Origin of the sequence: Streptomyces sp. NPDC048650 (assembly GCF_043199095.1) — a bacterium.
Taxonomy (GTDB): Bacteria; Actinomycetota; Actinomycetes; order Streptomycetales; family Streptomycetaceae; genus Streptomyces.
On sequence record NZ_JBICVM010000004.1, the window covers coordinates 452,769 to 507,526 of the forward strand.

Genomic DNA, 54,758 nt, shown 5'->3' on the forward strand with positions numbered 1-54,758 from the left:
TTCCTGCGCATGCGCCGGGCCGGACCGGATCCGGACGACCGCACCATCGAGGAGGTCACCGGCGCCGAACGCATCGGCTTCGGCACTCCCCCCGGCCGCCCCGCCCAGCTGACCGGATACCCCGACGACCGGGACACCCCCCTCGCCTGCCGGCACACCGCGGACGCCCAGGGACCGACCCAACTCCGCTTCTCCTGCCCGGGCTTCCCCAACGGCACCAGCGGCGGCCCGATGCTCACCGACGTCGACCCGACCACCGGTACCGGCTCCCTGATCGGGGTCATCGGCGGGCTGGACGAGGGCGGCGACGACGCCACCTCCTACAGCAGCCGCTTCGACGCGGGCGTGGCGGCGCTGTACCGGCGGGCCACGGCGTAGCCGGGGGCCACTCAGGCGCCGCGCGGCACCACCGTCTCGAGCACCGACGGCAGCGGATACCAGTCCGCCGTCGCGAAACTCGCGTGTGCGGCGGCGAGTTGGGAGACCCGGGCCAGCGCCTCGGCCTCGGTCGGATGCGTGCCGTCCAGCACCGGCGGGACCTTGTGCGCGTCGGTCATCACGAGGAGGTAGTGGCGGGTGTCGTACCAGGCGGTGTCGATGCTGCCGTTCAGGTAGGTCGCGGCGTCGCCGTCGAAGACCACGAACCAGGGCCGCAGCGCGGGGTCGGCGTAGCGCTCCCTGGGGTCGCCGGCGACCGCGCCGTGGACCGCGGGGAAGGCCGTCGACCGGTCCAGGGCGCCCTGCGCGGCAAGGTCCTTGAGATGGGAGGCGTACTCCACGTCGGTCCACAGCTTGTCGAGGGGGTTCTGCTCCTCGACCGTGCCGGGTATCAGCTCGATCAGGAACTTCCCGGCCAGCGCGGAGCGGGCGGGCCAGCCGTTGGCGCGGACCGCCTCGTCCGGGGTGCGGTGCCCCGCCGTGAGGTCACCGGGGCCGTAGACCGCGTCGCCCAGCTTCTGCCGTACCAGCGCGTCGAATTCGGCGGGACCGCGGCCGCCCTTGGCGTTGAAGCCGTCCTTCATCTCGATCTTGACCAGGATCGGGCGGTGGCCGGGATGGGCGTCGTGCCAGGCCCTCATGTCCGCGAGGCAGCCGCCGAAGTCCTGGTCGCGGTCCTTGGTGCGCAGCTCCGCGGCGTTCGCTGCGCCCTCGCAGTTGTTGTTGTTCCCCAGCGGGTTGCTGTGCGAGACCCGCCAGGACCTGCCGAGCCCGTTGGACCAGATGTCGAGTTCCACCAGTGCGGCGCCGGAGTCCAACGCATCCGCGAAGTAGGGGTACTTGTCTTTCTCGTAGGCGTTGTGGACACCCACCGAGGTGCTGGTGTCATATGTCGTGGCGGCCGGTTCGGCACCCGCCGGTCCGGTCACCGCGATCACCGCCGCCGCCGCGACGGCGACCGTCCCCACGCATCGCTTCCCGTTCATGTGCCCCGCTTCCCCTGATCCTCGCCCGGTCGGTCGCCCGGTCGAACCGGCAGCAGCGTACGGGACCCGGGTACGGCGGGAGCCAGGGGGCCCGGGCGTCGGGCGGGCGGCGGTGAGGCGAACGGAAGACGGCATCGAGCAACAGTGGAGAGAGAATGACCAGCAAGACGCAGACCGCGCAGACGCACAGATCGCTGCCGCTCGCGGCGACCGTGCTGACCGGGACGGTCGCGCTCTACATCGCGCTCGTCGCCTTCGGGAACATCACGGACTTCGGCACCAACCGGGAGTTCGTCCGCCATGTGCTGGCCATGGACACCACGTTCAAGGACCCGGACCTGATGTGGCGGGCCATCACCTCGCGCTCCCTTCAGGACGCCGCGTATCTGGGCATCGTCGCCTGGGAGACGGTGACCGCGGCGGTGCTGGTGGTGGCGACCGCACAGGGGGCCATCGGGCTGCGGCGCGGCGGGTTCGCCCGGGCCCGGCGGACGGCCACCGCCGGGCTCTTGATGATGCTGCTGCTGTTCGGGGCGGGATTCCTCGCCGTCGGCGGGGAGTGGTTCGCCATGTGGCAGTCGCACGACTGGAACGGCCTGGACGCGGCGGCCCGCAACTTCACCGTGGCCGGAATCGTGCTGGTACTGGTCCATCTCAAGGGCTCCGGGGACGACGTGGTCGACCGGGCCGCAGAGACCGCCGAGGCCGCCGAGGCCGCAGAAGGGCGGTAGCCGCCGCGCCCCCACCCGCGATGCGGTACCCGGTGAACCGTCGGCAGCGGGTAGCGCTCCCGCTCCCGCGGACCGGCCCGGCGGGCGAGGCGCCCCGGGGTGGTGCGACCCTCAAGGCCGCACCACTCCGCGGTGGCCCCGGTACGCCCCCGGAGCGAGGCCCCTACCCTCCGGAGCTCACCCCGCCGCGTACACATCCTCGATGTAGCGCCCGGCAGCGGTCAGTTCGCGCAGCCATGCCTCGGACTCCTGCGGCGAGGCGCCGACCGCGGCACCGTGCAGATCGCGGAAGGCGGCCCGGACCCCGGGCGCCATGCGGCTTCCGTCGCCGCAGACGTAGACCCGGGCACCCGCCCGCAGCAGTTGCCACACCTCCGCTCCCTCGGCGGCGATGCGGTGCTGCACGAAGAGGTGGCCGTTCTCCGGCCGGGCGCTGAAGACGGGGTGGAGGGAGACGGCGCCCGCCTCCTGCGCGGCGGTGAGTTCCGCGGCGTGCAGGAAGTCGCCCGCGGGGTCGTCGCAGCCGAAGTAGAGCCGGGCGGGCGTGGTGCGGCCGGCGGCGACGCGGTCGGCGACGGCCCCGCGGAAGGGCGCGAGGCCGGTTCCGGCGGCGACCATGATGACGGGCGTGGGGTCGTCCGGGTCCAGCCGGAACGCCTCGCGGCACGGCTGTACACGGGCCAGGACGGTGTCGCCGGGCCGCAGCGTGTGGAGATGGGTCGAGCCGGTGCCGCCGGGCAGCAGCGAGACCATCAGGTCGGCGTGCCGGTCGTCGGTGGCAGGCGACGACGAGAGGGAGTAGTGCCGGGTGCGCAGCGGGGGCAGCAGCTCCAGGACGGCCGCCCAGGGCAGTGCGCCGCGCAGCGCCGGGTGGGCCTCGATCAGGTCGATCACGGTACGCGGGTCGTCCTCGGCGAGGGCTTCCAGCGCCGCCCGCTCGGGCGGGCAGGGGTTGTGGGCGGCGAGCAGGGCGCTCTGCTCGGGCGTGGACCGCATACCCAACTCGAGGTGATGCGTGAGAAGTTGGCGCACCGAAAGGGGACGGTCGACGGGGAGCGCGTCCCGGGCGGGGCGGCCGGAGTGCAGGGCGAGAACGGTGTCCGGGTCGACGCCGAGCGCCCGTGCGGCGCGGTCGACCGCGGTCGGGGGGTTGGCCGGGAGCACCGCGAGATGGTCGGCGGTGCGGTAGCCGACACCCTCGGGCAGCGCGATGCGCAGGAAGCGCTTGGGGCGCGGCCAGTCCGGTGCGGTGAGGTCGTAGGACTCGGTGACGGTCATCTCGACGAGGTCGTGCCGCGCGGCAAGTGCGTCCAGCGGGCCGCCGGTGATCTCGGTGACCGTGTAGCCGGTGTCCGCGGCGGCCGGGGCGCCCGCGCCGATGCTCGCCGGATCTCCGTAGCGCGCGAGGAGCCGGGTGCGCAGTGCGCCGGCGAACTCCTTGACGGTGCCGTTCAGGTCGCCGGAGGCGTCGGCCTCGGTGCGGGGCAGGAGCCGGTCGCCGCCGAGTGCGTCGAGGCGGTCGTCGATGAGGGTCGGCACATGCTGGTAGGTGGCGGCCCAGTTGCGGTCGCCGACACCGAGGACGGCGTACGGGACGCCCGCGGCGGCGCCTTCGGGGGCGGTGCGCAGCCGGCTGACGAAGGCGGCCGCGTCGTCGGTGGGCTGGCCGTTGTAGGAGGCGGCGACGATCGCCACGGGCCGGTCGGCGGCCAGGCCGTCGGCGTAGGCGTCGAGCGGGGCGACCTCGGTGGCGAAGCCCAGTGCGGTCGCCTCGTCGGCGAGCCGCTCGGCGAACTCGCGGCAGGTGCCGTAGTTGGTGCCGTGCAGCAGGAGCAGCCCGGTGTCCTGCGGGACTCGGGTGGGCAGTGTGTCGTCGGTGGCGGGGCCGTCCTCGGCGGGGGTCGTGCCCCCGGGCAGGACGGCGAGCGCGGCGCGGGTCGCCGCGCGGTCCGCGGGGGTGCGGGCGGCGAGGCTGAGCGTGAACGCCTCGGGCTTGAGGGTCAGCGTCTCCTTGATGCGCAGCTGGTAGCCGGTGTGGTCGATCAGACGGTAGCGGTGCACCAGGAGGGCGAGCAGCATGATCGCCTCGTGCAGCGCGAACTGCCGCCCGATGCAGGCGCGTTCGCCGGTCCCGAACGGCTTGTAGGCGTGCGGTGAGCGGGCCGCCTCGGCCTCCGGGGCGAACCGGGAGGGGTCGAAGAGTTCGGGGTTGTCGCCCCAGGCCGGATCGCGGTGCAGCATCGGCGTGAGCACCGTGACCTGGTCGCCGGCCTTGAGCGGGTGGCGCCCGCCGAGCAGAGTGTCCGCACTCGCCTGACGGGTGAACGCGGCCGCGGTCGGCCACAGGCGGAGCGCCTCGTTGAGCGCCTGCCGGGTGTACGGCAGCCGGCCGATGTCCTCGAACGACGGGTCGGGGTCGGGGTTGTCCCCCCAGAGCTCGTCCGCCTCGCGCTGGGCCAGGCGCAGCGCCGCCGGGTCCTTGAGCAGGTGGTAGAGGGCGAAGGAGAGCGCGCCCGAGGTGGTCTCGTGGCCCGCGATGAGGAAGGTGATGACCTGGTTGCGGATGTTGGCGAGGTCGAGGGTGGGGCCCTGCTGCCCGTCCTTCCCCTCCCGGCCGCCGAGCATCAGACCCAGCAGGTCGTCGTCCCCGCTCTCGCCGCTCGCGGTCCGGGCGGCGATCACCTCGTCGACCACGGACGCGAGGTAGTCGGCGTCGGCGCGGAACGCCGCGTCCTGCGCGGTGTGGTCCTCGCCGGCCTTGCGGGCGAACTTGCTCATGCTCCACTGCAGGCAGCGGACCATCGCGTCGACGAACGGATGCGGGGTGTCCCTGGCGAACGACTCGAAGTCGAAGCCGAAGCCCGCGAGCCCGATGGTGTCCAGCGTCATCCGGGTCATGTCCTCGGCGACGTCGACGGCCGAACCGTCCGCCACCCGGCGGTCCCAGGCGGCCATGACCCGGCGGGCGACCTTGAGCATCGCCGGGTGGTAGGTGCGCATGGAGCCGAGCGCGAAGGCCGGCATCAGCACCTCGTGGGCCTTCGCCCAGTTCGGCTCGTCGTTGTACGCGGTGAACAGACCGTCACCGGCGAACTCTCTGACGTTCTCCAGGACCACCGACACGCCCTTGGCGAAGCGGTTCTCGTCCGCGAGCTCGGTGACCAGTTCCAGCGAGGAGACGAACACCGTCTCGCGGTCGCCCAGCCGGCGCCGGAAGACCGGGCCGTGTTCCCGGGCCAGGTCCATGGTCTGCTGGAGCGGCGTCGAGCTGAGACCGGCCGCCGTGGTGTCGACAAGCGGTATGCCGTCTTCGGAGGCGGGTCCGTCGGTGTGGAGCGCGAGAGTGTCGGTCATGTCTCCAGCGTGACCGGCCCGGTGTGCGGGGCGACGCCGGGCAACTGCATGATTGTGCAGTGGTTTTTCGCCATTCGGTCTTGCGGACGGGCCGAGATGGCGTATGCGGAGGGACGAAGCACACGAAGAGGACGGGGCCATGGGCACAGGAACGGGCGACGGGAGCGCCGGCGAGGGCACGGACGGGACGTGCGCAACGCCCGATCCGGCCGGACCCTACGCGGGCGGCCCCTGGCGCAACTACTTCCTGATCCTGCTCGACCGCATCCCCACCCCGATCGCGGTCTGCCACTCCGACGGCGAGGTGCTGATCGCCAATCCGGCGATGGCCGCGCAGTGGGGCACGGCTCCCGGACAGCTGCGCGGCCGCAATCTGCTCGACCTGTTCCAGCCGCGGGACACGGCGCAGCTCCGGCGGATCGAAGAGGCGATCCGGCTGGGCCGTCGGTCGCGCTACCCGGTGGCGGTCCAGTGGCGGGTGGGGTCCGACGGTCCCGAGCTGGAAGGGGAACTGACGGTCGATCCGGTGGGCGATTCCTCGGTACGGCCACCCGCGCTGCTGGCGCTGCTGCGGGTCCGCGACACCGACCCCGCGCCCTCACCCGCGCCGCGCGGCGCGGCCAGCCCCATCGAGGCGCGCATCCTGGCGCTGGCCGCCGGGGGCGCGACCACCGCCTCCATCGGCGGCGCCCTGGGGCTGACGGTCGACGGCGTCAACTACCACCTCACCCGGCTGGCCCGCCGCTGGCGGGTGCAGGGCCGTACGGCGCTGGTCGCCAAGGCGTATGTGCTGGGTGTGCTGGCCGCGGACAGCTGGCCGCCGGCGCCCGCCTGACGCCCGGGTCCGGACGGCGAACGGTGGGCTGGAGACGGCGAGCGGCGGGCTGCGCGCCGCGGACGACCGCGGACTGCGGGGCACGGCACGTTCGCGGCGTGGCCCGGCGGCCCGTCAGCACGCCTGTGCGGATAACCTCCCTGCTGTGGACGACAGCACTCCCGCGCCCTTCGAGCGCGGCACGGACGGGCCGAAGGTCATCGTGGTCGGGGTCGACGGCTCCGACTCGTCGTGGCGCGCCGCCGCGTACGCGGCCGGGCTGGCGCGGCGGCAGGGGTCGAAGCTCGTCCTGGTCTATGTGCAGCCGGTGCTCGCGGCCGGCGCGGCGATGGGCGCCCCGGTCGTGGATGCGACCAACGAGGTCGCCGAGGAGCTGATGGCCGAGATCCGCCAGGCCACGGAGCGGCTCCAGGGGATATACGACGTGCGCTGGGAGTTCCACACGCTGCGCGGTGACCCGTACAACGGCATGGTGCAGATGGCCGACGAGCTCAAGGCCGACGCGGTCGTGGTCGGCGCCTCGGAGTCGGCCGGGCACCGCATCATGGGGTCGGTGGCGGTCCGCCTGGTCAAGGCCGGGCGCTGGCCGGTGACGGTCGTGCCGTAGCCGTCGCTCCGCTGGTGGGGCGCGGCGGCCTGAGGCACGGTGGAAGGTGGACGGGCGGAGCGCCGCCCCGGCCGAGGGAGACCACCGTGACCGATCGCACGTATCGCGTGACCGACATCGTCGGTACGTCCCAGGAGAGCGTGGACGCCGCGATCAAGAATGGCATCAAGCGGGCCTCGCAGTCCCTGCGCAATCTCGACTGGTTCGAGATCAGCGAGGTCCGGGGGCATATCGTCGACGGCGAGATCGACCACTACCAGGTCGGTCTCAAGGTCGGATTCCGGCTGGAGGAGACCGACTGACATCCCGGCCGCCGTTGGCGCCGGTTGCCGTCCCGCACGGGTACGACTTGCCCGAAGTCCCGGCTCTTTTAGGGAGTCGCCTTTCCTGGCGGCCGCACAAGGTCCATGATGATCCGCCGTCGGACCACGACGGAGCCTACGGAGGGATCACGCATGGGCCTGCGCGCGGGACAGGGCGTATTGCGCCGCAAACCGATCGAACACATCGAGGAGCCGGAAGGCGAGGCGAGCCAGCAGCTCACCCGCGTGCTGGGCCTGTGGCAGCTGACCGCGATCGGCGTCGGTGGCATCATCGGCGCGGGCATCTTCACACTGGCGGGCACGGTCGCGAACGGGAAGGCCGGACCCGCCGTTCTGATCTCCTTCCTCGTCGCGGGCATCGCCAGTGCCGCGGCCGCCTTCTCCTACGCCGAATTCGCCGGACTGATTCCGAAGGCGGGCTCGGCCTACACCTACGGATACGCGGTACTCGGCGAGCTGGCGGGCTGGTTCATCGGCTGGGACCTGCTGCTGGAATACACCGCGATCGTGGCGGTGGTCGCGATCGGCATCTCCGGCTACTTCGGTTTTCTGCTCGGCGAGCTGGGCCTCGATCTGCCCGCCTGGATGCTGGGCGCACCGGGAACCGGCCCGGGCCACCGGGTGGACCTCTTCGCCGCGATTCTCTGTCTGCTGATCGCCTATCTGCTGACGCTCGGCATCAAGAACGCCGCGCGCTTCGAGACGGTCGTGGTGGGGCTGAAGGTCCTGGTCGTCATCGTCGTGATCGCGGTCGGGTTCTTCCACATCAACACCTCCCACTACGAGCCGTTCTTCCCGTTCGGGGTGAGCGGCGCGTTCACCGGTGCGGCCACCGTCTTCTTCGCGGTCTTCGGGTACGACGCGATGAGCACCGCGGCCGAGGAGTCCAAGGACGCGCAGCGCCACATGCCGAAGGCGATCATGTACTCGCTGGCGATCTCGATGGTGCTGTACGTCCTGGCCTGCCTGGTGCTGACGGGTATGCAGGACTACAAGGACATCGACCCCGAGAGCGGTTTCGCGACCGCGTTCAAGTCGGTGGGCCTGAGCGGGCTGGCGGACGTCATCGCGGTCGGCGCGATCATCGGCATCCTGACGGTCATGTTCACCTTCATGCTCGGTGTGACCCGGGTGTGGTTCTCGATGAGCCGGGACGGGCTGCTGCCGAAGTGGTTCGCCAAGACCAGCCCCAAGCACCATGTGCCGACCCGGGTGACGTGGATCGTGGGCGCCGCCTCGGCGGCCATCGCCGGCTTCCTGCCGATCGGTGAGGCCGCCGAGCTGACGAACATCGGCATCCTGCTGGCGTTCGTGGTGGTCTGCGTCGCGGTGATCGTGCTCCGCTACAAGCGCCCCGACCTGCCGCGGACCTTCCGTACACCGGGCATGCCGGTGGTCCCGGCGATCGGGGTCTGCTTCTCGATCTGGCTGATCACCTTCCTGGAGTGGCAGACCTGGGTGCGGTTCGTCGTGTGGTTCCTCATCGGCCTGGTCATCTACTTCTGCTACTCGTACAAGCGGTCCGAGCTGGCGAAGGCACGACCCGCGGCACCCGAGGCGGGCGACGACGCCTGACCGGCGGCACGCCGATGCCGTACGGCAGCCCGGCCGTACGGCATCGGGGCGGGCCGCAGCGCCGCGCACCGGTGCGGGCTCGCGGGCCCCGGGCGGGAGTTCGGGCACCTCCTGAGGGGTGTCCCGTAAAACCATTCCGCACGCGAGGGGGGGGACGGGACGCCCCTCAGTGGCCGAACGTCCCGTAGAGCGCCGTCAGCAGGGCGAGTACGCCGGTGAGGGCGGCCAGGGACGGCAGTGGCCAGCGGCCGCGCTCCAGGGCGTCCAGCCGGGACTCGTGCTCGGCGAGCTGACGGTCGCTCTGGTCGCTTCGCTGCACGAGCAGCGCGAGGGAGCCGTCGACCCGGGCGAACCCCGTCTCGACGGTGCCGCGCAGCCGCTCCAGTTCGAGCGCGACGGCGGCGGCGTCAGACGTCGTGGGGTCCCTCATCGGCGGCCCCGGCCCTCGGGCGAGGGGGCTGCCGACCCGGCGTCCCGGGACGGGTCGAGGGTGCGCAGCCATCCGGGCAGCAGCCGCTGTACGTCGGGGAGCGCCATGATCCGGGTGAGCGCGCCCGCGGCGGCGAGCGCGCAGCCGGCCCAGGGCAGGGCGGCGGAGACGCCGGCGGCCTCCACGACGGCGGGGAGGACGAGCGCCAGGGCGAGGGCGGTCTGCAGGACGGTACGGGCGGTGTGCTTGGCGGCTTCGGACATGGAGGCTCCTCGGGAGTCGAGTGCGGACGGGCCGGCGGCGGGGGCCGCCGGGCCCGGGGGCGACCGGGCGGGTTCCCGCGGGGTCAGCCGCCGGCCGGCACCCGCAGACGGTCCCAGCTGACGCGCCCCGGTATGCCGTCGGCGTCGGCTCCCGTGTATCCGAGCTTGCGCTGCCAGGCGGCGTAGGAGGACCGGTCGGCCGGTGACCAGGCGGGCCCCGGCCCCTGGGTGTAGCGCCCGCAGCCTTCGGCGACAAGGCGCCGGCCCATCGCCGTGACCACCGGGCTGCGGCGCCCGGTGGTGAAGAACGGGGCGCCGGGGAACGGGACGGCGTCGCGCGGTGGTTGCGTGGGAGCGGAGCCGAGGCGCCGGGCGATCCGGGCGCGCATCGCCGCCATGGAGAACGACGGGTCGATCTTTCGCGTGGTCCATTCCTTGTGGCCGATGACGCTCGCCGCGGTCCAGCCGTGCGCGCGGCAGACGGCGGCCGAGACGCGCTCCACGGCGGCGAGCTGGCCCTCCGGGTAGGGGTCGCGGCCGTTTCCGAGGTTCTCGATCTCGAATCCGTAGAAGTGGACGTTGCCGTCGATCGCGTCACGACCGGGCCGCGCCGGCGTCGCGGACTCCGCGCACACGGCGTCGTAGGTGGCCCGTGCTCCGCGCCCCGCGTGGTTGGTACGGCCGAAGCCGACCAGGTGCAGCGCGCCGCTCTTGGTGAGGACACCGACGCACAGCGGGCCGGGCAGGTCGTCGAGGCCCGCCTCGCACAGCGCGACGCTGTCGGTACCGGCGGTGTGATGGAGCATCACACCGTTCACCGGCCCCCAGGGGCCCTGGTGATTGCGGTTGTGGCCGCGCCAGCCGTCGTGCTCGACGACGTGGACGCCTTCGGCGCGCAGCGCGGCGAGGAAGCGGTCGGGGGTGAGGGGTGTGGACATGGAGGGGTCTCCGTCGGGGTGTCGGGATACGGGAAAGCCCCCCTTTCGGGGGGCTTTCCCGGGAGAGCGGCCGGCGCGGCCGGTGGCGTGAGCGGGCCGGGCGGGACTTCGGGCTCCCTCGCCTAGGTGAGGGGGTCGACCCGGATGAAACGGTTGTCGAAGGTGGCGGTGCTGGTGGCCACGCTGGTGCGGTAGTTGGGGACGGCGGTGTAGACGATGCCCGGCGTGAGCCCGGTGACCGGGGACTGGCTGGAGACCGACGTCCTGCCCGTGCCGGTGCTCACCGCGGCCCGGTCGTCCGACGGCGCCACGGTGACCGTCGTGCCCTGCTTGACGGCCACCGACATGAAGGCGTTGGCGGTGGCGGCGGTGCCGTTGGCGACGGCGCCCACGGTCACCATGACCATCCCGGACGGCGGAGCGGCGAAGGAGACCGCCAGCACGGTCGGGACGCCGGTCAGCGTCTCCGCGTAGGAGGCCGAGACGGACGTGCCCGGCGTGTAGTTGATCAGGAACGCGGGGCTGGGTGAGACGAGCGCCCAGACGGTGCCCGTGTAGTAGGTGAGCCGTCCCGGGTTGGACAGCCAGGCCACCATGCCGGCCACCGGTGCGGTGACCTTCGCATCGCGGCCCGAGCCGTCGGTGAAGCGCAGCACCGTGCGGCCGTCGACGGCTTCCGCCAGCGACTGGAGGTGCGTGGGAATGTCGGCGGTGTCGGCCTGTTCCGGGTAGGGGAGGTTGCCCAGCGGGGTCAGCTTGCTCATGCGGACCTTCCTGTGTGGTGGTGGCCCGGCGCTCGGCGGGCCGCTCGGCTGGCTGGTTCAGGTGCTCAGTGGCGGGGGCAGGGTGTCCGGGCTCATGCCTTCGTCTCCGGCGCGGGCGGCGGGGTCGTCGATCGGCACCGGCAGCGCGGGCGACGGGTCGGGAGGCGGCCAGGTGCCGCCGCCCGGGTCCTGGCCGGGCGGCCGGGGGCCGTCGGGGTCGTCGCTCCCCGGGAGGTCCGGCGACGGCGTCAGCGGGTCCTTCGGCAACGGCCGGCTCATGCGGGGGTTCCTTCGGTCAGCCGGAGTGCCCGGTAGGTCGTCCGCGCGGCGGTGATGTCGGCGAGCGTCGGGTACGCCGCGGTGATCGCGGAGTACGGGCGCTGCCGGCCGAAGTCGGGGTCGACGGGCGGATCGGCGGTCAGCCCCGTATCGGTCGGCAGGCCGTTGTAGGCGGCGCCGCGCAGCGTCAGGGTCTGCTGCGGCACACTGCCCGCGGTGCAGATCGTGCGCGAACCGACCACCCAGGCAAGGGTGTCGAGCGCGGCTCCGGAGGAGTCGACCACCCGGACGACGTCGCCGAGCTGGATGCGCGGGTCGTGGAGCACCTCGACCTCGCCGAGCACCGGGACCGGGTAGCGGCCGGCGTCGAGCATGGTCTGGGCGAGGAAGTACGCGCTGGTGGAGGACTGCACCCACGCGGAGTCGGGCGCGGTGTACTGCTGTGTTCCGTAGTACGCCTGGCTCGGCGGGCTCCAGCGGGCCCACACCCGCTGCTTGGGTTCTGCGCCGGGCTTCAGGGAGACGATTTTCACGGACGGTTTGCCGTCCTTGGTGACGGTCCACACCGTGGCCGCGCCGCGGTTGGTGAACCGGACGATGAACGACGGGCCTTCGCGGCGGCAGGTCACGGTGACGGATCCCTTGACCGCGCTCCCGCCGGTGGCGGCGGTGCCGAAGCGGACCTTGCTGCCGCCGGTGAGCGGCACGACGTCGTCGTCGGTGACCGGCGGGCCGACGTCCGCCTCGTCCTCGGCGACGGCGTACGAGACCTCCACGGACCTGCCCGGGTCGATCCTGCGGATGGTGGTGTCGTTGACGACGGTGCCGGTCACGGCGCCGATGCCGGACCAGTCCTGGTAGGGCTGTTCGCAGTGGTTGCGGCAGGCGTCGATCTCCTCCGCGACGGTGAGCGACGCGATCTCGCGCCGTGTGGTGACCGTCAGATCGGGGCCCGACGGGGTGGTCATGAAGCGGGTGGCATTGCGCCAGCGGAAGACGCCGTACTCGTCGAACTCGGCCGTGGACAGGGTCGTCCGGGCGATCTCGGTGATCGTTTCCCACCGGGAACCGCTGACCGCGGGCACGGAGAACAGGGGCAGCGTCGGGGCGTCCAGCGTCGCGCCCTTGGTCCAGCCGTTCTGGCGCCATTCCCCGGCCGGATAGCCGGCGGTGTCGGCCCAGACCCGGTCGGTGACCTGGAGGCACTCGGTGGCCATGTCGGTGGTCAGCTGGATCTGGTTGAGCTCGGAGAGCGACTGGGTTCCGTTGGCGTCCGAGAACGTCCACTGCCCGCCGACCCAGTACGAGCCGTCGGGGCCGGTGAGGCGGGGCTGGACGGTGGGCTGCACGGTGGTCCCGGAGACCACGGTGTCGACCATGAAGCCGAGCTGCCAACGGCCGCGCAGCGAACCCAGCTTGGCCGGCGACCAACCGACCGTCGCGCCGGCTCCGCCGACCTTCCCGGAGGTGATCTTCACCTGTCCCGCGGCGATGTCGAAGAGCGCGGTGATGTGCCCCATGACGCCGGCACTGCGGTCCAGCAGTACCTTCAACTCGACCGTATTGCCCTTGGCGAGCGAGGTGTTGACCCAGCACTCGACCTGGAAGACCTTGCCGGGCACGGAGAGGCGCGAGCGCGGCATCCAGGACGCGGTCAGCCCGGCGGCGTTGGGCATGACGGCCATCTCGAAGGGCGCGCCGTCGCGGATCCACTGGTAGTCGGCGGGGGCGGGCAGGGTCTCGGGCTGGCCGTGGCTGGCGTTGAACCCGCCGTGCAGGGAGGCGTAGAGCACGGTGAACGGATCGGTCTCGTCCGGGTCGAAGTCCGGCGCCCTGGGGGGCGGGCAGGTGTGGATGCCGCCCTGTCGCAGCAGTTCGTCCACACACCAGATGTCGCTGGCGACCGGACGGCCGTAAAGGAACCCGTGGTACGGGCGCGGCAACCGGGCCGGCCCGCGCAGCCGTTCGGCGCCGTCCAGCGCCTGCACGGTCACGGTGTCCGTGCCGGACTCCGCGGACCGGGAGCGGACCGTGCCGCGGAAGGCGGGCAGCGTGGCCCCGGCGAGACCGGCGCGGTGCACGACGGACTGGCCGGGACGGGCCACGTCGCCGGTCGACCGGTCCGCCCAGGCCGAGTACAGCCGCGGGCCGGATACGCCGTCGGTACCGGCGAGCTGTACCTCCAGCTGCGCGGAAGCACTGCCGGCGAAGGCCCGCATCGCCTCCGGCAGATCGGTGTTGTAGGCGCGCTCGACGGTCCACGACTGCACCTGCGGTCCGACCTCCGCGCCGCCGAGGCGGGTCGTGTGGCCGAGCGAGCGCACCGGCGCGGCGAGGCCCCCGTCCAGGGCGTCGTCACTGGTCAGCACCGAGCACCTCCACCAGGTCGATGCTGATGTTGCGGTAGGGCAGCCGGGAGGCCGGGGTGTCCGTGAAGGCCGTGACGGCCAGGGCCGGGCAGCCGTCCCCCAGGGCGAACGCCGTAGGCGGCTCGCCGTAGGTGAGGCAGGCACCGCCCAGCCCGACCGTGCCGGTGCTGCCGGGCGCACCGACCGGCGTCACGAACGCGGCCCCTTCGGGCGCCGCACCGGTGACCGCCCATCCGGGCGCGGCCGAACTGGCCAGGTACTGCCCGTCGATGTCCTTCCAGTCCAGCTGCGCCCGGCACAGTCCCGGATCCCAGTCCGGAGGGACCGACCACGAGACCTGCATCCCGGGCATGACCGGCCAACCGGCCCAGGTGCCGTGCCGCCACCCGATGACGGTCGCGGGGTCCTGGCAGTCGCCGAGGACCGCATCGCCGATGAAGCGACTGATGGTGAGGGCCCCGGTGACGGTGAACCAGTGGTCGCGTCCCCCGGGCCGCTCGCTCTGCGCGGCGGCCTGGAGCGGATCGAGCAGGTTCACCGATGCCGGGTCGAGAACGGCGAGCCGGCCGCCCGCGTAGACGTTCCTCCCGAGCGTCCCGACGCCGCGGACGCGGCGCGCGAGCCGCGTCAGGTGCTGGGCGTCGGCCGGCTCCAGCCACTCCCAGGAGAACTTGAGGCGGCGGGTGGTGCGCGGCGGAGCCACGACGGTCACCCGTCCCTCCAGCGAACGGAACTCGGTGACGTTGAGTTCGGCGCTGCGATCCCAACTGCGGGCCGCCTGCGTGATCTCACGCAGCAGACCGGGCGGGCCGATCCAGAGATTTCCGGCCATGGGGTCTCACCTCCGGGCGAGCTGGCGCTGTCCGAGGAGGACGGCGCGGGCGATGGTCTGGGAGTCGACCTGGATCTCGACGGGCCGCTCGGCGAGGCTCTCGACGGCCTGGGCGAGTCGGCGCAGTGCCGAGCCGCCGCCGGACCCGGCGAACATGCGCTCCAGCCGGCTCAGCGGGATCACCGCCTCGGGCTCACCCGCCTCGGCGAGCAGCGCGAGCCGGCCGCCCTGCCGCGGCGGGACGATGCCGCCCTGGGCGAGGGCCGGGATGTTCGGCAGCGTCGGGATGTGGAGCCCGAAGCTGCGCCCGCCGACGACGGGCACCCAGTCGGGGATGTCGACGTGGATCCTGTTGAGGCCGCGGATGGCGCCGTTCAGTGCGGTGATCAGTCCGCGGATCGGGGCGGTGAAGAGGTTGACGACACCCCGGAGAACGGGCTTGAGGAAGTTCATCGCGGACGAGGTGGCCGACTGGATCGCCTTCCAGGCGATCTGGAAGCCCTTCTTGGCTATCTGGACGACCTTGTCCATGTTGACGAACTTCGAGATGAGGGGCTGCAGAAGGCTCACGACGAGGCCGAGGAGATTGGCCTTCATCGCCGTGTTGAGGCCCTTCTGCGCGAGGGTCGCGCCCTTGAGCCCCTTCCCCATGCCGCCCATCGACTTTCCCGTACGGTCCGCGCCCTTGCCTGCCTTGCCGACGGACCTCTCCACGGCATCGGCCTGGCTGCGGACCTCCCGCAGCGCCTTCTGCGATCCGGTCGCGGCGGTCTTGAGCCGGTCCAGCGCGGACTTGAGTTTGTCGGCGCCGCCCTTGGCCTTGCCGAGCGCGGTGCCGCTCTGACCGACCGCGGTCTTCATCCGGTTGACGCCGGTGACCCCCTGGGTGGCCGCGCCACGGAGGCGGTCCAGCGAGGTCTTGAACTTGTCGGTGCCACCCTTGGCTTTGTTCAGGCCGGTGGATGTGGCCCCGGCCGTGGTGCCGAACTTCCGCAGGGCACTGCCGCCGGTGCCCGCGTCGCGTCCCAGGCCGGTGACCGAGCGGCCCGACCTGTCGGCGGTGGCACGCAACTTGGTGAGTGCCCCCGAGAGGGCGTCGCCGCCTCGCTTCGCCCTGCCCAGAGCGCTGTTCGCCTGGTTCGCGGCGTTCTTGGACCCGTTCAGTCCGGAGGCCGCCTGGGATGCGGCGGTTCGGACCCGGCTGACCGCCGGAGCCGCCTCCGCCGCGGAGGACTTGAAATTTCTGAGCGCGGAGGAAGCGCCGCGCAGACTCGCTACCAGCGACACCGTGCACCTCGTTCACTCGATGTGGACATGGGCCACCTCTCCCTGTTGTGTTGTGTCGCCCGTTCCGGCGGCGCGGACTGCTACAGCCCGCCCAGCGCGGCGACAAGGCTCTCGACACGGTTCTCGATCCGCTCGAACTCGTCGGCCACGCCCTGGAGGTCGCGGCCGGCCTCCGCCCGCATCGACCGCAGGGACCTCTTGGCCTCCTCGGCGGTGTTCTGCGCCTTGCCGGCGTCACCGGCCACGGTGGTCACCCGGCGGCGGAGCAGCTCGATGTCCTCGCGCAGCTGGCTGGGAAGCTCGTTGCGCGCCCGCGCCCGGCCCTCGGCGATCTTGTCCTTGATCGCCTGGATCGGATCGAAAACCGTGTGTTCGAACTTGGCGATGGTGAAGTTTCCGGTCACCAGGTTCGCTTCCGCCTTGAACGCGGAAAGCTCGACCTGCTTCACATAGGTGCGGGAGACCTTGTCGTCCCAGAAGGCGCCCCAGTTCTTCTTGAAGGTCTCCAACTCACCCTTGACGAAGGACCCTACGACGCCATCGCCTTCGGATTTCGGTGTGCTTTGTGCCATACGAACTCCCTGTCAACGCGGAAAGCCGCCCCGTGGACTTCGCACGGGACGGCTTTTCCAGTGAAGAGAACCGGCAGAGCGGCGGGGTCACCCGACGGACAGGCGCCATCCTTCGCAATCCGGCATGCTGATCAGCACCGGGCCGGGAATCCGGAACGTCCCCCTGCGGTAGGAAGAGGAATCGACCACCACCTGCTCGCCGCCGGAAACCGGGTCGTACCGGATTCCGCCCGACTGCCCGTCGCCCTCGAAGCGGAACTCCACGCTCACCGGACCGCCGATGTAGCGCAGTACGTCGTATCCCGCTCCGGAGCACGGTCGCGTGTCCGTGAGCTCGGTGAGGGCTGCGGCCGGGATTTCGCTCAGCCGCCAGCGCGCGAACCCGCCGGCACTCCCCTGCGGCATCCGCCGCTCCACCGTCACGTGGGTGAAGGTCGCCGGCAGTACGAGCCGGTGCGGCCGCCGTCCGGTCGTCCCGATGATTCCCCCACCATGGATCACACGGTGCCGTGTCTTCTTGACCGGGTGGACGGCGAATTCGCTCGTCCAGCCTCCGGCCACCGACAGGACGAGAGGACGACCGAGCCCCTCCTTCGCCACCTCGATTTCTCTGCCACGCCATCCGGACCAGCGCCGGACGTCCGACTTGTCAGCCGCCACGGAGTTCCCCTCCCCAGAGATAGGTCAGCGGGTCTCATCCTGCACCCATCGGGCAGTGGTACCGATGGGTGCAGGAAAAACCAGGTAGGGGAATTCCTCTTGCCCGTTCGGCCGGACGTCCGGTGCCCGACCCCAACCGTCTCATCGGAAGAACTCCCGGAGTTCCGTTCGCCTTTGCTCGTCGGAGTCCGGCGGGCCGGAAGGCGGTGCGCCGTCCTCCGGCCCGCCGTCGGACGAGGCCCGTCCCGCCGACTCACCGGGGCGCGGCACCGGCTCCGGGTAGTCGAGGGGCTCGGCGTCCTCGTCCCGGTTGACCGAGGCGAACATCCAGTTGGCCACGGCGATGTGGTCCACCACGGTCGCCAACAGATGGTCGGTGACCGACCATTCGGCCGCGTCCTGGTGAAGGGCGCGCGCGATGGAGCTGTCGCGCGGCAGATGGGCGAGCAGCACCGACAGCCGACGGGAGGAGAGTCGGCCGCGATGCCAGTCGAGTACGTCAACGCCGTAGTGGCGCAGCAGATCGGCTTCGAGGGCCTCGGCGTGTTCGTCGACGAACGCGTCGAGGCTCAGCCTTCCCCCAGGCCGAGCCCGGTCTCCTTGCCGTATGCCTCCAGGATCGCCGCCACGTCCTGCATGGTCACGTCGTGACGCTCGAAACGCTCGAACTGCCGCTCGCCGAGCAGCAGTCGCAACAGCCCGTCGACGTCGTTGTCGTCGAGGCCGCGCAGCGCCCTGGCCACGGTGCGGTCGAGCTCGGTGGGCAGCTCGAAGGTGTCGTCGTCGATCCGGAAGGACCAGGACTGGCCGAGCGCCTCCAGGCGCTGGGCTCGGGCCGCGTTGACGTTGAAGGAAGGCACGGGGCCTCAACTCCTCGTGAAGAGAGGTCGGAACGGGAACCCCCGGCGCCGGCGGCGGGGGCGGAGGCGGGGCGGGCCGGGCCACCAGGGGTCCGGCCGCACGCACCGAGGGTCCCGTCGCGGCACGGTGGTCCCCGGGGACCGGCCGTACCGCGACGGGGAGATCACCACATCGCGCGAGAACGCCACAAAGCCCTCAGGCGCTCAGCGGTCCCGCTCGCGAGCGGGGACGGGGGAAGGTCAGCTGTACGCCTTGTCCTTCATCAGGATCTTGGCCAGCGGCTGGCTGCCGTCCTCGACCGCCAGCGCGGTGAAGGTGATGCCCAGCTTGATCGCGCCGGTGCGGGTCAGCCCGAGCTCCTCGGTCTCGGTGACCTGGCCGCGCGGGACGACGATCCGGTAGGTGACGTCCGTGCCGTCCACGAACTCGATGCCGAGCTGGCGCTCGTCCTGCTTCGGGTTGGCCTGGAGGCTGTAGCTGAACTGACCGGGCGCGACGCCGGTGCCCGTCAGCGGCGTGGCCTGGTCACCGCCCATGAAGAACGGCAGCGTGTCCTTGTTCATCTGGAGCAGCTGGAACTTCACGGTCAGATCGCGGTCGGAGTAGATGAACCGGGCCGGGCTCACCGACTGCCAGGTGTCGACGGGGTCGATCTTGTCCTTCTTGTTGAACTTGATCCCGTCGGTGGTCGTGTAGCCGAGATCGACCCACGCCGTCGCGTCCCACGGAGCGACGGTGTCGGCGGGCGCGGGCTTGGCCAGCGCCGCCACCAGGATGCGGCCGGTGCCGGCCACGCGGATCTCGGAACCCTTGTTGCCTGCCATGTGAACTCCTCGAATCGGTGCGTTGGACATGCCGAAGGCCCCGCCGGTGCGGCGAGGCCCTGTATGAGGGGAGGCGGTGCCTCCCGGGGTCAGGCGGTGCGGATCAGCAGCCGCATTGTGGAGAGGTAGCGGTTGCCGGCCGGGTGGTTGTAGTCGGGCAGCCACCGTGGCCCGTCCGCCTCCACGACATCCGTGACGTGCGCGGTGCCGTAGCTCGTGCCGCGCGCCTGCAGCAGGGCGGCGCGGGCGGCGAGGGCGAGCCCGTGGGCGGCGGTCTTGTCCGGCCCGTAGACCTCCACGTCGACGAGCGGCCGGTCGAGGCCCAGGTCGTCGACCCAGGCTCCGCCGGTTCGCGAGACCAGGACGGCTCGCTGGGTGCCGTCGAATCCGGCGGGCGGCCGGTTGTCCACGACGGCCCCGGCCAGTTCGGCACGGTTCTTGAGGTGATCCACGACGAGGCGTTCCACGTCGGGAAAGACGATCAGGTCGTCACTCACATGCGGTCTCCTGCCGGTTGGCGGGTGGAAGCGGTGGACAGGGTGCGCGCGGCGCACCCGCCCCGGTGGATGGAGGAAGCGGGCGGACGGGACGCGCACATGCGAAACGGCGGGCCGCCAACCGGGGTTGGGCACAGCTCCGCCGCTGCCCCAAGTGTGAACGAGAACGCGCGAGCGCGCAACAAGCGGGCCCGGAACCGAAAGGCCGCTGGGGCGCATCATCCGATGCGCCCCAGCGGCCTTTCGGTTCCGGGCCGGCGGTGCCCGCCGGCCCGGCGTCCGGGAGCGACCGGTTCAGGTACGGGGTGGGGTCGTTTCATGGCGGCGCCGGGTGTTCCGCTCGGCGGCGAAGACGTCCTCCAGCCGGAACAGCTGGGCCCGGCCGCGCTTGTCCGCCGGGTGCAGGTGGCCCTGCTGGACCCACTTGCGGACGGTCGCCGCGGAGACCCCGGCCTCCAGCGCGGCCAGCGCCCCGGTCAGCAGCCCGGCGATCACCGGGGCTCCCCGTCCGCCGCCTCGGCCAGGGCCTGCGGCGCCAGCCCGCTGAGACGGGCGAGCTCCCCCCACTGCCGCTCGTTCCAGGTGTGGCGATAGGCGGGGCTGTCCACGCAGCCGCAGTCGCTGTCCCCGCACCGGCAGGCGGGGTTGATGCACAGCACCGCGCTCCGGGCCGGAAACGCCCGCAGCGACACCGAGTCGCACCACGGGCAGCGCCCACCCACATTCACCAGCGGCTCCGCCTCGCCGAGAGCCGTGGTGCAGCGGCGCGCCATCCGCCGTATCTCCGTACGCACATGCTGCGCGAGCACCGGGTCGGCGGCGATCCGGCCCTGCAGTGCGGCGATCCGCCGGAGCCGGGTGGGCACGTCCGCCTTGCGTGGACGCTGCTCCCCCAGGCGGTCGAGAACCGCCTCCTCCAGCTCGATCACACCGTCGGCGATGTCCCTGATGGCATCGGAGACGTGGATCCGGATGGGGGCGGCGCCGCCGCCGGCCGGTGCCTTGGGCGGCCGGCCGGGGCCGGAGCGGCGCGCGGTACGGCCGGGCGCCAGTTCCGTGAGCAGCTCGGGAAACTGCTTGATCAGCAGAGCGAGCCAGGCGTCGGAGCGGGCGGCCGACGGCACGGCCGGACGAGCGCTGCTCATGATGAGAACACCTCTCGGCCGTTGCTCCAGAGCCGGCCGGCGCAGACGCCGTCGAACCAGGTGTTCGCGGGGTCCACGGTGCGCAGGCACCGCTCGACGACGGGGCACGTGTTGCAGGCGCGCAACACGGGGCGGGCCTCATCGAGGCACCGGGAGAAGACCGAATCCGCCGGCAGACCGGCGCAGCGCGCGCGGGTCCGCCAGTTCAAAGCCAGGGAATCCTGCTGGTACATGGGCACTCCGAAGAGAGACAGGGTCACAAAGGAGTGTGGGGGAGGCGGCCGCCGTATCGAACATATTTGCGAGAACACAAGAATCCTTCCATGTTGCGAGCGAGCACGCAACTCTCACACTCTTCACACCCTCCCCACAGCCCCACTTCGGCCCCGTTCACCTGCAGGTGGGCGCGTTCATTTCGCTCGCGCACGCGCGTTACGCTGTGCGCGGATGGAGGGAGCTCGACTGCGATGAAGGACATCCTGGAGGATTTCGCAGCCTGGATGGAGGACCTGATGCGGTCCCGGGGCTACGACATCGATCACCCCCGAGGCGGCGGCCGGTCCAAGGTCGCCGACGACGCAGGTGTGCACCGCGCGGCCGTCACCCGGCTGCTGCAGCGTCAGAGCATGCCCGACCTGGCCACGATGCGCGGGCTCTCCCGCGCGCTCGACGTACCGGTACGCGAGGTACTGATCCGGTCGGGAAAGTTGACCGAAGACGATCTCCCCATGCCCGTGACGTACTCTCGGAACGGCGCAGCAGGCAGCCGGAGGATCACGCTCGAAGAGGCCGCTGAGCTCCTCGGAATTCCCGACGAGCGACGGGCACTCTTCCTCCAAGTGGCCCTCCCCTTCCTGCCGTCGGGCAAGGAGGAGCCTCAGCGGCGGAAGGCGGCCGGCGCCGGCTGAGGACGGGGCATGACATGGACAGGGGGGTGCTCATGGGCAGCGACGAAGAGGCGGCGGAACACGCGGACGACCGTCCGCCCACCCGGCGCCCCGGCGGCCCGCCGCACTCCCGGCAGGTCACCCTCGACTCCCGCGAATTCGCCGGGCTCTTACTGGAGATGGGGCGCGCGGCCACAGCGGGCGAACTCGGCGTCTACGACCGGGACGAACTCGACCGCGCCCGCGAGTCCGGCTACGCCCAGGGCTGGCAGGACGCCATGCGCTACATCATGGAACAGGGTGCCGCCGAACCCCACAGCACCTCGCTGGCCGAGGTCATCGCCCTGATCGACACCCCGCTCCCGTCCCCCCGCGCCAGCGACCTGCGCTCCCAGGAACCGTTGATGCCGCACCGCAAGCGCAAGCCCGGCGACCAGCGCTCGGGCTGAGGCGCCGCACCTGGACCGGGGCCCGGCCTGGCCACCCGCAACGCGCGGGAGTCGCCGCGCCGGCCCCCTTGACGTGCCCCTGGCCGCCACCAAGAATGAGCGCGCTCTGACAACGTTGTCGGACGGACTCGGAGGTTCTGACCCCATGTCATGGCTCAGACGACACCGGCCCAGTCGCCACCGGCTCGGTCGTCACCGGTCGCGTACCGCGGGAGTGGTGCTGGCGGCCGCCCTCGTCGGTGGCGCGCTCACCGTGCCCGCCGCGCAGGCGGAACCGCCCGGCGGCCGCCTCACCGATCTGGTCAACCCCTTCATCGGCAGCCGCAACGACGGCAACACCTATCCCGGAGCCGCCGTGCCGTTCGGCATGGTGCAGCTCTCCCCCGACACCGGCCACACCACCGGCTACGGCTACGACGACGACCACATCCGCGGCTTCGGCTCCGTCCACATCTCCGGTGTGGGCTGCGGCCTCGGCGGCGATCTGCCGGTGCTGCCCACGACGGGCGACATCACCGAGACCGACAACGCGAGGTACGCGGCCGCCTACAGCCATGACGACGAGTCGGCACGGCCCGGCTACTACCGTGTCGGCCTCACGTCCTACGGCGGGATCACCGCCGAGCTGACGGCCACCGCCCGCACCGGCAGGCAGCGCTACACCTTCCCTGCCACCGACAAGGCCAACGTGCTGCTCAACACGGGCCAGTCCCTGCACAGGACGGTCTCCACCCGCGTCGAGGTCCTGGACTCGCGCACCATCCGCACCACCATCACCGGCCGCGGATTCTGTCAGGACACCGAGCCGTACACCGTCCACACGATCACCCGCTTCGACCGACCGTTCGCGTCGTACGGGACCTGGGACGGGGAGAAGGTGACGCCCGGCTCCAAGGAGTCGACCGCGAGCGGCCGGCACGGGGCGTACGCCCGCTTCGACACCCGCGACGATCGTACGGTCGAGGCGACCACGGCCATCAGCTACGTCGACGCGGCGGGCGCGGCACGCAATCTGCGGGCCGAGGGCGGGCGTTCCTTCGACCGCACGAAGGCCGCGGCGGACGCCGCCTGGGAGCGGCGGCTGGCCCTGGTCGGGACGCGGGGCGGCGACCCGACACTGCGCCGCACCTTCTACTCCTCCCTCTACCGGTCCTTCCTCGCGCCGAACATCGGCAGTGATGTGGACGGCCGCTATACGGGCTGGGACCGAAGGACCCACCGGGCGAGCGGCTTCACCTACTACCAGAACTGGTCCTTGTGGGACACCTACCGCACCCAGGCGCAGCTCCTCGCCCTGCTCGCACCGCGTGAGTCCCGCGACATGGCGCGATCGGTGCTGCGGATCGACAAGGAGAGCGGCTGGCTGCCCAAATGGGGCTACGGCACGGTCGAGACGAACATCATGACGGGTGACCCGGTCACACCGTTCCTCACCAATGCCTATCAGCAGGGACTGTTGCGGGGGCAGGAGGCGGAGGAGGCGTACGCGGCGCTGAAGAAGAACGCCGACGGCGTGCCGCCGGCCGATTCGCCGGCCGTCGGGCGGGAGGCCAACGCCCGGTACCTCAAGGACGGCTTCGCGCCGTACGTCAAGGGCCGGCCGCACACCAAGCCCGGCGACTCCGACTTCGACCACGGCGCGTCGGCGACCCTGGAATACGCCCTGTCGGATGCGATGCTGGCCCAGATGGCGCGCGATCTGGGGCACCGGGCGGACGCCGACCGGTATGCGGGCCGGGCGCAGAACTACCGCAAGATCTTCGACAGTTCGACGGGCTTCTTCCGGGCCCGCGACGCGCAGGGCGCCTTCACCGGGCCCGCCGATCCCGCCAAGAGCGAGGGCTTTCACGAGGGCACGTCCTGGCAGTACCAGTGGCTGGTGCCCCAGGACCTGCCGGGGATGATCAAGCTGATCGGCGGCAAGGCCGGGGCGGAAGAGCGGCTTGACTCCTTCTTCGCCTACCAGGAGCTGCTGAAGGATCCGGCGAAGACGGCCCGCAAGGTGTGGGTGAACGGTCCGTACGACTACTACAACGCGGACAAGTACAACCCGCAGAACGAGCCGGATCTGATCGCGCCGTACACCTATCTCTCGACTGGTCACCCCTGGAAATCCACGGATGTGGTGCATGCGGCGCTGACGCTGTTCACCGACACCCCGAGCGGTATGACCGGCAACGACGACCTGGGGACGATGTCGGCGTGGATGGTGCTCTCGTCGATCGGGGTGTTCCCCGTCCAGCCGGGAACGGACAGCTGGGGGCTGAGCACACCGGTCTTCGACCGGGTGGACCTGACACTGGACCGGCGCTACTACCCGGCCGGGCACTTCACCATCAAGGCTCCGGGCACGTCGTCCGCGAAGCGCTATGTGCAGTCGGTCCGGCTGGACGGCGCCGAGCGGGACCGTACCTACCTCACCACCGACGACCTGCGCACCGGCCGCGAACTGGCGTTCTCCGTAGGGCCGAAGCCGTCCCGGTGGGGCACCGGCGACCAGGCCGCACCGCCGCCGGTGGGCACCTCGGCCGAGCGGTAGCCGGGCCGGGCAGGCCGTACGGCGCGGCAGCGCCGCCGGCCCCTGGTCACCCGGGGGCCGGCGGCGCTGCGCGGGGCGCGCGAGGCGCACCCTGCCGCCGTGAAGGGGGTGCGGCGGGTGGTCAGCCTTGCAGGGCCGCCCAGAACTCGTCGAAGGACATCGTGCCGTTGCCGTCGCTGTCCTTGACCTTGATGACCGCCTCGGCGACCGGGCCGGTGACGTACGGGTCGCCCATCTCGGCCATCGCCCGCTTGAACTCGTCCGGCGTGACCTGGCCGTCGCCGTCCGCGTCGAACCGGGCGAACGCCGCCTTGGCCTGCTCGATGTCTGCCATCAGAGGTGCCCCCTTCGTGGTGCTGCGCACTGCTGCGCGGTGTTGTTGCCTGGTGATCTGACCTGCGTACATTAGCGGACCGTCAAGATGCCTCCGGCCGCGCCCTCCGCCGGGCCAGGTACGGCGCCGTGCGGCTGCCCGCGGCGGCGGCCACCTCGGCCGGGGCGCCCTCGGCAACGATCCGGCCGCCCTCCGCGCCGCCACCCGGCCCCAGGTCGATGACGTGGTCGGCGCCCGCGACGACCCCCATGTCGTGCTCGACGACCACCACGGTGTTGCCCGCGTCGACCAGTCCGTGCAGCTGGCGCATGAGGACGTCGGTGTCGGCGGGGTGCAGCCCGGTGGTGGGCTCGTCGAGGAGGTAGAGGGTGTGGCCGCGGCGGGCGCGCTGGAGCTCGGCGGCGAGTTTGATGCGCTGGGCCTCGCCGCCGGACAGCTCGGTCGCGGGCTGTCCGAGCCGCAGATAGCCCAGGCCCACGTCCTTCAGGGTGCGCAGGCTGCGGGCGGCGGCCGGGATGTCGGCGAGGAAGACCGCGGCGTCGTCGACGGTCATCGCCAGGACGTCGGCGATGTTCCGTCCCCGGTAGGTGATCTCCAACGTTTCGGGGCGGTAGCGGGCGCCGTGGCAGGCGGAGCAGGGTGCGTACGTGCCGGGCAGGAAGAGCAGCTCGACGGCGACGAACCCCTCGCCCTGGCAGGTCTCGCAGCGGCCGCTGGTGACGTTGAAGGAGAAGCGGCCGGCGGTGTAGCCGCGGGCGCGGGCCTCGTCGGTGGCGGCGTAGACCTTGCGTACGGAGTCGAACAGTCCGGTGTAGGTGGCGAGGTTGGAGCGCGGTGTCCGGCCGATGGGCTTCTGGTCGACGCGCACCAGCCGGTCGATCGCCGCCAGGCCGTCGGCGCCGGTGAGCTGGGCCCGGGCCATCGGTCCGGCCTCCGCCTCGGACGCTTCGGACGGCTCGTCCGGCGCGCCCAGGTGTTCTCGTACCGCCTCGGCGAGGACCCGGGTGACCAACGTCGATTTGCCGGACCCGGAGACGCCGGTGACGGCGGTGAAGACGCCGAGCGGGAACGCGGCGTCCAGTCCGTGCAGGTTGTGCAGGGTGGCGCCGCGCAGGGTGAGCAGGCCGGCGGGGGTGCGCGGGGTGCGGGTGGTGGGCGGTTCGGTGGCGAAGAGGAAGCGGCGGGTGGCGGAGTCGGGGGCGTCCGCGAGGCCGGCGACCGGGCCGCTGTGCAGCACCCGGCCGCCGTGCTCGCCGGCGTGCGGGCCGATGTCGACGATCCAGTCGGCGTGCCGCACCACGTCCATGTCGTGCTCGACGACGAAGAGCGAGTTGCCCGCTTCCTTGAGCCGGCCGAGCACCGTGAGCAGGGCCTCGGTGTCGGCGGGGTGGAGTCCGGCGGACGGCTCGTCCAGGACGTAGACGACGCCGAACAGGCCGGAGCGCAGCTGCGTGGCCAGCCGCAGGCGCTGGAGTTCGCCCGCGGACAGGGTGGGTGAGGGGCGGTCCATGCTCAGGTAGCCGAGGCCGAGTTCGGTGAGCACCTCGATACGGGCCACCAGGTCGCGGGCCAGCGTCGGGGCGGCCTCGTCCTCCCCTCGCGCCGCCGTGGGGCGCAGCAGCTCGGCGAGGGCGCTCAGCGGCATACCGGCGAGGGTGGCGATGTCGTGGCCGCCGAAGGTGACGGCCAGCGCTTCGGGGCGCAGGCGCCGCCCGGCGCACACCGGGCAGGGCTCGGCGACCATGAAGCCCTGGACCCGCTTGCGCAGGGTGTCGCTCTTGGAGTCGGCGAAGGTGTGCAGGACGTACCGCTTGGCGCTCATGTACTGCCCCTGGTAGGGGCGTTGGATCCGGCCCACGTCCCGTACCGGGTGCACGGTGACGACCGGCTGTTCGTCGGTGAACAGGATCCAGTCGCGTGCGGACTGCGGCAGTTCGCGCCACGGCAGGTCGATGTCGTGGCCGAGGGCGGCGAGGATATCGCGAAGGTTCTTGCCCTGCCAGGCGCCGGGCCAGGCGGCGATGGCGCCCTCGCGGACGGCGAGCGACGGGTCGGGGACCAGGGAGTCCTCGGTGACGCGGTGCACGGTGCCCAGGCCGTGGCACTCCGGGCAGGCGCCGGCCGCCGTGTTCGGTGAGAAGGCGTCGGAGTCGAGGCGTTCCGTCGTGCCCGCCGGATAGTCACCGGCGCGGGAGAAGAGCATCCGCAGGGTGTTGGAGAGGGTGGTGACGGTGCCGACGGAGGAGCGGGAGGTCGGCGCGGAGCGCCGCTGTTCGAGGGCGACGGCGGGCGGCAGGCCGGTGATGTCCGCCACCTTCGGGGCGCCGACCTGGTGGATCAGGCGGCGGGCGTAGGGGGCCACCGACTCGAAGTAGCGGCGCTGCGCCTCGGCGTAGAGCGTGCCGAAGGCGAGCGAGGACTTGCCCGATCCGGACACCCCGGTGAACGCGACCAGCGCGTCCCTCGGGATGTCCACGTCGATGGTGCGGAGGTTGTGCTCACGGGCGCCGCGCACCCGTACGTACGAGTCGGCCATCCCTCCATGATCGGGCACAGTCCTGCCTGATCCGGCACCGTCAGCCGGTGGCCGTCGCGGCGGCGATCCGCTCGCGCGCCTCCTCCCAGGCCACGGGCGTCGCGATCACCGCGCGCAGGGCGCGGACCTGGCGGGGCGGCAGCCCGGTGGCCAGGACGCCGACGGCCTGCCCCGCGCGCCCGAAGAGGGCGACGGTACGGCGCCGGTCCCGGTCGAGCACCGTGGTCTCGACCCGGTCGGCGCCCGCGGTCGGCCCGTACGCCTGGACCTTGACGGTGTACTGGTCGGACCAGAAGTACGGCACCGGGGCGAACGGGCGGCGCTCCTGGGGGGCCGCGCCCGCCACGCCCTCCGTGGCCAGCTCGGCCAGCAGGTTCCGGGCGGCGGCCATCCCCTGTTCGCTGGCGTTCATCCGGTGCTCGAAGCGCAGCGGCCGGCCGTGCACCGGGTGGTCCCACCGGGCCACGTCACCCGCCGCGTAGATGCCGGGGGCCGCGGCGCAGTACGCGTCGCAGCGCAGGCCGTCGGAGGTGTCCAGGGCCGGGTCGGCCAGCCAGCCGACGGCGGGCGTGGAGCCGATGGCCAGCAGGACGGTGTCGGCGGGCAGCAGGGTGCCTCCCCCTCCCCCGGCGACTACGCCCCCATTGCCGGGGGTGCCTCCGTCGGCCAGCCGTACGCCGGTGACCACCCCCTCCGCGTCCGCCTCGAAGCCGTCCACCACTCCGGTCAGCAGCCGCACACCGCGCGCCCGGTGCTCCTCGGCGAGCAGCTCGCCCACCTCGGGGCCGACGGCGGCGGCCATCGGTATCGGGTCGACGCCGACGAGTGTGACGTCGTGTCCCAGTTCCCGTGCCACCGCTGCCGCTTCGCAGCCCAGGACGCCGTTGCCGACGATCACCAGGCGGTGCCCGGTGCCGGTCAGCCGGGCGCGCAGGGCCAGGGCGTCGTCGAGGGTGCGCAGGGTGTGCACGCCGGCGGTGCGGTGGGCGCCGGGCAGCGTACGGGCCGCCACGCCGGTGGCGACGATCACTCCGGCGCAGGCGAGCCTCTCCCGCTCTCGACCTCGCTCGAGCGGGGGGACCCCCATGCCCCCGTCGAGGGTGACGGTGCGGGTGGCGGCGTCGAGGCCGGTCGCCCGGGTGCCGAGCCGCAGGTCCAGGGCGAGCGGTGCGAGCTGCTCCTCGGTGCGGAGCAGCAGGCGCTCGGGCTCCCACTGGCCGTGCAGCAGCTGTTTCGACAGCGGAGGCCGGTCGTACGGCAGATGCGGCTCGTCGCCGATCAGGGTGAGCGGGCCGGTCCAGCCGGAGCGGCGCAGTGCCTCGGCGGCGGCGAGTCCGGCCGCGGAGGCGCCGACGATCGCGATGGGCAGGCCGGTCATGCGTGGACCTCGATGACGGCGGCCGGGCAGATGGCCGCCGCTTCGCGCACCGCGTCGTGCTGTTCGGCGGGCGGCTCGGCGTCGAGGAGGACGACGACGCCGTCCTCGTCGCGCTGGTCGAAGACCTCGGGGGCGATCAGTACACACTGACCGGCGGCGCAGCACTTGTCGGCGTCAAGGGTGATCTTCATGGTGGGAACTCCGTGGGGTGGGGCGGTGGGTGGGGTGGGACCGGTCACCAGGTGACGGGCAGCGCATGGCAGCCGTAGATCGACATGTCGGTGCGGAAGGGGATCTCCTCGACCGGCACGGCGGGCCGCATCGTGGGGAAGCGACGCAGCAGGGTGCCGATCACCACCTGGAGTTCGACGCGGGCCAGCGCCTGACCCAGGCACTGGTGGATGCCGTAGCCGAAGGCGACGTGGTGCTGGGCGTTGGGACGGCAGATGTCGAGGCGGTCGGCGTCGGCGAAGACGCTCTCGTCGCGGTTGGCGGACGGTACGGCCGCGACGACGCCTTCGCCGGCGCGGATGAGGTGCCCGTCGATCTCGATGTCGGCGGTGGCGACGCGGCGCGGGCCGTTGCGGATGATGCTGTGGAAGCGCAGCAGTTCCTCGACGGCGCCGCGGATCAGGCCGGGGTCCTGGCGCAGCCGCTCGGCAGACTCCGGGTCGCGCATCAGGGTGAGCGCGCTGAGGCCGATCATGTTGGCGGTGGTCTCGTGCCCCGCGATGAGGAGCAGCGCGGCGAACGCGGCCACGTCGTCGTGGGTGATCTCGCCGGTCCGCTGCTGTTCGACGATCAGCCGGCCGAGGATGTCGTCGCCCGGGTCCGCCTCCTTGGCGGTCACCAACCGGTCGAGGTAGTCGCGCAGTTCGCGGCGTGCGATCTCGCGTTCGGCGTCCGGGACGGTACGGGAGAGCAGCGTGCCGGTGAGGCTCTGGAAGACGTCGTGGTCGTCGTAGGGGACGCCGAGCAGCAGGCTGATGACGAGCGAGGGCACGGGCAGGGCCAGCGACTCGACGAGGTCCACCGGGCCCTGTGTGCGCTCCATCGCGTCGCAGAGCTCGTCGGTGATGCGCTGGATCTCCGGGCGCAGCGCCTCGACCCGCTTGACCATGAATTCCCGGGTGACCATGCGGCGCAGCCGGGTGTGCTCGGGCGGGTCCATGCGGATGAAGCCGCGGTTCTCGGTGGTGGCGCCGCCGGTCATGCCGCTGAGGGGGTAGCCGGGGACGGTGGTGTCGGAGCTGAAGCGGGTGTCGCCGAGGATCGCGCGGATGTCGCTGTAGCGGGTGGCCAGCCAGGCCCAACTGCCGTCCGCGAGCGAGACCTTGGAGATCGGCTCCTCGGTGCGCAGGGTGCCGAATTCGGCGGGCGGATCGAAGGGGCAGCCGGCCGGGGGCTGGACGGGGAGCGGTGCGGGTGCGGTGGAAAGAGTCATCTCGCTCATCTCGCTTCGTGCGCGCACACCGGCGGGGCGTGCGTCATGAGTCGAACGTTCGCCTAACAACCGTAAGCTTACATGTGTAATACACAGATAAGCGTGTCCCGGGTGCCGGCCGGGGCTCACCGGCCGCGCAGGAGAAGGGGTGACTCAGCGCTCGAGCAGCAGCTGAAGGATCTCGTCCACGAACCGGTCCAGCCGGCTGGCGTCCTTCTGGCTCGGCATGACCTGCCAGAGCATGACCCGGCCGTGCACCGACGACCACAGCACGTACGGTGCCTCGGTGCGCGAGCCGCGCACCCGCCAGCCGGCTTCCTCGCAGGCGGTCAGGGCGTCGTGGAAGCCGCGCACCAGCGGCCCGGCCGGATGCCCGGCCAGCCGCTCCGGGCCGACCGGCGTCTGCCGGGTCTCGTAGAGCAGGCGGTAGGTGGCGGGGTGCCCGATGGCGTAGCGGCAGTACGCGCGCAGCTGGGCGCGGAGCCGGGCGACGGGGTCGTCCGGCGCCTTCGCGGCGGCATCGGCCATCGCCTGGCCGAGCCGCTCGTAGCTGACCTCCATCGTCGCCCAGACCAGTTCGGTCTTGTCGGCGAAGTGGCGGTAGATGCTGGGCGCGGCGACCCCCGCCTCGCGGGCCACCGCGCGCAGCGACAGGGCGTCCTCGCTGCCGACCTCCTCCAGGAGGCGTTCGGTGGCGCGCAGCAGCTCCTCACGCAGACGCTCGCCCTGTCCGCGCGGATTGCGGGGCCGGGCGGCCGCACTCTCGCTCACTGCCCTGGCCCTCCTTGGACTCACCGATGTCCGGCCGGCACTCGATCCGGCACGTGACCAGGGTTTCATACCCCGCGGACGAGCCGCACCGGAGCGGCCCGGGGCCGCCGTTCACCTTCCCGCCGTCAGCCCGTCGGCGCGGGCGCCCCGGCTGAGCACCGCCTTGCGGATCGCCTTGCGGACGTCCCCATGGCCTTCGGTGCCGGCGAGATTGCGCACCCGCAGCGGCGGGCCCAGCACCGTCAGCTGCGGGATGTACTCGGCCCGGGTGACCTGCCAGCGCTGCCCGGCCCGGTCGGGCGGGGCGAACCGGAAGCGGGCGAGGGTGCCCCAGTTGCCCTCCGGCTTCCTCATGGCGCCGGAGATCTGGTTGCCGAGGCCGTAGACGACCCAGGTGCCGTTGACCTTCTCGTACGGCTGGGGGGTGTGCGCGTGGGTGCCGACGATCAGGTCGATGTCGGGGCGGCCGCCGGTCTTCGAGGCGGTGAGCGCGCGGGCGAGCTGGACCTGCTGAGCCGTGGGGGCGGTCCGGTACTCCGCGCCCCAGTGCGGACTGACGACCACGACGTCGGCACCGGCCCGGCGGGCCGCCCGCGCATCGTCGATGATCTTCTTCACGTTGAGCAGGTTGACCGTCCAGGGCGCGGACGCCGGGCGGCGCTTCTGGTCGGTGCCGTAGGTGTACGCGAGCTGGGCCACCCGGGCGCCGCCGTCGGAGCGCAGCAACGCGGGCCGCGTGCCCTCGGCTTCGTCGCGCCCGGAGCCGACGTGCCGCAGCCCGACCGTGTCCATGGCCTCCAGGGTGCGGCTCACCCCCGGGACTCCCTGGTCCAGCACATGGCTGGAGGCGGTGGAGCACGAGTCGTAGCCGGTCGCCTTCAGGGCCGTGGCCAGCTGCGGCGGCGCCTGGTAGACGGGATAGCCGGTGAACGGCCCGGACAACGGGCCGAGCGGAGCCCCCAGATGACACAGCGCCAGATCCGCCCCGGCGATGACCGGCTGCACGCCCTCGAGCATCGGCCGGTAGTCGTAACCCGCGTCCACGGCATCGCGGTGCGCCGTGTCGAGGACGTCGGGGGCGGAGGGAATGGTGTCCCCCGAGGCGACCAGGGTGAAGGACCGGGCGACCTTGGTCATCGGGGCGCCCGCGTTGCCCCGCGGCTTGGCCTTGGCGAGTGGCGCCCGGGCTCCCTGCGGGGCCGGGTGCGGGGTGCGGGGCGGGCCACCGCAGCCCATGGCCAGCGCGCCGATCAGGGCGACGGCCGCATACCGTGTAGAGGCGCTCATCCCCGACACATACCACCACCTTCCTGGGTATTTCACCCCTGCCGCCTCGGAGACCACCGCGCTCCCCCGGACGGCCCCGGCCGCACGCCCCCGCCGTGCAGCGCCCGGACGGCGCAGACCTCGGGCGGCGCCCGGGTCCGCGTCCGGCGCTCGGCGGCCCCTCCGGGCGCGCTCCCGCGCGGCCGCCGAGGCGCTGCGCGCGGGCCCGGCGTGCGCGCCCCCAAGGCCGGCGGCACGGCCGGCGACACGAGGCGCGGACCACGCGCCGCGCAGCGGTCGGTCGGCGTCATGTCGCATGGGATGAACCGGAGTTGACGTGTATTCAGGTGTGGCTGGGCAGGTCGGACCACGGCGGGCGAGGGGCCCTGTGCCGGGGCGACCCGGCCTCTACGGTGGAGCCGCATGACCCCTTCCCGACTTCCGGACCACGAGCCCGTCCCCCACCAGGACCGCGACCCGCTCCATGTGACGGTGTGGGACGAGGCGACGCCGGGCGCACCGCGAGCCGTTCTGGTGCACGGCACGATGAGCTGGGGCACCCGGCGCTTCGCGGCCCAGCGGCCACTGGCAGCGTCGTTCCGGCTGGAGCTGGTCGACCGGCGCGGCTTCGGCGACAGCCCCGCGACCACCCGCAGCGACTACGCGGTCGACGCCGAAGACGTCGGCCGGCTCGTGGGGCGCGGCGCCCACCTGGACTGCTGCGTGCAGTTCGCTCCGCGATGCGCGAACGGCCGGTGTGGGACGCCCGGATCCCCCTCGGGCCGCCGGCCGAGGCGCAGTTGCCCAAGGTCGTGGTGAACGGCACCTGGGAGAGTGCGCACCCGGAGTACCGGGCGTTCAGCGGCGAGGCGCTGATGGCCTGCGGCGCGTACGTCGCCGACGCGATCGGCGCCCGCCACGTGCGGGTGAGCGGCGCCGACCACGCCCCGCACCAGGACCGGCCGGAGGAGATGAACGCCCTGCTCACGCGGGTGTGGCAGAGCTGAGGCGGACCGGACCGGTGCGGGCCGATGCGCCTCCAGGGCTACCCGGCGGCCGCGGCCCGGCGTTCCGCGGCGGTCTTCGACGCGTCGTAGTCGTCGCCGACCCCCGGCACGAGCACCACGTCGCCCGCGATGTGGCGGGTGCGCAGCGGCAGGATCTCCTGATAGGCGGGCGAGTCGTACCAGGCGCGGGCCCGGTCCGTGCCGGGGAACTCGATGACGACGACAAAGCCCGGCCAACTGCCCTCCACCACCTCGACCTTGGCGTTGTGCACACGGAAGCGGCCGCCGAACGGTTCCATGGTGGCCTGGATCCGGTCGAGATAGCGGGCGATGTCGGGGTGCGGTGCGGTGGTCGGCCGCAGGTGGGCGATGGCGTATGCGGTCATGGGGGCTGCCTTTCTCTCGGGGACGGTGCGGTGCCCGTCCCGCGGCCCACGCTTCCAGGAGCCGCCGGCGTGGTCGATTACCTCCGGGGTCATTGCGGGCGGGCGGTGACTACCGAGCCACCCGCCGACCGGCCGCCGGCTGCAGGGTCACCGGAAGCGCAAAAATCACAGAGATCGCGTGAAGTTAACGTCTTGATTTGAGAACATCACATGTGGTGTTGTTTGAAGCATCATGAACGACGTGATCCCTGAGAACTCGCCGTCCGCCGCGCCCCCGCGCCCGATCGTCGGCGTCTCGCTGAAGCTCTACTTCGGCCTGGCGCAGACCCGGACCTGGCTCGCGCGGGTGGCCGCGCTCGACGAGACGCTGGCCACGCTCCCCCGCCCCGTCGACCTCTTCGTCCTGCCGTCCTTCCCCGCCCTCGCGGACGCCCGCGAGCTGCTGGCCGGCACCCGTGTCGGCTTCGGTGCGCAGGACGTGCACTGGGCCGACGGCGGGGCCTGGACCGGTGAGGTGTCCGCCGGAATGCTCGCCGAGGCGGGCGCACGCTATGTCGAGGTCGGGCACGCCGAGCGCCGCCGGCACTTCGGCGAGACGGACGAGACGGTGGCCGCCAAGACCCGGGCGGCCACCCACGCCGGCCTGGTGCCCGTCATCTGCGCAGGTGAACGGCGTGCCGAGGATCTCGACGCGGCCGTCGAGGAAACGCTGACCCAGGTCCGGGCCGCGCTGGCCGGGGCCGCGCCGGGCAGTGAGGTCGTCCTCGCGTACGAGCCGATCTGGGCGATCGGCGCCCGCGAGGCGGCACCCGCCCGGCACGTCCGCACGGTGGCCGCCGCCCTTCGCGGCGCGCTGCGCGATCACGACGTGACCGGACGGCTGATCTACGGCGGGACGGCCGGGCCCGGCACATACGGCGCACTCGCCGGAGCCGTCGACGGGCTGTTCCTGGGCCGGCTGGCCCATGACCCGGAGGGCCTGCGCAAGGTCCTCGAAGAGATCTCCGTCTGCTGACATCCCCTGGCTCCGGCCGCCGACACCCCTAGGGAGACCCCCGTGCAGAACACCCACCCCATTGCGATCGGCGCAGACAACGCCGGGATCGCCATGAAGGACGCGATGGTCGCCTATCTCACCGGACACGGCTATCCGGTGACCGATATGAGCGCCGGAGCCGCCGAGGACTATCCGGACGTGGCCGAACGCGTCGCGCAGAGCGTGGCCCGCGGCGAGCACGCGCGTGCCGTGCTCATCTGCGGTACCGGCATCGGCATGGCCATCGCCGCCAACAAGGTCCCCGGCATCCGCGCCGCGCAGATCCCGGACAGCTACAGCGCCGAGCGGGCGCGTAAGTCCAACGACGCGCAGATCGCCTGCTTCGGCAACCGCACCATGGGGGTGGAGGCGGCGCTGGTGTGCCTGCAGCACTGGCTCGTGTCCGACTTCGCGGGCGGCGGTTCGGCTCCCAAGGTCGAGAAGATCATGCAGGTCGAGTCCCGCAATCTGCGCGCGGCCTGAGCGGCCCCCGCACCCGACCCACCCCCTCTCGATCCACCAACTCCCCCTCCGAAAGGCGGTCCCTGCCATGCGCGCCGTAGTCATCGAGGAACCGGAGCGGCTCTCCGTCACCACCGTCGCCGATCCCACGCCCGGCCCCGGCGAGGTGGTCGTCAAGGTCGCCGCCGCCGGTCTGTGCGGTACCGATGTGCACATGCTGGCGGGCGAGTTCGGGCCGACGCGCTACCCGGTGATACCCGGGCACGAGTTCGCCGGCGAGATCGTCGCCGTGGGCGCGGGCGTCACGGACTTCGCCGAGGGCGAGGCCGTCGCCGCCGACCCCGCGATCTACTGCGGCGCCTGTCACTTCTGCGCCATCGGCCGCGGCAATCTCTGCGAGCGGTGGGGCACCATCGGCATCACCGTCGACGGCGCCTGCGCCGAATACGTCAAGGTGCCGGCCCGCAACTGCTACCGGCTGCCCGAGACCGTCGCACTCGCCCACGCCCCGCTCATCGAGCCGCTGTCGACCATCGTCCGCGGCTTCGACATCGTCGCCCCCAAGCTCGGCGACAACTTCCTGATCTACGGCGCGGGCACCATGGGCCTGCTCTACCTCCAGGTCGCCCAGCGCTCCGGCGCCGCCTCGGTCTCGGTCGTCGACATCAACGAGGAGCGGCTGGCGGTGGCCCGTAAGCTCGGCGCCGATGCCGTCGCCACCAGCGCGGACGCGCTGATCGCCGGCCATCCGCGCGGCTGGGAGGTGGTCACCGACTGCACCGGCAACATCCGGGCCATCGAGGACGGCCTGACCCGGCCGGTGCGCGGCGGCACCTTCCAGCAGTTCGGCTGCGCCCCCGATCAGGAGCTGGCGCGCTTCTCACCGTTCCGCATCTACAACGACGAGATCCGGATCGTGGGCAGCATGGCGATCCTGCACAGCTACGGCCGTGCCGTGGAGCTGCTCGGCAAGGGCGTCATCGACTCGGACACGATGATCACGCACCGCTTCGGCCTGGACTCGTACGCCACCGCCCTGGACACGTTCCGGCAGGGCACCGGCCGCAAGCTGCAGATCGTCCCGGATGCGTCGGTGGCGTAGCGGCGCTGCGGCCGTCGGCACACGCCGCCGCGACGATGCCACTGCCGGGGGGAGGGGAGCGGTCGGCCCGCTCCCCCCGGGCCGACCGTCAGGCCGTACCGCCCGCGGCCAGAAACCGCTCGACCGGCAGGGTCGCCGCCCCCAGCGCCACCGCATCCGGGCCGAGCCGGCACAGTTCCACGGTGCTGCGCTGGTACGGATGCCGTAGCGCCTGACCGGCCACCACCTCGCGGATCTGCGGGAGCAGCCGGGCGCCGAGCAGCAGCCCGGCCCAGCCGCCGAGGATGATGCGCCGCGGGTTGAAGAGATTGACCAGATTGGCGATGCCGGCGCCGAGATAGCCGGCGGTCTCGTCCAGGACCCGGCGGGCCGCGGCGGAGTCGTCCGCGCCCGCGACGAGGGCGGCCAGCGCGGATTCCTCGTCGGCGCCCGGTGCGGGGCGGCCGCGGCGGGCCTGGTGGTAGCGGTCCAGGATCGCCTCGGCGCCGACGTACGCCTCGAGGCAGCCGCGGCCCCCGCAGCGGCAGCGCCGCCCGCCGACCTGGACGACGGTGTGGCCCCACTCCCCGGCGCTGCTGGTGGCACCGCGGTAGAAGCCGCCGTCGGCGACGACGGCGGCCCCGACCCCGGAGCCGATCAGCGCGATCACGGCATGGTCGGTGCCCCGGCCCGCGCCGAACCACATCTCCGCCTGGCCGAGCGTGGTGGCGCCGTTGGCGATGTGCAGCGGAAGGCCGGTGCCCGGGTGGGCGGCGGTGCCGTCCCGTAGCAGCCGGCCGAGCGGCACCGCGTCCCAGGCGAAGGTCTGGCCGTGCACCAGCGCGCCGCCCCCGCTCGCCCCGGTGTGCTCGACGATGCCGGAAACGGCCACTCCGACGCCGAGAATGTCGGCCGGGTCGACGGCGGCGGCCGCGATCACCTCGTCCAGCCCGGCCAGGATCCGCTCCACCACCGGGCCGACGTCGTGGCAGCCGCTCTCCAACGGGTGGTCGGCCGTGGCCCGTTCGTTCATCGCCAGGTCGTACAGCTCGACCCGGACCCGGGTCTCGCCGACGTCCACCCCGATGACACGGTGCCGTCCGGGATCGACCCGTAACAGGATCCGGGGCCGCCCGCCGTCGGAGTCGACCGCCCCGGCCTCCACCACGACGCCCTCGTCGAGGAGTCGGCCGACGACCGTGGAGACCGTGGTGAGGCTCAGCCCGGTACGGACACCGAGGTCGTGTCTGCTCAGCGGTCCGTCGAAATACAGGGACCACAGCAGCACCGAGCGGTTCCCGCGCCGCAGGTCCCTGGTCGTGGTCCGTCTCCGGTCAGCCGCCATGGGCCTCTCCTGTCCCTTCGGCCCCCGGCGCCACATCATCGTTCCCCGGCGTCACATCATTCGAGAGGCGTCAAAAGGGTGTCAAGAGGTCTGCGGCAATGCCCGATTGCACGGCCCCGGGCCGCCGGCGGCGCCCGGACGCCGTCCGGGGCGGCGGGGCCCCGGCACCCCACCCCCCCCGTCAGATCACCCCGTCCCGGCCCGCCCAGTACGGATCCCGCAACCGGCGTTTGAACAGCTTCCCCGACTCGTCCCGCGGCAGCCGTTCCTCGAACACCACGGCCCGGGGCACCTTGTACCGCGCCAGCCGCCCGGCGACGTGGTCGCGTACCTCCTCGGCTCCCAGCACCACGCCCGGCTCGGTCTCCAGATGGGCGACGAGCACCTCGCCGAACTCCTCGTCCGGGATGCCGAACACGGCCGCGTCCCGCACCCCGTCGAGGGAGAGCAGGCAGCCCTCGATCTCGGCGGGGTAGATGTTGACGCCGCCGGAGATGACCATGTCGTTGCGGCGGTCGCTGAGGTAGAGGTAGCCGTCCGCGTCGAGGTGGCCGATGTCGCCGATGGTGACGTATCCGGGGCGGCCCGGCGCTTCCATCGCGGCGCGCTTGGCCGGGTCGCCGAGGTAGGTGAACTGCGGCCAGTTGTCCGACGGCCGGAGGTAGATCTCGCCGGTGGCACCCGTCGGCACCGGCTCGCCGTCGGACCCGAGGACCACGACCCCGCAGGTCCCCTCCGCCCGGCCCACCGTACCGGGGTGGGCCAGCCACTCCGGGCTGTCGCACCAGGTCACGGCCCCGGTCTCGCTGCCCCCGTAGTACTCCCGCAGCACCGGTCCCAGCCAGTCGATCATGGCGTGTTTGATGTACGGCGGGCAGGGCGCCGCGGCATGCACCACCGAGGTGAGCGAGCTCAGGTCGTAGCGCTCCCGTACGTCCTTGGGCAGCCTCAGCAGCCGTACGAACATCGTGGGGACCACCTGCGCCTGCTCGATGCGGTGCCGCTCGACCAGTCGCAGGAACTCCTCGGCGTCGAAGCGCGGCATGAGGGTGATGTCCAGTCCGGCGGCGAGCGCAAGCACCGCGTGCTGGCTGGGCGAGGCGTGGTAGAGCGGGGCGGGGATGAGCGTCCGGCCTCCCGGGGCCACGGCGAAGTACTCCAGGAAGGACCGCACCGCGTCGGCGAGGCGCTCCTGGGGGACGGGGGCGCGCAGAACTCCCTTGGGACGACCGGTGGTTCCCGAGCTGTAGATCACGGTGGGCGGACGGTCCGCGGCGGCCTGGGCCAGTGGCTCGTATTCCATCAGCCAGGTGTCCAGGAGGGGGTGGGCGCCGCTGGTGGGCTGCGGGGCGAGGCCGCACGCGGCCGCAACGCCGTCCGGGACCGGGACCTCGATGATCCGTACCCCCGCGGGAAGGACGGCGGTCACCGCCGCCACCATGTCGCTGTGCACCAGGACGGCCTTGCTGCCGCTGTCCGTGAGCACATGTCGTAGATCGTCGTGCTTGAAGTGCCAGTTGACGGGCACCGCGGAGGCTCCCAGCTGGGCGGCCGCAGCGGTGATCTCCAGATACGCGGGTTCGTTGCGCATCACGACGGCGATGCGGTCTCCGGGCCCGATGCCCGTGTCCCGTAAGCCGGTCGCTATCCGTCCGGCGCGTTCGAGGAACTCGGCATAGCCGCGTTCATGGCCCCCCGAGCGAATGGCGGGCGCGGTGGCGGGCGGGACGACGGTGTCGGACATGGTGCCTCCCCTGCAAGTCGGCCGCGCCCATTGAACAGGCTGTCCCGTCCGTGTTCCAGACCGCTGACGCGCGGTCACGGTGGACGCACTCCCCCGATTCGCCCTCCCGGCGCCTCTCTTACATCCGAGGTATCACCATGTCAGTGGCGCGATAAACCCTCAACTGCCCGCCTCCTTAGGGGACTTCCGGCGCGTGTCATCCGATGTTTCTCTCCTCCCAGGTCTTCCGGTCCGGGCGTCGGGGCCTGCACCATGCGGGGTGGCACAGAGGCAACAGAGGCGTACGCACGACCCCTGGACCGCATCACCGACCGAGCACCGACCGACTCACGACCGAAGGAGCCCGTCATGCACCACCGCAGAAGACGTCTTCGGCTACTGGGCGTGGTGGCAGCGCTGAGCGCCTTGCTGCCGACCGTCGGCAATCCCGTGACCGCCGCCGCGAAGCCGCCCGCCCCGACCCGGCCCGCCGCAGGCCCCGGCACCAACCACGCCACCGACGACCCGTTCACCGCCGAGCGCACCTCCTGGTGGCGCCAGGACCGCTTCGGGATGTTCATCCACTTCGGGGCGTACTCCAACCTGGAGGGCGAGTACACCCGGCCCGACGGCACCGTCTGCCGCAACGCCGAGTGGATCAAGCGCGAATGCGCGATTCCGAACGACGCGTACGAGAAGCAGGCCGCCACCTTCAACCCGGCCGACTTCGACGCCGAGGCGATCGTCAAGGCCGCCAAGGACGCCGGTCAGCGCTACATCGTCATCACCGCCAAACACCATGACGGCTACGCGATGTGGCCGACCCGGCAGAACACCTGGAATCTGCGCGACCACTCCTCCTTCGACCCGCACCGCGACATCCTCGCCGAGCTGAAGACGGCGGCCGACGCGGCCGGCATCAAGCTCGGCTTCTACTACTCGATCTGGGACTGGCACGACCCCGACTTCGCCGATCCGGAGACCTTCCCGCGCTACAAGAAACGGATGTACGGCCAGCTCGAAGAGCTGGTCGACACCTACGACCCGGCGCTGCTGTGGTTCGACGGCGAGTGGGACGCCGACAACCCCGCCAACACCTGGTCCCGTCGGGACGGGGCCGATCTCCAGGCGTATCTGCACGGCCTCGACCCCAAGTTGATCGTCAACAACCGGGTCGGCAAACGCGAGGTCGTCGACGGCGACTTCGGCACACCGGAACAGGAGATCCCCACCGAGCCGGTCGACGGGCAGCTGTGGGAGAGCTGCATGACGCTCAACGACCACTGGGGCTTCGCCAGGTACGACACCCACTGGAAGTCGTCGGCGACGATCGTCCGCAACCTTCTCCAGGTGGCCGCCCGCGGTGGCAACTACCTCCTCAACGTCGGCCCGGACAGCCGCGGCCACATTCCCCAAGCCTCCGTGGACCGGCTGCGCGAGACCGGCCGGTGGCTGGGCGCGCACGGCCAGGGCGACGCGGTGTACGGGGCCGGGCACACCGGACTGGTCGCGGAACCGGCCTGGGGCGCGGTCTCCCGGCGGGGCGACGAGCTCTACGCCTCCGTCCTGTCCTGGCCCGCCCCCGGCAAGCCGCTGCACCTCACCGCCAAGGCCCCCTTCACCGTCACCGCGGCGACGGTCCTGGGCAGCTCCCAGCGCGTGGCGGTCACTGCGGCCGGCGACGGTTTCGACCTCACCCCGTCCGGCGCGGCCACCGATCCCGCCGCGAGCGTCCTCCGGCTCACCATCAAGCCGCCGCCGGCCGCCCCGGCCGGCACCGGCACCGGGCTGACGGCGCAGAGCTGGGCCAACGACTCCTTCACCGGCCCACCCTCGGTGACCACCGTCGACCCGACCGTGAACAAGTCCTACCGCTTCGACGGCTCCCCGGACCCCACGATCCCCGCCGACCACTTCAGCACCCGCTGGACCGGCAGCATCCAGCCGCGCTTCGACGAGACGTACACCCTGACGACGGTCTCCGACGACACCGTGCGGCTGTGGATCGACGGCAGACCGGTGATCGACAGCGCCACTCCGCACGGCCCGAGGGTCGACAAGGGGACCGTCGCCCTCACCGCCGGGCACCGTCACCGCATCCGGATCGACTACACCGAAGGCACCGGCGAGGCCCACCTGAAACTTCTCTGGTCCAGCCCCAGCCGGCCGCAGCAGATCGTGCCGCAGCGTCAGCTCCACACCCGCTGACCGCCGCCGCTCCACGGTGCCGGCCGGCGCCGTGGAGCGGCCGTGGGTGCGCCCTCAAGAAATTCCCGTCCGGTTTGGCCCGATCGGGTCAATGGGGCTCTGCGGAGCGGGCCCGGCCCGCGCGCCGTGCGCCGCCGCGCCCCGCTGCCTGCGCCCCCTCCTATCCTCGGGGAGCATGAATCATGACGAGATCCTGCACGCCCACGGCGAGGCCCTCGCGCTCTTCGGGGCCCGGGTCCATGACGTCGGTGACGACCAGTGGGACGCCCCGACACCGTGCACCCGATGGTCGGTGCGCGATCTGGTGAACCACCTGACGGCCGAGCAGCTGTGGGTGCCCCGGCTGGTGCGGGACGGCGCAACGATCGCCCAGGTGGGCAAGGATCTCGACGGTGATCGGCTGGGCACCGACCCGGCCTCGGTCTGGGACCGCGCTGCGGTGGCCGCCGTGGCGGTGTTCGGCGAACCGGGCGCACTGGGGCGCACCGTCCATCTCTCCTACGGCTCCAGCCCGGCCGATGCGTACTGCGCCCAGATGATGGCGGATGCGGTCGTGCACGCCTGGGACCTGTCCCGCGCGATCGGCGCCGACGAGCGGCTGCCCGGCCATCTGGCGACGGCGGCCCTGCGCGAGGTGGAGCCGTATGCCCCGGGCCTCGTCGCCTCCGGGCTCTTCGCGCCCGCGATCGAGCCCCCGGCCGACGCCGACGACCTGACACGGCTGCTGTGCCTGTTGGGCCGCCGGCCGTGAACGCATACGACGGGAGCGGCCGCACTCGGCGCCGCTCCCGTCCCTGCCCTGTGCCCGGCCCGGAGGACGCGGCCGGACGATGGCGCGCGGCCCGCCGCGCCCGCTCTCAGTCGATGCCGCGGAAGATGTAGGGCTCGGCGGGGTCGTCGTCGCAGCCGGCGAGGCGCACCGGGACGCAGCGGCCCCAGACCTCGAGGTTGCGGACTTCCCTGATGCGGCCTTGCCGGTCACCCTGCTTCGACGGGGGCTGCTTGTACTGAGCCTTGTGCAGTGCCACCACGCACTCCTTCATTGAGGTAACGGTTCGACGCGGTGGCGCCTTCTTCACAAACCGGGAGGTAGGCCAGGGTTTGTGGCGGTCCCGCGACGGGCCAATGGTGTTGGCGTCTCCCCGAAGGGTCGTCCGTCGACCACCAGCGTATCGACGGAGCGGCCGGTGCGCTCGCCATTTTCCGCCGATAACGGCAGGTCGTCGGGCGGCGGAAACATCACACCCCGGGCTGTCGATATTGTTCGATTTCTGCGGCCGGCTCCGGGAGTGAGCGAGCCCCGGTGGTCGCGCGCCGTTTCCCCGCGGGCCCGGCCGCGGTGCTACCCATGGGCGGGTGGAATGGTTCACGGATCCCGGTTACTGGCTCGGGCGACTGGTGTTCCAGCGGATGCTGGCCGTGCTGTATTGCGTCGCCTTCGTTGTGGCGGCCCGGCAGTTCCGGGCGTTGATCGGCGCCCGGGGGATGCTGCCGGTGCCGGATTTCGTGGCGCGGGTGCCGTTCCGCGCCGCGCCCTCGGTCTTCCAGCTGCGCTACTCGGACCGGTTCTTCGCATCGTGGGCGTGGGGCGGGGCACTGCTGGCGGCGGCCGTCGCGGCGGGCGCGGCGGATGCCGTCCCGCTGTGGGCGTCGATGGTGCTGTGGGCCGTGCTGTGGGCGATGTATCTGTCCATCGTGAACGTGGGGCAGACCTGGTACAGCTTCGGCTGGGAGTCGCTGCTGCTGGAGACGGGCATGCTCGCCGTCTTTCTCGGCAACGCGGAGACCGCGCCCCCGGTACCGGTGCTGTATCTGCTGCGCTGGGTGCTGTTCCGGGTGGAATTCGGGGCGGGGCTGATCAAAATGCGCGGCGACAGTTGCTGGCGCGATCTGACGTGCCTCTACTACCACCACGAGACGCAGCCGATGCCGGGCCCGCTGAGCTGGTTCTTCCATCGTCTGCCCAAGCCGGTGCACCGGGTCGAGGTCGCCGCGAACCATGTGGCCCAACTCGCGCTGCCGGTGCTGCTCTTCGCCCCGCAGCCGGTGGCCGGATGGGCCGCGGCCGCCATGGTCGTCACCCAGCTGTGGCTGGTGCTGTCCGGCAATTTCGCCTGGCTGAACTGGCTCACCATCACCCTGGCCCTGTCGGCCCTCGCCCCCGCGTGGTGGCGTCCGGCCACGCCGCCGGGCACTCCCCCGCCGTGGTTCGAGGCGGTCGTCATCGCGGCCACCGTGGGCGTCCTCCTGCTCAGCTACCGCCCGGCGCGCAATCTGGTGAGCCGACAGCAGCGCATGAACACGTCGTACGAGTCGCTGCACCTGGTCAATTCGTACGGCGCGTTCGGCAGTATCACCCGGGTGCGGCGGGAAATCGTGGTGGAGGGGACGGCGGACGCGGTGACCGGGCCGGACACGGTCTGGCTGGCGTACGAGTTCCACGGGAAGCCGGGCGATGTGCGGCGGCTGCCGCGCCAGTTCGCGCCCTATCACCTGCGGCTGGACTGGCTGATGTGGTTCGCGGCCCTCTCCCCTGCCTACGCACGGTCGTGGTTCGTACCGTTCGTGGAGCGGCTGCTGGCGAACGACCGGGACGCGCTGCGCCTGCTGCGGACGAACCCCTTCCCCGACGTCCCGCCGGCGCGGGTGCGGGCCCGGGTCTTTCGCTACCGCTTCACGACGTGGCGGGAACTGCGGGAGACCGGGGCGTGGTGGCATCGCACCGAGGAGGGTGACTTCCTGCGGCCCATGGCGCTGTCGCCCGTCACCGACGTCCCGGGACGGCCCTAGGCAGCCGCGGTCACCTCGGCCACGCCGCCGCTGCCCGTCGGCTCCGTGGGGCGCGCCGTGCCGGCCGCCCCCGCGCTCCGCGCGCGGCCGGTCCTCCCGGCGGTCCCGGCTTCCCCGGTGAGCTCGGCTTCCCCGGTGAGTTCGGCGCGGAAGGCCAGGACCATGTCCCGGGCGTGCCGCAGCCCGATACGGATGAAGTCGCCCTCCAGTTCGCGGAGTTCGGCCAGCGTCTCGTCCAGGTCGTGGCCCAGGCGGGCGCGGGACTTGGCCAGGCCCAGGCGGGAGAGGGCGATGCCGCGCGGCTCGTGCATATCGCTGAACTCGGCCAGGGCGAGGGTGTAGGTGTCGCGGGCCTGGTCGTAACGCCCCGCGCGGTACTGGACGTTGGCACGCATCTTGTGGTTGTAGGCGAGGGCGCCGGCGAGGTCCATGGTGCGGCAGATGCTCTCGGCCTCGGAGAGCAGGGCCAGCGCCCGGTCGGGTTCGCCCTGGACGGAGAGGACGTCGGCGACGCCGCGCAGCGACCAGGCGCGCCCCCGGGCGTCGTCGGCCTCGGTGGCTATTCGGACGGATTCCTCGAACAGGTCGAGTGCCTTGGCGTAGTCGCCGGTGTTGCGGTGCATCTGGGCGATGCCGGACATCGCCCAGACCATGTGGCGGGCCTCGCCGTGTGCCCGGCCCTCTTCGAGGAGGCGCTCGTGGAGCTCGGCGACCGCGGCGTAGTCGCCCTGGATGCGGCCGGTCTCGGCGAGGCCGGCGAGGGAGTAGCCGTGCGCGAGGCGGTCGCCGCTGCCGTCGGCCAGGTCCACTGCGTGGGTGAGCAGCCGGCGGGCGAGGGGGAGCGTGCCGCACTGCCGGGCGAGCGTGCCGCCGCTCCACAGGGCCCAGGACATCGCCGCGGCGTCGCCCGCCTCCCGTGCGCTGCGGTAGCTGTCCCGCCAGGCCGCCCCGGCGTCCGTCACCCGGCCCAGCCGGCGGTTGGCCTCGGCGACCGCCAGCGCGGCACGCGCCCGCTCCAGGGCGGTGGCCGCGTCGGCCCGCGCGCGGCTCGCCGTGTCCAGCACCTCCTCGTACGAGGAGTTCACGCCCAGTGCCGAGCCCAGTTCGCCCTGATATTCCGGGGCGAATGCCTTGCCATACATAGATCCGTGGCCTTTCGCTCATCTCCGTGCCTTGATCACGAAACTACGAGGAGGAGGGGTACCGGCGAATCAACCCGTGTATGGGTTTGTGTCGTACGACTGGAGTGCTACACCAAGGCCCGGGGTCATCACCTCGGTGTACGGGGGCATCAGGGTCCGGTCGTCGGGATGCGGTCGTCGGATCCGGCTGTCGCGGATTCCGCCCGTCGGTGTGGCTGTTCACGGGCGCTGCGCGGGATCCGCGGTGAGGTGCCGCTCTTGCCCTCCTGTGCGGCGCGGGCCACCCTGACTGCCAGATCCGCCAACCGCGATCACCGAAGCCGAGGTGTGGCATGCGTGAAGGACGAGGCCGAGGACGAGGCACAGGGCGAGGCATCGGGACCGGGCCCGGGGCAGGCGTCGGCCGGCGGCAGTTCCTGGGGGCGGCGGCCGTCGCGGTGGCGGGTCTCACGGTCGGGGACGCGGCTCCGGGCCGGTCCCCGCGCCCGCGTACCGGCCGCCGGCCGCGCACCGAGCGCCCCCTCCTCCTGGGGACGTACACCTCGAAGGAGGGCGGCGGCACCGGCGTCGGCCTGGCGTCGTACGACACCACCAACGGCGCAATGACGGCGACGGGAGTGGTGACGGGCGTCGCCGACCCCTCCTATCTGGCGCTCGCGCCGTCCGGGCGGACCTGTTACGCGGTGGACGAACGGGAGGACGGGGGCGTCACGGCCCTCGCGCTGCCGCCGGGCGGCGCGCCGCCCGAGGTGCTGGGTACCCAGCCGACCGGCGGTGCCGGCCCCTGCCATCTGTCGGTGCATCCCGGCGGCCGCTGGCTGCTGAGCGCCAACTACCTCTCGGGGAGTGTTGCCGTCCACCCCATATCCCCGCAGAGCGGTGCGCTGGGACCGCGCACGGACCTGGTCACGCACTCCGCACCGCCGCCCGGCCCCGGCCAGGACGGGCCGCATGCGCACCAGGTCGTCACCAGCCCGGACGGCGGCCATGTGCTCGCCGTCGATCTGGGCAACGACACCGTGTACACCTACCGGCTCGACGAGCGCACCGGCCGGCTCGCCCGGGTGTCGTATGCGGCGCTGCGGCCGGGCGCCGGCCCGCGGCACCTGACGTTCCACCCCTCCGGCGCCTTCGCCTACCTGGCGAACGAGGTCGACAACACCGTGGTGGTCTGCGGATACGACCGGCGGAGCGGTCGACTGACCCCCGGCGCACCGCAGTCCACCGGGACCGCTACGGGGACCAGCTACCCGGCGCAGTTCCTCCTCACCGGGAACGGGCGCTTCGCGTATCTCGCCAATCGCGGTCACAACAGCCTCACGCGCTACGCCGTGGAGGCGGCCGGCGCACGGCTGCGGCTGCTGGACACGGTGCCGGTCGGCGGGGACTTCCCGCGGCAGATCGCACTCTCGCCGGACCGGCGGCTGCTGTTCGCGGCGAACCAGAAGTCGAGTTCGGTGACGGTGTTCACAGTGGACGAGGGAACCGGAGCGCTGACGCCTGCGGGCGAGCCGTTCGCGGCGCCGATGGCGGTGTGCGTACTGCCGCTGTGACCTGTGCGGCACGGCGCACACGCGGTGGCCCGGGGCGAAACACTGCCGCAACAGCGCTGCACGATTGGCGCGTTAGCGTCGGCCCCCATGAGCACGGTGAACACAGGATCGACGCAGGACGCCGCACCCGCGACGGAGGCGGCGGGCGCAGCGACGGAGGGCGGCCTGCGGCAGGGCCTCAAACGCCGCCACATGCAGCTGATCGCGCTGGGCGGGGTCATCGGAGCGGGGCTGTTCGTCGGCAGCGGTGTGGTCGTGCGGTCCACCGGGCCGGCCGCCGTGCTGTCCTTCCTGGCGGCCGGTGTCCTGACCGTACTGATCATGCGGATGCTGGCCGAGATGACCGTCGCCCGCCCGGCCCTCGGCTCGTTCTACGCCCATGTCCGCGAGACCCTCGGGTTCCGGGCGGGGTTCACGGTCGGCTGGCTGTACTGGTACTTCTTCGTGATCGTGGTCGCCGTCGAGGCGGTGGCGGGCGGCCGGATCGTTCAGCTCTGGCTTCCCGGTGTCCCGCTGTGGGCGGTCAGCCTCGTCCTGATGGCGCTGCTGACCGCGAGCAACATGGTCTCGGCGCGCGCCTACGGGGAGTTCGAGTACTGGTTCTCGTCGATCAAGGTCGTGGCGATCGTCGTGTTCCTCTTCCTGGGCGCGCTGTACGTCCTGGGGCTGTGGCCGCACGCCCATGGTGGGCTGGGCAACCTGACGGCGCACGGCGGGTTCGCGCCGGAGGGGGTGGGTGCGGTGCTGGCCGCCGTCGTCCCCTGCATCGGGTTCTTCACCGGCGCGGAGATCGTGACCATCGCGGCAGCCGAGTCGGTGGAACCGGAGCGGGCGGTGGCGGACGCGATCCGCTCCATCGTGCTGCGGGTGGTGGGTTTCTACGTGCTGTCCATCTTTCTGGTGGTCGCGGTGGTGCCCTGGACGTCCAAGGCGATCGAGGTGAGCCCGTACGCCGCGGTCCTGGACCGGCTGGCGGTGCCCGCGGCCGGGACGGTCATGAACGCCCTGGTGCTGATCGCCGTCCTGTCCTGCCTGAATTCCGCGCTGTACACCTCCTCGCGGATGCTGTTCGCCCTCACCCGCAACGGGGACGCACCGCGCGGTTTCACCAAGGTGAGCGAGAGCGGGGTGCCGCGCCGGGCGCTGCTGGCCGGAACGTCGGTCGGCTATCTGTCGGTGATCGCGGCCTGGATCTCCCCCGATGTCGTCTTCTCCTTCCTCATCAACTCCTATGGCGCCATCGCGCTGTTCGTCTATCTGGCGATCGCCTTCGCCCAGGTGCGGCTGCGGCGCAAGCTGGAGCGGACCGAGCCGGAGCGGCTGACGCTGCGGATGTGGCTGTTCCCGTGGCTGAGCTGGGTGACCATCGCGCTGATGGCGCTGGTGATCGGGGCGATGGCGGTGCTGCCGGACAGTCGGGCGCAGTTCTGGTTGAGCCTGCTGACGGTCGGCGTGGTGCTGGTCGGCTATGAATTCCGGCGGCGGCGCAGCATATGAGACGGGCGCCTGCGAGGGGGAAATGCGGGCAGGCCGTCCGCGGCGCCACGGACGGCCTGCATTCCCCTCAGCCGCATATCCACGACTGACTCATCCGGCCCGGATCTGCATTTCCCTTCCGGCCGGCCGGCGCCTCAGCGCCGTACGGCGAGCCGCATTCCCGGGTAAATGACGTCCGGGTCCGATCCGATCACCTGGCGGTTGAGCCGGAAGAACTCCTGCCAGCGCCATCCGTGCGCGGCGGCGATACCGCTGACCGTGTCGCCCGGATTCACCACGACGAAATCGCCGGTACTCCGGTGGCGGGCCGCTTTCCACCGCTTTTCCGGGGCCGGCGCGGCATACGGGGCCGTTCGCCGTGGAGTGGTCGTGTGCGGGGCCGTGGTGCGGGGTGCGGAGGTACGCGGGGTGGCCGAGCCCCGTAGGCCGAGCGAGGCCGAGCAGGCGGGCCAGGCGCCCCAACCCTGCCGGGCCAGTACGCGCTCCGCCACCGCGATCTGCTGCAGCCGGCTCGCCCGGGCCGCCCGGGCCGCGTAGCCGCCGCCGCCGAACGAGTGCCAGGTGGTGTGCGCGAACTGCAGTCCGCCGGAGAACCCGTTCCCCGTGTCGGCATGCCAGTTCCCTCCGCTCTCGCAGCCGGCCAGGCGGTCCCAGGTCCCGTTGGCGGCCGCCTCTGCCGTTCCCTCGGCCGCCACGTTCAGCGCGCCGGCCGCCAGGAGGACCGCGGCCGCGGCGACCCCCCGGACCCCAAGGCCCCGGAATTCACTCCGCGCCGCGTCCGCACCCCTTTCCGAAGTCCGCTCCGCCGCCTTTTCCGATACCCGAGAAATTTCCATTTCTTGCTCCCGTCGCTCGCCGCGCAGTTGTCTGGCGGCTATTCAGGAAACGTGGCACTCTGTCACGTATCGCCTTTGCATTGCCTCGTACTGCGTTGTGCAGCGAATTCTGCGAGGTGCGATGAATTCGACGGGTCAGACACAACCACGGCCGGAGTCGGCATCGACAGAGCGCGCGGGAGCGCCGTCGCCGACGGGCTTGCCCCCTTGCCGCCACTTCGGGGACAGCCGCCGTCGCATGGCGCACTCACCGGGCGGGTAGGGGCGCACCCTTCATGCCAGTGGCACGTGAATCCCCGAAATATCGGTCACCCGTTCACATCGGGGGCGTCCGCCGGGCGCACTCGCGGAGCCCGGTGCACACGCGCGGCGCAGGTCCGCACGCACCGCGCACGGCGCCTTGCGGCCGTGCAACGATCAGTTGGCGCCGCCCGGCATGACGTACAGCCGCAGCAGCTCCCGCAGTTCGGTGGCGAACTCGTCGTAGCGGCGGCGGAGTTCGGCACCCGGCCAGTCCGCCGGCAGCAGCGGGCCCGGGAGCAACGGATCGGTGAGGAGGTGGCGCAGCACCGCCGCCGAGACCGTGAAGCGGTCCGCGGGTGTGGCGGCCTCGTCAAGGGCGGCCAGCAGGGCGTGCGCCCGCGCCGACCAGCCGGGCAGATCCCACAGCGTGCGCACCAGCGCCGCGGGGTCGCCGTCCGGGGTGCCGGTCAGCAGCGTGCACTGCCCGGTGACGACGGGCGGGCGGGCCCGCTGGAGGTTGGCGGGCCGCAGCCAGGTGCCCTCGCGCAGCTCGGCCAGCCGCAGGGCCGCCATCGCCTGCCGCAGCGCGGTCCGTTCCGCGGCCGGCCGCCGGTCGGCGGTGACCACGGCGATCTCCCAGTCCCCGTCCCAGGGGCAGGTCCTGGGCGACCGGCTCTCGTCCTGCCGGGCCTGGCGCGCCAGCAGCCGGGCGGTGAGTTCGTACGAGCCCGCGCGCTGCCGCAGGTCGCCGGCGGCCACCATGCGCGAGAGCGCGACCCGGACGGTGCCCTCGGCGATGCCGAAGAGTTCCCCGACCCGCACCAGGGCGCGCGCGGGCAACCGGGGCGGATGGTGCCCCAAGAGGGTGCTCAGCACGATGGAGCGGGCGGCGAGCGGGCGGAGCGCGAGGGAGTCGTCGTTCATGAGTGCCCGGAATTCTAGCCACGGCCCGGCCGACACCAAGGACCTTACGCTCTTCCCACAGGTGTCGCATATCTGTAACGTCGACGCTATGACCGTCACTCACGAAGTCCTGAACCAGGCCCCGCCGCTGACCGGTTTCAGCACGGCGGACGAGCCGGTCCTGCTGGAGGCGCTGCGTCGGGAGGGCGCCGGGTGGGGCGAGCCGGAGGTGGCCGCGCTGGGTGCGCTGGCCGGTTCGCCGGCGGTGGCGGACCAGGCGCGCCGGGCGGAGGAGCAGCCGCCCCGGCTGCGCACCCACGACCGCTTCGGACACCGCGTGGACGAGGTGGACTTCCACCCCGCCTGGCATCAGCTGATGACGGTCGCGGTGGAGCACGGGCTGCACGGCGCGCCCTGGTCCGACGACCGCCCCGGGGCGCATCTGGTGCGCGCCGCGAAGTTCTACGTCTGGTCGCAGGCCGAGCCGGGCCACGGCTGCCCGATCTCGATGACGTACGCCGCCGTCCCCGCGCTGCGTGCCGCACCGGACCTCGCCGCGCAGTACGAGCCGCTGCTCGCCGCCCGCAGGTACGACTTCGGCCTGCGCGCACCGCTGACCAAGGCGGGGCTGATCGCCGGCATGTCGATGACGGAGAAGCAGGGCGGCTCCGACGTACGGGCCAACACCACCCAGGCGGTGCCGGCCGGCGACGGCACCTACCGGATCACCGGCCACAAGTGGTTCACCTCGGCGCCGATGAGCGATCTCTTCCTGGCGCTGGCACAGACCGCGGAGGGGCTGAGCTGCTTCCTGGTGCCGCGGGTACTGCCGGACGGCACGCTCAACGGCATGCGGCTGATGCGGCTCAAGGACAAGCTGGGCAACCGCTCCAACGCGTCGTCCGAGATCGAGTACGACGAGGCGGTGGCCTGGCCGGTCGGCGAACCGGGCCGCGGTGTGCGGACCATCGTCGAGATGGTGAACATGACCCGGCTGGACTGCGTGCTGGGATCGGCGGCCGGGATGCGGGCCGGACTGCGGCAGGCGCTGCACCACACCGCTCACCGGCGGGCCTTCGGCAAGGAGCTGGACCGGCAGCCGCTGATGCGCTCGGTGCTGGCCGACCTCGCGATCGAGTCGGAGGCGGCGACGCTGCTGGCGATGCGGCTGGCGGCGGCGGTGGACCGGACGCAGGCGGGGGACGCCCAGGAAGCGGCGCTGCGCCGGCTGGCACTGGCGGCCGGCAAGTACTGGGTGTGCAAGCGGGGCAGTACGCATGCGGCGGAGGCGCTGGAGTGCCTCGGCGGCAACGGCTACGTCGAGGAGTCCGGCATGCCGCGGCTGTACCGGGAGGCGCCGCTGCTGTCGATCTGGGAGGGCTCCGGCAACGTCGCCGCACTGGACGTCCTACGGGCCCTGGGCAAGGAACCCGCCGCGCTGGACGCGTTCTTCGCCGAGGTGGACGCCGCGTCGGGCGCCGACCGGCGGCTGGACGCGGCGGTGGCCGGGCTCCGCGACATGCTGGGCGAGCTGGCCGTCCCGGAGCGGGCGCAGCTCATGGCGCGCTCGCTGGCCGAGCGGATGGCACTGGTGTTGCAGGGTTCGCTGCTGGTGCGCCACAGCCACCCGGCGGTGGCCGATGCGTTCTGCGCCTCGCGGCTCGGCGGCCGGTGGGGCAACGCCTTCGGCACGCTGCCCACCGGCCTCGACCTGGGCGCGATCCTGGACCGCGCCCGGCCGCAGGACCCGGCCGGGGCGGGCGCCTGATGTCCGTACGGGTGGAGCGCACCGGGCCGGTGACCACGGTGGTGCTGTCGCGGCCGGCCGCCCGCAACGCGGTGGACGGCGCGACGGCCCGCCAACTCGCCGACGCCTTCCGCGCGTTCGAAGCCGACGACACGGCGAGCGTCGCCGTCCTGTGGGGCGAGGGCGGTACGTTCTGCGCCGGCGCGGACCTCAAGGCGGTCGGCACCGCCGACGGCAACCGCGTCGCGCCGGACGGCGACGGCCCGATGGGGCCGACCCGGATGCGGCTGACGAAGCCGGTGATCGCGGCGGTCGCCGGGCACGCGGTGGCCGGCGGCCTGGAGCTGGCGCTCTGGTGCGACCTGCGGGTGGTGGAGGAGGACGCCGTCTTCGGGGTGTTCTGCCGCCGCTGGGGCGTGCCGCTGATCGACGGCGGCACGGTGCGCCTCCCCCGGCTGATCGGCGCGGGCCGTGCGAGGGACCTGGTCCTGACGGGCCGCCCGGTGCCGGCCGCCGAGGCGCTGGACATCGGCCTGGCCAGCCGCGTGGTGCCGACCGGTACGGCCCGTGTGGAGGCCGAGCTCCTGGCTTCGGAGATCGCCCGCTTCCCTCAGGCGTGCCTGCGCAGCGACCGGGCCTCCCTGCTGGCGCAGGAGGGCCACGACGAGGAAGCGGCGATGGCCGCGGAACTGCGCCATGGCCAGGGCGTGCTGGCCCAGAGCCTGGCGGGCGCCGCCCGGTTCGCGGCCGGGGCGGGTCGGCACGGCCGGGCGGACACCCTCCCGGACCGGCCCTGACGCCGCCGGACCTCCTACGGCGATGACGCGGTACCGCCCGTCCGGGCCGGCGTCCGGTCCGTGCGGGCCGTGACGACCGCCGCGGCGTCCAGGAGGTGGCGGGTGAGCGCCGCCGTGTCGGCGAGGCTGGTGAGGTGTCCGCAGCCCGGCAGGACGAGGACGCGGCCGTCGCGGCAGGCGTGGTGGAAGCGGCGCTCGTCCCGGCGGAAGCGGTCGCGTTCGCCGTTCACCAGCCAGACGGGGCCCGGATATGCCGCAAGATGGGCCAACGGGTCCGTCGCGACGACGGCGCGGATGACGCTCGGCGTGACCTCGCAGCTCAGGCCGCCCGCGACCATGGCGTCGGCCAGCGGGCGGGGCAGCGTACGGCGGAACCCGAACTCGCTGAGGCGATCGGCCCTTTGCGGATGCCTGGCTGCCATCCGTGCCGCTCCCTGGTAGGTGGCACGGAGCAGTCCGCGCGGTACGGCCGTGCATCCCATCGCCACCAGTCCGCCGACCCGGTCCGGATGGCTGCCGGCGACCGCCGTGGCGACATAGCCGCCCAGCGACAGCCCCACCACCAGGGCGCGGCCGCCGAGTGTGTCCACGGCGTCGACGACCGTCGCCACGGCACCGGCCATGGTGAACGGCTCGCCGCGCCGGGCCCCGTGGCCGGGGAGGTCGGGCGCCGCCGTGGGGTGACGCGTGCCGATGGCCTGGATCACGGGTCGCCACATCGTGCCGCTCACGCGCGTGCCGTGCACGAAGACGAGGGGCAGCCCGGTTCTGTTGGAGTCCATGGCCGGCACGCTACCCGAATGCAACGCAACGTTGCGTTGCTTTTCGCTGATAACCTTGCGCCATGGACGCGAAGCGGGACCACGAGCAGGGCCGACGACCCGAGCAGGAGCAACTCCGCACCCGCCGGAGCGGCGGGCCCCGCAAGGCGCAGGAGATCTTCGACGCCACGCTGGACCTGCTGGCGGCGAAAGGTTACGAGGGCCTGACCGTGGAGTCGGTCGCCCAGCGGTCCGGGGTCAACAAGACGACGATCTACCGCTGGTGGCCCTCCAAGGGCGCGCTCCTGGGCGCCGCGCTCACGGGAGCGAGCCGGCTCGATCTCACACTTCCCGACACCGGCAGCCTCCGCGGCGACCTGGAGGCGCTCCTGCACACGGTACTCACCCTGCTCACCGTCCCGCCCGCGGCCGACATCGCCGTCTCCGCACTGGGCGCGGTCACCCACAGCCCCGAACTCGCCGACCACATCAGCGAGTTCTTCGCCGACCGGCTCGCCCGCGAGCAGCCGGTCTTCGATCGCGCCGTCGCCCGTGGAGAACTCTCGGCGGACACGGATCCCATGCTGCTGGTGGACCTGCTCGCCGGGGCCGCGTGGCTCCGCGTCGTGCTGCGCCGACGCCCCGTCGAGAAGGACTTCGTGGCCCGCGCCGTACGAACCGTCCTCGACGGCGCCTTGGCCGCCGGCGATTGACCGGCCCCCTCAGTGCGCGCCCCCGCACCCCCGCACTCCGACCCGAACCTGACGCTCCCTCCGCTTCAATCCCCCTAAAGGGACTGTTTCGGGATCAACTACAACTTTACCGACTCTTGGTGTAGTTGAATCAGATTTCACACCAGTCTCGAACGCAACGGCGGCGAACGCAATACGCATCACGCCACTGCGGAATCGCCGCTTCCCCGTGTCCGTGTGTGCTGGGCGAGAGGCAACAGCAGGATGACGACGAACAGAAGCAACAGCAGGAACGGCAGGAACGGTAGAGCAATGCGCAGGGGGAGCCGGCTGATGGCGCTGACCACCGCCTCGTTGGGGCTGGTCGCGGCGATG

57 protein-coding genes (2 of these 57 cut by a window edge) are annotated in these 54,758 nt (G+C 72.3%); 23 read left to right on the forward strand and 34 right to left on the reverse strand.

Annotated features, from left to right (window positions below; translation table 11 throughout):
* Nucleotides 1–378, forward strand: the 3' portion of a protein-coding gene (locus tag ACGFML_RS14395) for a trypsin-like serine peptidase (RefSeq protein ID WP_393543449.1). 534 nt of this gene lie to the left of the window's left edge; 378 of the gene's 912 nt are visible here — the last part of the coding sequence; its start codon lies beyond the left edge, outside the window; its stop codon occupies nt 376–378.
* Nucleotides 379–389: 11 nt separating this feature from the next.
* Here the strand turns inward: ACGFML_RS14395 and ACGFML_RS14400 are convergent, their stop codons facing one another.
* Nucleotides 390–1,424 (reverse strand): phosphatidylinositol-specific phospholipase C domain-containing protein, encoded by a 1,035-nt coding sequence (locus ACGFML_RS14400; RefSeq protein WP_393543451.1) that lies wholly within the window; start codon nt 1,422–1,424, stop codon nt 390–392.
* Nucleotides 1,425–1,579: 155 nt separating this feature from the next.
* On the opposite strand from ACGFML_RS14400, the gene ACGFML_RS14405 reads away from it, so the two are divergent.
* Nucleotides 1,580–2,155 (forward strand): DUF2165 domain-containing protein, encoded by a 576-nt coding sequence (locus ACGFML_RS14405; protein WP_393543453.1) that lies wholly within the window; start codon nt 1,580–1,582, stop codon nt 2,153–2,155.
* Nucleotides 2,156–2,332: 177 nt separating this feature from the next.
* Here ACGFML_RS14405 and ACGFML_RS14410 read toward each other — a convergent pair whose 3' ends face one another.
* Nucleotides 2,333–5,509: a bifunctional cytochrome P450/NADPH--P450 reductase gene (locus ACGFML_RS14410; protein WP_393543455.1), complete on the reverse strand. Its 3,177-nt coding sequence runs from the start codon at nt 5,507–5,509 to the stop codon at nt 2,333–2,335.
* Between the two features lie 139 nt (nt 5,510–5,648).
* On the opposite strand from ACGFML_RS14410, the gene ACGFML_RS14415 reads away from it, so the two are divergent.
* From ACGFML_RS14415 to ACGFML_RS14430, 4 genes are all read left to right on the forward strand, one after another.
* Complete coding sequence (locus ACGFML_RS14415) at nt 5,649–6,344, forward strand: PAS domain-containing protein (RefSeq protein WP_393543456.1); 696 nt, start codon at nt 5,649–5,651, stop codon at nt 6,342–6,344.
* 145 nt (nt 6,345–6,489) lie between these two features.
* Nucleotides 6,490–6,951: a universal stress protein gene (locus ACGFML_RS14420; protein ID WP_393543458.1), complete on the forward strand. Its 462-nt coding sequence runs from the start codon at nt 6,490–6,492 to the stop codon at nt 6,949–6,951.
* 86 nt (nt 6,952–7,037) lie between these two features.
* Nucleotides 7,038–7,253 (forward strand): dodecin, encoded by a 216-nt coding sequence (locus ACGFML_RS14425; protein WP_393543460.1) that lies wholly within the window; start codon nt 7,038–7,040, stop codon nt 7,251–7,253.
* A 153-nt stretch (nt 7,254–7,406) separates the two neighbouring features.
* The gene (locus ACGFML_RS14430; RefSeq protein ID WP_393543462.1) at nt 7,407–8,849 is read left to right on the forward strand and encodes an amino acid permease; all 1,443 of its coding nucleotides are present in this window, start codon (nt 7,407–7,409) and stop codon (nt 8,847–8,849) included.
* 166 nt (nt 8,850–9,015) lie between these two features.
* Here ACGFML_RS14430 and ACGFML_RS14435 read toward each other — a convergent pair whose 3' ends face one another.
* The 17 genes from ACGFML_RS14435 to ACGFML_RS14515 form a co-directional block, all read right to left on the reverse strand.
* The gene (locus ACGFML_RS14435; RefSeq protein ID WP_393543463.1) at nt 9,016–9,279 is read right to left on the reverse strand and encodes a hypothetical protein; all 264 of its coding nucleotides are present in this window, start codon (nt 9,277–9,279) and stop codon (nt 9,016–9,018) included.
* A complete protein-coding gene (locus ACGFML_RS14440) occupies nt 9,276–9,542 on the reverse strand; it encodes a hypothetical protein (RefSeq protein WP_393543465.1) in 267 nt (88 codons plus the stop codon). Before ACGFML_RS14440 ends, ACGFML_RS14435 begins: the two co-directional genes overlap by 4 nt.
* A gap of 83 nt (nt 9,543–9,625) precedes the next feature.
* Nucleotides 9,626–10,480 (reverse strand): peptidoglycan-binding protein, encoded by an 855-nt coding sequence (locus tag ACGFML_RS14445; protein WP_393543467.1) that lies wholly within the window; start codon nt 10,478–10,480, stop codon nt 9,626–9,628.
* 122 nt (nt 10,481–10,602) lie between these two features.
* On the reverse strand, nt 10,603–11,244 hold the full coding sequence (locus ACGFML_RS14450) for a hypothetical protein (protein ID WP_393543468.1): 642 nt from the start codon (nt 11,242–11,244) through the stop codon (nt 10,603–10,605).
* Between the two features lie 57 nt (nt 11,245–11,301).
* Nucleotides 11,302–11,523 carry a hypothetical protein gene (locus ACGFML_RS14455; RefSeq protein ID WP_393543470.1) on the reverse strand — a complete coding sequence of 74 codons (222 nt, stop codon included), beginning with the start codon at nt 11,521–11,523 and terminating at the stop codon, nt 11,302–11,304.
* Nucleotides 11,520–13,892 (reverse strand): hypothetical protein, encoded by a 2,373-nt coding sequence (locus tag ACGFML_RS14460; protein ID WP_393543472.1) that lies wholly within the window; start codon nt 13,890–13,892, stop codon nt 11,520–11,522. The genes ACGFML_RS14455 and ACGFML_RS14460 overlap by 4 nt, the downstream gene beginning before the upstream one ends.
* Nucleotides 13,879–14,724: a hypothetical protein gene (locus ACGFML_RS14465; protein WP_393543474.1), complete on the reverse strand. Its 846-nt coding sequence runs from the start codon at nt 14,722–14,724 to the stop codon at nt 13,879–13,881. Before ACGFML_RS14465 ends, ACGFML_RS14460 begins: the two co-directional genes overlap by 14 nt.
* 6 nt (nt 14,725–14,730) lie before the next feature.
* Nucleotides 14,731–16,011, reverse strand: coding sequence for a hypothetical protein (locus ACGFML_RS14470; RefSeq protein WP_393543476.1), 1,281 nt, complete (start codon nt 16,009–16,011; stop codon nt 14,731–14,733).
* 80 nt (nt 16,012–16,091) lie between these two features.
* Nucleotides 16,092–16,583 (reverse strand): hypothetical protein, encoded by a 492-nt coding sequence (locus tag ACGFML_RS14475; protein ID WP_393543477.1) that lies wholly within the window; start codon nt 16,581–16,583, stop codon nt 16,092–16,094.
* 87 nt (nt 16,584–16,670) lie between these two features.
* Nucleotides 16,671–17,243 (reverse strand): hypothetical protein, encoded by a 573-nt coding sequence (locus tag ACGFML_RS14480; RefSeq protein WP_393543479.1) that lies wholly within the window; start codon nt 17,241–17,243, stop codon nt 16,671–16,673.
* A 141-nt stretch (nt 17,244–17,384) separates the two neighbouring features.
* Nucleotides 17,385–17,696: a hypothetical protein gene (locus ACGFML_RS14485; protein ID WP_393543481.1), complete on the reverse strand. Its 312-nt coding sequence runs from the start codon at nt 17,694–17,696 to the stop codon at nt 17,385–17,387.
* Nucleotides 17,697–17,812: 116 nt separating this feature from the next.
* Nucleotides 17,813–18,103 (reverse strand): hypothetical protein, encoded by a 291-nt coding sequence (locus tag ACGFML_RS14490; RefSeq protein WP_393543483.1) that lies wholly within the window; start codon nt 18,101–18,103, stop codon nt 17,813–17,815.
* Between the two features lie 240 nt (nt 18,104–18,343).
* A complete protein-coding gene (locus ACGFML_RS14495; protein ID WP_393543485.1) occupies nt 18,344–18,928 on the reverse strand; it encodes a phage tail protein in 585 nt (194 codons plus the stop codon).
* A gap of 89 nt (nt 18,929–19,017) precedes the next feature.
* Complete coding sequence (locus ACGFML_RS14500; RefSeq protein ID WP_393543487.1) at nt 19,018–19,425, reverse strand: hypothetical protein; 408 nt, start codon at nt 19,423–19,425, stop codon at nt 19,018–19,020.
* A 294-nt stretch (nt 19,426–19,719) separates the two neighbouring features.
* Nucleotides 19,720–19,917: a helix-turn-helix domain-containing protein gene (locus ACGFML_RS14505; protein WP_393543781.1), complete on the reverse strand. Its 198-nt coding sequence runs from the start codon at nt 19,915–19,917 to the stop codon at nt 19,720–19,722.
* Nucleotides 19,917–20,570, reverse strand: coding sequence for a hypothetical protein (locus ACGFML_RS14510; protein ID WP_393543488.1), 654 nt, complete (start codon nt 20,568–20,570; stop codon nt 19,917–19,919). The genes ACGFML_RS14505 and ACGFML_RS14510 overlap by 1 nt, the downstream gene beginning before the upstream one ends.
* Nucleotides 20,567–20,803, reverse strand: coding sequence for a WhiB family transcriptional regulator (locus ACGFML_RS14515; protein ID WP_393543490.1), 237 nt, complete (start codon nt 20,801–20,803; stop codon nt 20,567–20,569). The genes ACGFML_RS14510 and ACGFML_RS14515 overlap by 4 nt, the downstream gene beginning before the upstream one ends.
* 234 nt (nt 20,804–21,037) lie before the next feature.
* Between ACGFML_RS14515 and ACGFML_RS14520 the strand changes: the two genes are divergently transcribed.
* The 3 genes from ACGFML_RS14520 to ACGFML_RS14530 all read left to right on the forward strand — a co-directional run bounded on the left by ACGFML_RS14520 (nt 21,038) and on the right by ACGFML_RS14530 (nt 24,445).
* Nucleotides 21,038–21,478 carry a helix-turn-helix domain-containing protein gene (locus tag ACGFML_RS14520; RefSeq protein WP_393543492.1) on the forward strand — a complete coding sequence of 147 codons (441 nt, stop codon included), beginning with the start codon at nt 21,038–21,040 and terminating at the stop codon, nt 21,476–21,478.
* Nucleotides 21,479–21,492: 14 nt separating this feature from the next.
* Nucleotides 21,493–21,906 carry a hypothetical protein gene (locus tag ACGFML_RS14525; RefSeq protein WP_393543494.1) on the forward strand — a complete coding sequence of 138 codons (414 nt, stop codon included), beginning with the start codon at nt 21,493–21,495 and terminating at the stop codon, nt 21,904–21,906.
* Nucleotides 21,907–22,051: 145 nt separating this feature from the next.
* Nucleotides 22,052–24,445 carry a GH92 family glycosyl hydrolase gene (locus ACGFML_RS14530; RefSeq protein WP_393543496.1) on the forward strand — a complete coding sequence of 798 codons (2,394 nt, stop codon included), beginning with the start codon at nt 22,052–22,054 and terminating at the stop codon, nt 24,443–24,445.
* 121 nt (nt 24,446–24,566) lie between these two features.
* Here the strand turns inward: ACGFML_RS14530 and ACGFML_RS14535 are convergent, their stop codons facing one another.
* From ACGFML_RS14535 to ACGFML_RS14565, 7 genes are all read right to left on the reverse strand, one after another.
* Nucleotides 24,567–24,779: an EF-hand domain-containing protein gene (locus ACGFML_RS14535; RefSeq protein WP_393543498.1), complete on the reverse strand. Its 213-nt coding sequence runs from the start codon at nt 24,777–24,779 to the stop codon at nt 24,567–24,569.
* Between the two features lie 82 nt (nt 24,780–24,861).
* Nucleotides 24,862–27,315 (reverse strand): excinuclease ABC subunit UvrA, encoded by a 2,454-nt coding sequence (gene uvrA / locus ACGFML_RS14540; protein WP_393543499.1) that lies wholly within the window; start codon nt 27,313–27,315, stop codon nt 24,862–24,864.
* 40 nt (nt 27,316–27,355) lie between these two features.
* Nucleotides 27,356–28,693, reverse strand: coding sequence for an NAD(P)/FAD-dependent oxidoreductase (locus tag ACGFML_RS14545; protein ID WP_393543501.1), 1,338 nt, complete (start codon nt 28,691–28,693; stop codon nt 27,356–27,358).
* Nucleotides 28,690–28,884: a ferredoxin gene (locus tag ACGFML_RS14550; protein ID WP_128511603.1), complete on the reverse strand. Its 195-nt coding sequence runs from the start codon at nt 28,882–28,884 to the stop codon at nt 28,690–28,692. The genes ACGFML_RS14545 and ACGFML_RS14550 overlap by 4 nt, the downstream gene beginning before the upstream one ends.
* A 44-nt stretch (nt 28,885–28,928) precedes the next feature.
* A complete protein-coding gene (locus tag ACGFML_RS14555; protein WP_393543503.1) occupies nt 28,929–30,137 on the reverse strand; it encodes a cytochrome P450 in 1,209 nt (402 codons plus the stop codon).
* 153 nt (nt 30,138–30,290) lie between these two features.
* A complete protein-coding gene (locus ACGFML_RS14560; protein ID WP_393543505.1) occupies nt 30,291–30,908 on the reverse strand; it encodes a TetR/AcrR family transcriptional regulator in 618 nt (205 codons plus the stop codon).
* A gap of 111 nt (nt 30,909–31,019) precedes the next feature.
* On the reverse strand, nt 31,020–32,195 hold the full coding sequence (locus ACGFML_RS14565) for a CapA family protein (RefSeq protein ID WP_393543507.1): 1,176 nt from the start codon (nt 32,193–32,195) through the stop codon (nt 31,020–31,022).
* Nucleotides 32,196–32,597: 402 nt separating this feature from the next.
* Here ACGFML_RS14565 and ACGFML_RS14570 point away from each other — a divergent pair, with 402 nt between their 5' ends.
* Together ACGFML_RS14570 and ACGFML_RS14575 are read left to right on the forward strand one after the other, a co-directional pair.
* Nucleotides 32,598–32,993: an alpha/beta fold hydrolase gene (locus ACGFML_RS14570; protein WP_393543509.1), complete on the forward strand. Its 396-nt coding sequence runs from the start codon at nt 32,598–32,600 to the stop codon at nt 32,991–32,993.
* Entirely contained in the window at nt 32,990–33,181 is a 192-nt protein-coding gene (locus tag ACGFML_RS14575) for a hypothetical protein (protein ID WP_393543511.1), read from the forward strand. Before ACGFML_RS14570 ends, ACGFML_RS14575 begins: the two co-directional genes overlap by 4 nt.
* A gap of 38 nt (nt 33,182–33,219) precedes the next feature.
* On the opposite strand, the gene ACGFML_RS14580 is transcribed toward ACGFML_RS14575, so the two are convergent.
* Nucleotides 33,220–33,567, reverse strand: a complete 348-nt coding sequence (locus ACGFML_RS14580) for a DUF1330 domain-containing protein (protein ID WP_393543513.1) — start codon at nt 33,565–33,567, stop codon at nt 33,220–33,222.
* Between the two features lie 241 nt (nt 33,568–33,808).
* Between ACGFML_RS14580 and ACGFML_RS14585 the strand changes: the two genes are divergently transcribed.
* From ACGFML_RS14585 to ACGFML_RS14595, 3 genes are all read left to right on the forward strand, one after another.
* Nucleotides 33,809–34,582, forward strand: a complete 774-nt coding sequence (locus tag ACGFML_RS14585) for a triose-phosphate isomerase family protein (RefSeq protein ID WP_393543515.1) — start codon at nt 33,809–33,811, stop codon at nt 34,580–34,582.
* A 42-nt stretch (nt 34,583–34,624) separates the two neighbouring features.
* Entirely contained in the window at nt 34,625–35,086 is a 462-nt protein-coding gene (locus tag ACGFML_RS14590) for an RpiB/LacA/LacB family sugar-phosphate isomerase (protein ID WP_393543516.1), read from the forward strand.
* Between the two features lie 67 nt (nt 35,087–35,153).
* Nucleotides 35,154–36,167 carry a zinc-dependent alcohol dehydrogenase family protein gene (locus tag ACGFML_RS14595; protein WP_393543518.1) on the forward strand — a complete coding sequence of 338 codons (1,014 nt, stop codon included), beginning with the start codon at nt 35,154–35,156 and terminating at the stop codon, nt 36,165–36,167.
* A gap of 88 nt (nt 36,168–36,255) precedes the next feature.
* Here ACGFML_RS14595 and ACGFML_RS14600 read toward each other — a convergent pair whose 3' ends face one another.
* Entirely contained in the window at nt 36,256–37,491 is a 1,236-nt protein-coding gene (locus tag ACGFML_RS14600) for an ROK family protein (protein ID WP_393543519.1), read from the reverse strand.
* 181 nt (nt 37,492–37,672) lie between these two features.
* Nucleotides 37,673–39,235: an AMP-binding protein gene (locus tag ACGFML_RS14605; protein WP_393543521.1), complete on the reverse strand. Its 1,563-nt coding sequence runs from the start codon at nt 39,233–39,235 to the stop codon at nt 37,673–37,675.
* A 348-nt stretch (nt 39,236–39,583) separates the two neighbouring features.
* Here ACGFML_RS14605 and ACGFML_RS14610 point away from each other — a divergent pair, with 348 nt between their 5' ends.
* Together ACGFML_RS14610 and ACGFML_RS14615 are read left to right on the forward strand one after the other, a co-directional pair.
* Nucleotides 39,584–41,422, forward strand: a complete 1,839-nt coding sequence (locus ACGFML_RS14610; protein WP_393543523.1) for an alpha-L-fucosidase — start codon at nt 39,584–39,586, stop codon at nt 41,420–41,422.
* A gap of 175 nt (nt 41,423–41,597) precedes the next feature.
* Complete coding sequence (locus ACGFML_RS14615; RefSeq protein ID WP_393543525.1) at nt 41,598–42,173, forward strand: TIGR03086 family metal-binding protein; 576 nt, start codon at nt 41,598–41,600, stop codon at nt 42,171–42,173.
* 106 nt (nt 42,174–42,279) lie between these two features.
* Here ACGFML_RS14615 and ACGFML_RS14620 read toward each other — a convergent pair whose 3' ends face one another.
* Nucleotides 42,280–42,450, reverse strand: a complete 171-nt coding sequence (locus ACGFML_RS14620) for a hypothetical protein (protein ID WP_393543527.1) — start codon at nt 42,448–42,450, stop codon at nt 42,280–42,282.
* Nucleotides 42,451–42,778: 328 nt separating this feature from the next.
* On the opposite strand from ACGFML_RS14620, the gene ACGFML_RS14625 reads away from it, so the two are divergent.
* The gene (locus tag ACGFML_RS14625) at nt 42,779–44,212 is read left to right on the forward strand and encodes a lipase maturation factor family protein (RefSeq protein ID WP_393543528.1); all 1,434 of its coding nucleotides are present in this window, start codon (nt 42,779–42,781) and stop codon (nt 44,210–44,212) included.
* On the opposite strand, the gene ACGFML_RS14630 is transcribed toward ACGFML_RS14625, so the two are convergent.
* Complete coding sequence (locus ACGFML_RS14630; RefSeq protein ID WP_393543530.1) at nt 44,209–45,354, reverse strand: tetratricopeptide repeat protein; 1,146 nt, start codon at nt 45,352–45,354, stop codon at nt 44,209–44,211. The two genes, ACGFML_RS14625 and ACGFML_RS14630, sit on opposite strands and share 4 nt — an antisense overlap.
* Before the next feature lie 332 nt (nt 45,355–45,686).
* Here ACGFML_RS14630 and ACGFML_RS14635 point away from each other — a divergent pair, with 332 nt between their 5' ends.
* Nucleotides 45,687–46,907, forward strand: coding sequence for a lactonase family protein (locus ACGFML_RS14635; protein WP_393543532.1), 1,221 nt, complete (start codon nt 45,687–45,689; stop codon nt 46,905–46,907).
* An 87-nt stretch (nt 46,908–46,994) separates the two neighbouring features.
* Entirely contained in the window at nt 46,995–48,404 is a 1,410-nt protein-coding gene (locus ACGFML_RS14640) for an amino acid permease (RefSeq protein ID WP_393543534.1), read from the forward strand.
* Nucleotides 48,405–48,538: 134 nt separating this feature from the next.
* Here the strand turns inward: ACGFML_RS14640 and ACGFML_RS14645 are convergent, their stop codons facing one another.
* On the reverse strand, nt 48,539–49,240 hold the full coding sequence (locus tag ACGFML_RS14645) for a transglycosylase family protein (protein ID WP_393543535.1): 702 nt from the start codon (nt 49,238–49,240) through the stop codon (nt 48,539–48,541).
* 417 nt (nt 49,241–49,657) lie between these two features.
* The gene (locus tag ACGFML_RS14650) at nt 49,658–50,407 is read right to left on the reverse strand and encodes a PaaX family transcriptional regulator C-terminal domain-containing protein (protein ID WP_393543537.1); all 750 of its coding nucleotides are present in this window, start codon (nt 50,405–50,407) and stop codon (nt 49,658–49,660) included.
* An 88-nt stretch (nt 50,408–50,495) separates the two neighbouring features.
* Here ACGFML_RS14650 and ACGFML_RS14655 point away from each other — a divergent pair, with 88 nt between their 5' ends.
* Nucleotides 50,496–52,154: an acyl-CoA dehydrogenase family protein gene (locus ACGFML_RS14655; RefSeq protein WP_393543539.1), complete on the forward strand. Its 1,659-nt coding sequence runs from the start codon at nt 50,496–50,498 to the stop codon at nt 52,152–52,154.
* Complete coding sequence (locus ACGFML_RS14660; protein ID WP_393543541.1) at nt 52,154–52,930, forward strand: crotonase/enoyl-CoA hydratase family protein; 777 nt, start codon at nt 52,154–52,156, stop codon at nt 52,928–52,930. The genes ACGFML_RS14655 and ACGFML_RS14660 overlap by 1 nt, the downstream gene beginning before the upstream one ends.
* A gap of 14 nt (nt 52,931–52,944) precedes the next feature.
* Here ACGFML_RS14660 and ACGFML_RS14665 read toward each other — a convergent pair whose 3' ends face one another.
* On the reverse strand, nt 52,945–53,712 hold the full coding sequence (locus tag ACGFML_RS14665) for an alpha/beta fold hydrolase (RefSeq protein ID WP_393543543.1): 768 nt from the start codon (nt 53,710–53,712) through the stop codon (nt 52,945–52,947).
* Between the two features lie 62 nt (nt 53,713–53,774).
* Between ACGFML_RS14665 and ACGFML_RS14670 the strand changes: the two genes are divergently transcribed.
* Together ACGFML_RS14670 and ACGFML_RS14675 are read left to right on the forward strand one after the other, a co-directional pair.
* Nucleotides 53,775–54,404 carry a TetR/AcrR family transcriptional regulator gene (locus ACGFML_RS14670; protein WP_393543545.1) on the forward strand — a complete coding sequence of 210 codons (630 nt, stop codon included), beginning with the start codon at nt 53,775–53,777 and terminating at the stop codon, nt 54,402–54,404.
* A gap of 291 nt (nt 54,405–54,695) precedes the next feature.
* Nucleotides 54,696–54,758, forward strand: the start of a protein-coding gene (locus tag ACGFML_RS14675) for a hypothetical protein (protein WP_393543547.1). Its footprint extends 594 nt past the window's final position; 63 of the gene's 657 nt are visible here — the first part of the coding sequence; the start codon lies at nt 54,696–54,698; its stop codon lies beyond the right edge, outside the window.

Excerpts from the sequence above, each read along its gene's own strand:
- ACGFML_RS14400 (WP_393543451.1), bottom strand. The coding sequence starts at position 1,424 with ATGAACGGGAAGCGATGCGTGGGGACGGTCGCCGTCGCGGCGGCGGCG.
- ACGFML_RS14405 (WP_393543453.1), top strand. The coding sequence starts at position 1,580 with ATGACCAGCAAGACGCAGACCGCGCAGACGCACAGATCGCTGCCGCTC.
- ACGFML_RS14410 (WP_393543455.1), bottom strand. The coding sequence starts at position 5,509 with ATGACCGACACTCTCGCGCTCCACACCGACGGACCCGCCTCCGAAGAC.
- ACGFML_RS14415 (WP_393543456.1), top strand. The coding sequence starts at position 5,649 with ATGGGCACAGGAACGGGCGACGGGAGCGCCGGCGAGGGCACGGACGGG.
- ACGFML_RS14430 (WP_393543462.1), top strand. The coding sequence starts at position 7,407 with ATGGGCCTGCGCGCGGGACAGGGCGTATTGCGCCGCAAACCGATCGAA.
- ACGFML_RS14435 (WP_393543463.1), bottom strand. The coding sequence starts at position 9,279 with ATGAGGGACCCCACGACGTCTGACGCCGCCGCCGTCGCGCTCGAACTG.
- ACGFML_RS14440 (WP_393543465.1), bottom strand. The coding sequence starts at position 9,542 with ATGTCCGAAGCCGCCAAGCACACCGCCCGTACCGTCCTGCAGACCGCC.
- ACGFML_RS14445 (WP_393543467.1), bottom strand. The coding sequence starts at position 10,480 with ATGTCCACACCCCTCACCCCCGACCGCTTCCTCGCCGCGCTGCGCGCC.
- ACGFML_RS14450 (WP_393543468.1), bottom strand. The coding sequence starts at position 11,244 with ATGAGCAAGCTGACCCCGCTGGGCAACCTCCCCTACCCGGAACAGGCC.
- ACGFML_RS14455 (WP_393543470.1), bottom strand. The coding sequence starts at position 11,523 with ATGAGCCGGCCGTTGCCGAAGGACCCGCTGACGCCGTCGCCGGACCTC.
- ACGFML_RS14465 (WP_393543474.1), bottom strand. The coding sequence starts at position 14,724 with ATGGCCGGAAATCTCTGGATCGGCCCGCCCGGTCTGCTGCGTGAGATC.
- ACGFML_RS14475 (WP_393543477.1), bottom strand. The coding sequence starts at position 16,583 with ATGGCACAAAGCACACCGAAATCCGAAGGCGATGGCGTCGTAGGGTCC.
- ACGFML_RS14495 (WP_393543485.1), bottom strand. The coding sequence starts at position 18,928 with ATGGCAGGCAACAAGGGTTCCGAGATCCGCGTGGCCGGCACCGGCCGC.
- ACGFML_RS14510 (WP_393543488.1), bottom strand. The coding sequence starts at position 20,570 with ATGAGCAGCGCTCGTCCGGCCGTGCCGTCGGCCGCCCGCTCCGACGCC.
- ACGFML_RS14515 (WP_393543490.1), bottom strand. The coding sequence starts at position 20,803 with ATGTACCAGCAGGATTCCCTGGCTTTGAACTGGCGGACCCGCGCGCGC.
- ACGFML_RS14520 (WP_393543492.1), top strand. The coding sequence starts at position 21,038 with ATGAAGGACATCCTGGAGGATTTCGCAGCCTGGATGGAGGACCTGATG.
- ACGFML_RS14525 (WP_393543494.1), top strand. The coding sequence starts at position 21,493 with ATGGACAGGGGGGTGCTCATGGGCAGCGACGAAGAGGCGGCGGAACAC.
- ACGFML_RS14530 (WP_393543496.1), top strand. The coding sequence starts at position 22,052 with ATGTCATGGCTCAGACGACACCGGCCCAGTCGCCACCGGCTCGGTCGT.
- ACGFML_RS14535 (WP_393543498.1), bottom strand. The coding sequence starts at position 24,779 with ATGGCAGACATCGAGCAGGCCAAGGCGGCGTTCGCCCGGTTCGACGCG.
- uvrA (WP_393543499.1), bottom strand. The coding sequence starts at position 27,315 with ATGGCCGACTCGTACGTACGGGTGCGCGGCGCCCGTGAGCACAACCTC.
- ACGFML_RS14545 (WP_393543501.1), bottom strand. The coding sequence starts at position 28,693 with ATGACCGGCCTGCCCATCGCGATCGTCGGCGCCTCCGCGGCCGGACTC.
- ACGFML_RS14550 (WP_128511603.1), bottom strand. The coding sequence starts at position 28,884 with ATGAAGATCACCCTTGACGCCGACAAGTGCTGCGCCGCCGGTCAGTGT.
- ACGFML_RS14555 (WP_393543503.1), bottom strand. The coding sequence starts at position 30,137 with ATGACTCTTTCCACCGCACCCGCACCGCTCCCCGTCCAGCCCCCGGCC.
- ACGFML_RS14565 (WP_393543507.1), bottom strand. The coding sequence starts at position 32,195 with ATGAGCGCCTCTACACGGTATGCGGCCGTCGCCCTGATCGGCGCGCTG.
- ACGFML_RS14570 (WP_393543509.1), top strand. The coding sequence starts at position 32,598 with ATGACCCCTTCCCGACTTCCGGACCACGAGCCCGTCCCCCACCAGGAC.
- ACGFML_RS14580 (WP_393543513.1), bottom strand. The coding sequence starts at position 33,567 with ATGACCGCATACGCCATCGCCCACCTGCGGCCGACCACCGCACCGCAC.
- ACGFML_RS14595 (WP_393543518.1), top strand. The coding sequence starts at position 35,154 with ATGCGCGCCGTAGTCATCGAGGAACCGGAGCGGCTCTCCGTCACCACC.
- ACGFML_RS14600 (WP_393543519.1), bottom strand. The coding sequence starts at position 37,491 with ATGGCGGCTGACCGGAGACGGACCACGACCAGGGACCTGCGGCGCGGG.
- ACGFML_RS14605 (WP_393543521.1), bottom strand. The coding sequence starts at position 39,235 with ATGTCCGACACCGTCGTCCCGCCCGCCACCGCGCCCGCCATTCGCTCG.
- ACGFML_RS14610 (WP_393543523.1), top strand. The coding sequence starts at position 39,584 with ATGCACCACCGCAGAAGACGTCTTCGGCTACTGGGCGTGGTGGCAGCG.
- ACGFML_RS14615 (WP_393543525.1), top strand. The coding sequence starts at position 41,598 with ATGAATCATGACGAGATCCTGCACGCCCACGGCGAGGCCCTCGCGCTC.
- ACGFML_RS14630 (WP_393543530.1), bottom strand. The coding sequence starts at position 45,354 with ATGTATGGCAAGGCATTCGCCCCGGAATATCAGGGCGAACTGGGCTCG.
- ACGFML_RS14635 (WP_393543532.1), top strand. The coding sequence starts at position 45,687 with ATGCGTGAAGGACGAGGCCGAGGACGAGGCACAGGGCGAGGCATCGGG.
- ACGFML_RS14640 (WP_393543534.1), top strand. The coding sequence starts at position 46,995 with ATGAGCACGGTGAACACAGGATCGACGCAGGACGCCGCACCCGCGACG.
- ACGFML_RS14645 (WP_393543535.1), bottom strand. The coding sequence starts at position 49,240 with ATGGAAATTTCTCGGGTATCGGAAAAGGCGGCGGAGCGGACTTCGGAA.
- ACGFML_RS14650 (WP_393543537.1), bottom strand. The coding sequence starts at position 50,407 with ATGAACGACGACTCCCTCGCGCTCCGCCCGCTCGCCGCCCGCTCCATC.
- ACGFML_RS14655 (WP_393543539.1), top strand. The coding sequence starts at position 50,496 with ATGACCGTCACTCACGAAGTCCTGAACCAGGCCCCGCCGCTGACCGGT.
- ACGFML_RS14660 (WP_393543541.1), top strand. The coding sequence starts at position 52,154 with ATGTCCGTACGGGTGGAGCGCACCGGGCCGGTGACCACGGTGGTGCTG.
- ACGFML_RS14665 (WP_393543543.1), bottom strand. The coding sequence starts at position 53,712 with ATGGACTCCAACAGAACCGGGCTGCCCCTCGTCTTCGTGCACGGCACG.
- ACGFML_RS14670 (WP_393543545.1), top strand. The coding sequence starts at position 53,775 with ATGGACGCGAAGCGGGACCACGAGCAGGGCCGACGACCCGAGCAGGAG.